Below are 57,671 nucleotides of genomic sequence, written 5' to 3'. Positions count from 1 at the left end.
CGCTCCCGCGTGGGAATGCATCCCGTGACGCTCTGCGTCACATCCACAAGCGGAACGCGGAGCGTCCCCGGCGACATTCCCACGCAGGAGCGTGGGAACGATCGATAACCTGTGGCGGGGGAGCTTGCTTCCGCTGGGCCGTGGTAGGAGCTGCCGAAGGCTGCGATCTTTTGATCTGGATCTTTCGCTTGATACTCAACTGGCTATGGAAAGATCGCAGCCTCGCTTCGCTCGGCAGCTCCTACGGCGTAGCCGAGCGGGGGCAAGCTCCCTCGCCACGATGATTCACACAGCCTTTAAGTCAACGGTCGCCTGTAGAGCAGGCGCTCACGCATTCTCGATGCCACCACAACTCCAGTGTGGGAGCGAGCTTGCTCGCGATAGCGGAGGGTCAGTCACCCTCAATGGCAGCTGACCCACCGCCATCGCGAGCAAGCTCGCTCCCACAGGTTTATCAGTGACTTGCAGGTCGCGACTTCGCCTCCAGCCATTAAAAAAACCACCCCTTTGGCACCGATAACATCGTTTCTCGGCCGCCCGGCTTTTCCCTATATTGGCCCTCAGATCCGGTGGATGGCTCAACGTCCACCCCCTCAGTGTGAGTAGCCTCAATGAACAATAAACCTGACAGCACAGGGCTTGATAACGCGGGAGCAGGGACCCGGGCGGTTTGGGGTGGGGAGCAAGTCAGGCACCCCTACAACGCCACGCAAACCCCTATCGTGGCCAGCGCCGCGTACGGTTATGACGACATCGACGTCTGGTACGACGTCGCCTTGGGCAAGGCCCCCGGCTTTATCTACAGCCGCATGAGCAACCCGACCGTCGAGACCCTCGAAGCCAAGATTCGCGAGCTGGAAATGGCCGAGTCTGCCGTGGCCTTCAGCAGCGGCATGGCGGCGATCAGCAGCGTGCTCTACACCTTCCTGGCCCATGGCGATCGGGTGGTGTCGACCAAGGACAGTTACGGCGGCACCAACAAGATTTTCGAAGAGTTCCTGCCGCGCACCGGCGTGGCGGTGACCTTGTGCGAGACCTTCGATCACGACGATCTGGAGCGTGAAATCGCCAAAGGTTGCCAGGTGCTCTACCTGGAAACCCCCACCAACCCGACCCTGAAAATCCTCGACATCCCGCGTCTGGTAGCAGCGGCCAAGCGTGTCGGCGCCCTGGTGGTGGCCGATAACACCTTCGCCACGCCGCTGAACCAGAGCCCGCTGGCCCTGGGAGTGGACGTGGTGATTCATAGCGCGACCAAGTTCCTCAGCGGCCATGGCGACGTGCTCGGTGGCCTGGTATGCGGCAGCGAAGCCTTGATGGCCCAAGTGCGGCATTACCGGGAAATCAATGGCGCGAGCCTCGACCCGTTCTCGGCGTACCTGATCATCCGCGGCATGAAGACCCTGGCGCTGCGCATGCGCCAGCAACAGCACAGCGCCCGGGCCCTGGCCGAATTCCTCTGCACCGAACCGCTGGTGGAGGCGGTCAATTACCCGGGCTTGCCGAGTCACCCGAACCACGCCGTGGCCTGCGCGCAGATGTCCGGCTTCGGCGCCATCGTCAGTTTTGTCCTGGTCGGCGGCATGGACACGGTCAAGCTGCTGCTGCCGCGCCTGCGCTTCGCCCATTGCGCCGGCAACCTGGGCGCGGTGGAAACCATCTATGGCCCGGCCCGCACCACCAGCCATGTCGAGAACACCTTGGAAGAACGCCTGGCCCTGGGCATCTCCGAAGGCCTGGTGCGGGTTTCGGTGGGCATCGAAGACACGGACGATCTATTGGACGATCTGAAACAGGCCTTCGCCTTCGTCAAAAAGACCCTCAATCCGCAGCTCAATGAAGTCCACATCGAGACCGCAAACTGAAGTTTGAAAGTTGGTACCCCATAACAAGGCTGTGAATGGGGCGTTCATGAATAGGAATAATAATAAAAGCTCAGTGGCGCTTGTCTTACTCGCGCAGACGTAGATGCGCGCCCTGACATTTCATGAGAACAACCATGTCCATAACAGAACAACAAACGAGTACGCGGGCCGGCTTCAAGCAGGAAATGCAGACGCGCCATATCGTCATGCTGGCCTTGGGCGGCGTGATCGGTACCGGCCTGTTCCTGACCTCCGGCTACACCGTCAACCAGGCCGGCCCCATGGGCGCGGTGATCGCCTACATCATTGGCGCGCTCATGGTCTACATGGTGATGATGTGCCTGGGGGAACTGGCGGTGCAGATGCCGGAAACCGGTTCGTTCAGCACCTACGCCACGCGCTTCCTCGGGCCGGGCACCGGTTACACCGTGGCCTGGCTGTATTGGCTGACGTGGACGGTGGCCATCGGTTCCGAATTCACCGCCGCCGGCATCCTCATGACCCGATGGTTTCCCGACACGCCGGTGTGGATCTGGAGCGCGCTGTTCGCCGGCGTGGTGTTCCTCACCAACGTGGTGTCGGTGCGTTTGTTCGCCGAGACCGAGTTCTGGCTGTCGTTGATCAAAGTACTGACCGTGGTGGTGTTCCTGCTGATCGGCGGTGGCGCGATTCTCGGCCTGCTGAACATTGATCAGGCCCACAGCATCGGCTTGAGCAACTTCACCCGCGAAGGACTTTTTCCTACCGGCTTCATGCCGATTGCGATGACGCTGCTGGCGGTCTCCTTCGCGTTCTCCGGCACTGAACTGATCGGCATCGCCGCCGGTGAAACCAAGGACCCGCAACGCAATGTGCCACGCGCCATCCGCACCACCGTGCTGCGCCTGGCGGTGTTCTTCGTCGGGACCATTTTTGTCCTCGCGACGCTGCTGCCCCGCGAGCAAGCCGGTCTGGTGGAGAGCCCATTCGTCACCGTGTTCACCTACATCGGCATTCCGTACTCCGCCGACATCATGAACTTCGTGATCATCAGCGCCCTGTTGTCGGCGGCCAACTCCGGGTTGTACGCCGCCTCGCGGATGCTCTGGACCCTCAGCGACCAAGGCCACCTGCCCAAGCAGTTCTCGGCCCTGACCCGCATGGGCACGCCGCTCAACGCGATCATCGTCAGCATGGCCGGCGGCGCGGCGTCGTTGCTCAGCAGCGTGTTTGCCGCCGACACCATCTACCTGGCGCTGGTGTCGATTTCCGGCCTGGCCGTGGTGGTGGTATGGATGAGCATCGCCGCGAGCCAGATCGCTTTCCGCCGCCACTATGTGGCCAACGGCGGCGACATTCGCCACCTCAAGTTCCGTGTTCGCGGTTATCCGTGGGTGCCGCTGGGGGCGCTGGTGTGCTGCAGCCTGGCGTGTATCGGGATCGCCTTCGACCCTGAACAGCGGGTGGCGCTGTACTTCGGCCTGCCGTTCATCGCCTGGTGTTACTTCGTGTATTACATTACCCGCAAAAGCCGCGAGCGACGCTTGTCGGTTGCCCTCGTGGCACAACCGTCCGACGCGTTCTAAGGCGCGTCGACGGGCGGGCAAACGTGCCCGGTGCGTGGGGGTCAACGAGGTACAGATCATGAAGCAAAAAACGTTGCCCCCGTTGAACTGGCTGCGGGCGTTTGAAGTGTCCGCCCGCTGCCTGAACTTCACCCATGCCGCCGACGAATTGTTTTTGACCCAGGGCGCGGTCAGCCAGCAGATCCGCCAATTGGAAAGCCATCTGGGGGTGGCGCTGTTCAAGCGCTTACCCCGTGGCCTGGGCCTGACCGAGGAAGGCCAGGCCTACCTGCCGGTGGTACAGGACGCGATCACGCGACTGGCGGTGGGCACCAACGAAATCTTTGGCCAGCACAAGCGCCGGCCAATCAAGGTGCGCGGCAGCCTGGCGTTTTTCGTGCACTGGCTGGCGCCGAAACTGGTGGATTTTCGCCAGGCCCATCCCCACGTCGACATTCGCTACATCAGCAACATCTGGGTCAAGGAACTCGATGGCGAAGACGACATGGAAATTCGCTGGGGCCACGGTCAATGGCCCGGCCTGGTGTCGCAACGCCTGACCTGGGACACCTTGTTCCCCGTGTGCTCGCCGGCCTTGATGGCGACGCTGAAAGTGCCGGCGGACGTGGCCAAGCATCCATTGCTGCATGTGCTGGGCTACGAAGAGGGCTGGGGTTACTGGCTGAAAATGGTCGGTGCCGACTCGGTGGATTCCTCGACCGGCATGCAATTCGACACGCTGGTCTGCACCTTGCGCATGGCTGAACTGGGGCAGGGCATCGCCCTGGCGCGCTCGTCGATGGTGAGTGACATGCTCGGCGACGGACGCCTGGTCGAGCCCTTCGCCCAGCGTATCGAAGCCAGCGAATCGTTCTACCTGGTGCGCAGTTCCGGGGCCGAGCAGCACCCGGACGCGGCGCGGTTTTCCACCTGGCTGGTGGAGCAGGCGCATCGCTTTAAATGAACTGTTTTACGGAGTTGACCATGCGCTATGTGAGTACCCGAAATTCAACCGTGCAGGTCGACTTCGAAAAAGTCGTGCTGTCGGCCATCGCCGAGGATGGCGGCCTGTTTGTCCCCGTCACATTGCCGCACTTCGAACCCCAGGACATCGCCAATTGGTCGACCTTGTCCTACGACGAACTGGCCTATCGAGTGATGCGTCCGTTCGTGGGCGAGGCGATCCCCGAGGCCGATTTCAAGCGGGTGCTCAAGGAGGCCGGCAGCCAGTTCAGTCATCGCTCCCTGGCGCCGTTGCATCAGGTGGATCGCAACGAATGGGTCTTGGAGTTGTTCCACGGGCCGACCCGTTCCTCGAAAGATTTTGCCGCGCAATTGCAGGCGCGGTTGGTGCAGTACTTCCTGCGTAAACGCGGGCGTCGCGCCGTGGTGATTGGCGTCACCAACGGCGACACCGGCCTGGCCGCCATCGAGGCTTTCAAACACTGCGACGAGACCGACGTGGTGGTGATTTATCCCGAGGCCGGCGTACCCCAAGACCAGCTTCAAGACCTGCAAGCGACGGCGCATCCGCGGGTTCATCAAGTGGCCGTCGATGGCAGTTTCGATGAATGCCAGACCTTGGTCACCCAACTGTTCCGCCAGCATGAGGCGATCAGTTTCAATTCCAGCAACTGGGTCAGCGTCATGGCGCAGTTGGTGTTTTATTTCCACGCCGTGCTGCAACTGGGCGGCGGTCAGCGGCCCATTGGTTTCAGCGTGCCGGCGGCGAGTTTTGCCGAAGTCTATGCCGGCTACATCGCGCAGAAGATGGGCTTGCCGATCACGCAGATGATCGTCGCCACCAACCAGAATGACGCGCTGCATCAGTTCTTTTTGAAGAACCACTACTCGCGATTGCGCGCCAGCAAGACCCTGTCGCCGGCCATGGATTTGTCGATTTTTTCCAACCTGGAACGGTTTCTCTGGGAGCTCTATGGGCACGACGACCAGGCCGTGAGCGCACTGATGCACACCTTCGAAACCCACGGCGAAATGACCATCGCCAACGAGTTCTGGTTGCAGGCGCGGATGATCATCGACTCGTACGCGGTCAGCGATGAGCAGACGCTGGAGGAGATCACTTCGCTGCATCGCGACACCGGCTACGTCATCGACCCACACACCGCCACCGGTGTGCTCGCGGCGCGCTTGTACCGGCGCAGCCTGGTGGCGCCGATGGTGACCTTGGGCGAGATATCGCCGGTCAAATCGGCGGTGTTGCTCGGCGAGTTGGGGATCCACATCGCGGCGCCACAACGCCCGGTTTCCGAGCATGGCCCGGCGCAGATTCATCGCATCCAGCCGGACGACCTCGGTGCCCTCCATCAACTGCTCGGCGCCCTATAACCGGAGGCCCCATGAAGCGAATGCTCGACCCCCTCGACGAACGCATCATCGCCGAACTGCGCCTCAACGCCCGCGCCGCCCACGCCGAACTGGCGGCCAAGGTCAACCTCTCGCGCAACGCCGTACGCCAACGCATCGAACGCCTCGAACGCGACGGCGCGATCCAGGGCTACACGGTGCGCACCGGCGAGGGCGCGCACGCGTCGTCGAACATCAACGCGGTGATCTTCGTCTACCGCTACGACCGCATGCGCGGCGCCGAGGTATTGCAGGCCCTGCAAGCCATGCCCGAAGTGCTGCAGTGCGATGTGATGAGCGGCGAGTTTGACTTGATGCTGCGGGTCGGCGCGGCGAACCCGGAGCGGGTGCACAAGGTGTGGAAAGAAATCTCGGCGTTGCCGGGGGTGGAGAACACCGTGACGTCGTTTGTGTTGTCGTCGGTGGTCTGAGCCCGGTAGTGCAGATCGTTCCCACGCTCCGCGTTCCGCTTCTGCGAGGTGACGCAGAGCGTCACAGGATGCATGCCCACGCAGAGCGTGGGAACGATCAGGTCGCAGGGGCTGGTATATCGATCGTTCCTCACGCTCCGCGTGGGAATGCCGCCAGGGACGCTCCGCGTTCCGCTTCTGGAAGGTGACGCAGAGCGTCACGGGATGCATGCCCACGCAGAGCGTGGGAACGATNCACGCTCCGCGTGGGAATGCCGCCAGGGACGCTCCGCGTTCCGCTTCTGGAAGGTGACGCAGAGCGTCACGGGATGCATGCCCACGCAGAGCGTGGGAACGATCAGGTCGCAGGGGCTGTGAACGATCATTCCTCACGCTCCGCGTGGGAATGCCGCCAGGGACGCTCCGCGTTCCGCTTCTGGAAGGTGAAGCAGAGCGTCACGGGATGCATGCCCACGCAGAGCGTGGGAACGATCATGTCGCGGGGGCTGTGAACGATCGTTCCTCACGCTCCGCGTGGGAATGCCGCCAGGGACGCTCCGCGTTCCGCTTCTGGGAGGGTGACGCAGAGCGTCACGGGATGCATTACCACGCAGAGCGTGGGAACGATCATGTCGCAGGGCTGTGAACGATCGTTCCTCACGCTCCGCGTGGGAATGCCGCCAGGGACGCTCCGCGTTCCGCTTCTCGAGGTGAAGCAGAGCGTCACGGGATGCATGCCCACGCAGAGCGTGGGAACGATTGAATCCACACCTACCGCTTTGCCCACCCCTTGGTCAAAACGCCCAAAAAATAGAGCAAATTGGCATATTTCACTGCCCACGCCACCTCCCTAACCTAGATCCCAACAACTCCAATCACCCGGATCAAGGACATAACAAAAATGACTGAATACAAACTGGCGCTGGTCGGCTTCGGCGGTGTGAACCGGGCATTGGCTCAACTGATTGCCGAGCGCAACCAACAGTGGAAAACCGAACTCGGCTTCACCCTGAAAATCGTCGGCGTGACCGACCTGTTCCTCGGTTCGGTGATGGACCGCCACGGCCTCGACGCCGCATTGCTGGCCAAACTGCCCACCACCAAAGGCGCCATGGCCCAACTGCCCGGCGGCACCGTCGATGCCCTCAACGAAGCCGTGATCAAAGACTGCGGCGCTGACATCATCGCCGAAGCCACCTTCACCAATCCGGTGGACGGCGAGCCCGCCACCTCGTTCTGCCGCTGGGCTCTGGAGCGCGGCAAACACGTGGTCACCACCAACAAAGGCCCCATCGCCCTGCACGGCGCCGAGCTCAAAGCCCTGGCCCAGCGCAACAACGTCGCATTCGAATACGAAGGTTCGGTGATGAGCGGCACCCCGGTCATTCGCCTCGCCAAACAGTCCCTGGCCGGCAGCTCGATCAGCGGTTTCGAAGGCATCCTCAACGGCACCTCCAACTTCGTCCTCACCTGCATGGAAGGCGGCCTCGGGTTCGCCGAAGCCGTCAGCCAGGCCCAAGCCCTGGGCTACGCCGAAGCCGATCCAACGGCAGACGTCGAAGGCCATGACGTGCGCCTGAAAGTGGTGATCCTCGCCAACGAACTGCTGGACGCCAAACTCACCGTCAACGACGTCACCTGCCGCGGCATCTCCGCCCTCAGCCTCGCCGACATCGAAAAAGCCCGCCACGACGGCGCACGCTGGAAACTCATCGGCGCCGCCACGCGCCAGGCCGACGGCTCCATCAGTGCCAGCGTTGAACCACGCCTGCTGAGCAACGACCACCCATTGGCAAGCATCAGCGGCGCCACCAACGCCGTGTCGTTCACCTCCGAACTGCTCGGCGCCGTCACCGTCTCCGGTCCGGGCGCCGGCCGCACCGAAACCGCCTTCGCACTGCTGTCGGACATCATCCACATCCACCAATCGGCAACCCGCAAACAGGAGCACAACCTGTGAACGTATCGCGCCTGGCCCTGGCGGTCGTCGAACCGCACATCGAAGTCCTCAACCCGTTTGACGGCAGCGTCGTCGGCACCGTCGCCGACGTGTGCGCCTCAGAAGTCCCACACCTGCTCGAGACCGGACGCAACGGCGCAAAAGCCTGCGCCGCCCTCCCACGTCATCGCCGCGCAAGCATCCTCGAACAAGCGGCACTGAACATCGAACGCGACGCCAAAGCCTTCGCCCGGCTGATCGTCGACGAAGCCGGCAAGACCCTCAAACAGGCGGAAAAAGAAGTCAAACGCTGCGTCAACACCCTCAAGCTCTCCGCCGAAGAAGCCAAGCGCAACGCCGGCGAAATCGTACCGTTCGACGCCTACGAAGGCGCCGAATCGCGCCAGGGCTGGTTCACCCGCGAACCCCTGGGCCTGATCGTCGCCATCACCCCCTACAACGACCCGCTGAACCTGGTCGCCCACAAACTCGGCCCGGCCATCGCCGGCGGCAACGCGGTGATCCTCAAACCGTCCGAGCTGGCACCGTTATCGGCGCTCAAACTGGTCTCGTACCTGGTCGCCGCCGGCCTGCCTGAAACCGTGGTCACCGTCGCCACTGGCGGCGCGGAACTGGGCAAAGCCCTGGTCGCCGCCCGCGACGTGCGGATGATCTCCTTCACCGGCGGCTTCGTCACCGGCGAACAAATCGCCCGCACCGCCGGCCTGAAAAAACTCGCCATGGACCTCGGCGGCAACGCCCCCGTCATCGTCATGGGCGACTGCAACCTCGACGCCGCCGTCGACAGCTGCGTCTCCGGCGCCTTCTGGGCCGCCGGGCAAAACTGCATCGGCACCCAACGCCTGCTCATCCACGCACCGATCTACGAAGCCTTCCGCGAACGCTTCGTCAACCAGGCCCAAGCCCTCGTCGTCGGCAACCCACTGCTCGCCAACACCGACATCGGCCCGATGATCACCCAACAAGCCGCGCAGAACGCCGAACAGGTGGTCAACGAAGCCCTGCAACAAGGCGCCACCTTGCTCTGCGGCCACCGCCGCCAAGGCACCTGCTACGCCGCCACCGTCCTGGAAAACGTCGATCATTCCAGCCGACTCTGGCGCAACGAAGCCTTCGCGCCGGTGGTGGTGTTGCAGCCGTTCGACACGTTCGATGAAGCCATCGCGTTGGCGAACGAACCTGAATACGCGCTTCACGCCGGGATCTTCACCAACGACCTCAGCACCGCGATGAGCGCTGCACGACGGATCGAGGCGGGGGGCGTGATGATCAATGACTCCTCGGATTTCCGGTTTGATGCGATGCCGTTTGGCGGTTCCAAGTACGGGAGTTTGGGCAGGGAAGGGGTGCGGTTTGCGTATGAGGAAATGACCCAGCCGAAGGTGGTTTGTTTGAATACGTTGGGTTGATGGGTCAGGTCGTTGGCGTCGGGCAGGTTGGTCACCTGCCCGTTTTTTTTGCGGCATCCAAAAAAGCCTCGATTCTTGCGTTTCACAAATATTTTTCAGGGGCTGCCGGCCAAATCGTCCTGGCTCATCTAAGCTGAATTTTCCTGGAATATGCGCCAAGTGCCTTCTCACACGAATGCGGCCAACCCGGCTTGCGGCACCGCTCAGCAGCCAGGCGGGAGGAAAGGATGCCGAACGTGCTGGTGGTGGTCTGGGACTTCGATACACGCAGATTAAGAGTCCCCGTCGAGAATAGTCTTCTCTGCATACAGCTTAGAATCGGGGCTTTGCTGTACATGGCGAGAACGGCCTTCGCCAAACATATCGATCGACATCAACTGGATTATTGTCTCGTCGTTGCCCCCGAGTATCTTTTCTCCAAGGAAATGCCTGTCTCGTTTATTTCGGAGGAAGAAAAAGAAATCATCCGGGCAACATTGATAGATATTTCAAAGATAAATCCATGGCTGATACTGGTCCCAGGCACGACGCTTTGGTTCAAGTCAATGTTGCGCCCAGATTCCAGGAAGCTGAGAAGGGGAACCCAGCAGTTGAAATCATGGGGGCAGACCAGAAATATCAACAAGGCAAAATATGGTGCGGAAATAGATACGGTTGTGAATGAAATCCCGGGGCGGGACCGCATGAACAAAGGGGTTTATGGCGATTATGCAAGGGCTACGAAGGAGCGGATCGCAACAATCGAAACAGAGGGTTCAGAAGCCGGCAACGGAATCGTTAGAAATACAGGCTTCATCATTTGGAATGGAAACGTTTTTTACCAGCATAAACGTTACCCCAACATAGGAAACGATGGGCTGGAAGAGCTGAATGACGCGCAGTTCTGGGAAGATAAGATATTCATGCCAGGCAGTTATCGGGAAACCCCAGCGGTCCATGGGCTGCAAATGGCTTTGGAAATATGCGCAGAGCATTTCATTGGCGCGACGGTTTTGCATAAGAACAACGTCCTGGATTTCCATATCCTGGTCTCGGCCAGTATTGTTCTCGATAAAGGTCGTGTAGGCGTAAAGCCTGGGGGGTATGTGGTTCATGCAGATTCAGAGGGCAGTGCAGTTTACCGGCGCGAAGCCATGAACCTGGTTCAACTCCAAGCCATTGATGAAACCGAAATAGGCTTGTTGGGTGTTGAAGCCGGCCGCGTCAGGAGTTTTGTTTGCGCGATTGCCTAGACCGAGCCTGACCTCGATGTGTGAAATCCAGAGCCGCGCTTACCCCGGGTATTGAGTGGCTGAGCATTCGTGACCCACCGCCATAACAGGCATTTCACACCCCCCACTGTGGGAGCGAGCCTGCTCGCGATAGCGCTTTACCAGTCAACATCAAAACCGCTGACTCACCACCTCGCAAGCAGCTCACCACGACCCGCTTCCCTTCATGCCGCCGACGGCGACAAATCTAAACCCCGTGTGGCTCCCCACCCTGCATTGACCTCTGCGCAAAACGCGCAGGCTCAGTTGCCCCATCCCCCTATGCACTGCCTCCACCCATTGCCCAGTTACGCGCGCTTTCCACCGAGTAGCGTTCAGAGCGCCGACCGTGCAGGCAACGTCGTCGATCTACCCAAGAACTAACTTCTGCAAACGTTCACGGCTGAAACGTATCAGCTGAAAGAAAAAACCAAATTATGCACAAATGCATTTTTATGCTTGACCCACATGCATAACCCCCTATAAGGTGGCTTCACTGTATGTACATACAGTATTTCTAAATCACTATTTATTTGAATCCATTCATGGACGAGGCAATAACTCATGAAAACCACCACTGAAAAATTCGGTGTAACCCCCCATCAACCCAGCCTCTGGACCCGCGCCGACGCGTTGAAAGTCCGGGCCGATGATCCCACCACCACTCAACCGCTGGTCAGCGCGGATTTCCCGGTACTGAACAACGACGTGTTCATCTGGGACACCATGCCCCTGCGCGACCTGGACGGTAACGTGACGTCCGTCGATGGCTGGTCGGTGATCTTCACCCTGACGGCTGATCGTCATCCAAACGACCCGCAATACCTCGACGAGGACGGTAACTACGACATCCTCCGCGATTGGAACGATCGTCACGGTCGGGCAAAGATGTACTACTGGTTCTCTCGTACCGGCAAGAACTGGGAATTCGGTGGCCGCGTGATGGCCGAAGGCGTTTCGCCGACCGCTCGCGAATGGGCCGGTACGCCGATTCTGTTGAACGACCGAGGTGAAGTGGACCTGTATTACACCGCCGTCACCCCAGGCGCGACCATCGTCAAGGTGCGTGGTCGGGTGGTGACCACTGAACACGGTGTCAGCATGGTCGGCTTCGAGAAGGTCAAGCCGCTGTTCGAGGCTGACGGCAACATGTATCAGACCGAAGCACAAAACGCCTTCTGGGGTTTCCGCGACCCATGGCCTTTCCGCGACCCGAAAGATGGCAAGCTGTACATGCTGTTCGAGGGCAACGTGGCCGGTGAGCGCGGCTCGCACAAAGTAGGAGAGGCAGAAATCGGCGACGTGCCGCCGGGTTATGAAGATGTCGGCAACTCGCGCTTCCAGACCGCCTGTGTCGGCATCGCCGTAGCCCGCGACGCAGACGGTGACGACTGGGAAATGTTGCCGCCACTGCTGACCGCCGTCGGGGTAAACGACCAGACCGAACGCCCGCACTTCGTGTTCCAGGATGGCAAGTACTACCTGTTCACGATTAGCCATACCTTCACCTACGCCGACGGTGTAACCGGGCCGGACGGCGTATACGGTTTCGTCGCGGACTCGCTGTTCGGCCCTTACGTGCCGCTGAACGGTTCCGGCCTGGTGCTGGGCAACCCGTCCTCGCAGCCATTCCAGACCTACTCGCACTATGTAATGCCAAACGGCCTGGTGACCTCCTTCATCGACAGCGTACCGACCGACGAAACCGGCACGCAGATTCGTGTCGGTGGCACCGAGGCACCCACGGTGGGCATGAAAATAAAAGGGCTGCAGACGTTCGTGGTGGCCGAGTACGACTACGGTTACATCCCGCCGATGCTCGACGTCACCCTCAAGTAACAGCAACGTAGGGGGTTCAGGTAGCGGGTTTGCGGTCGATGACAAAACCGTCGTGGATATGATCGAGATATCCCGCCTGATTCATTGCGACATTGCTCGCAAGCTCTATTGAAGAACGAGTCGTAACCCTCTTCGCGACTGGCTGCAAGGATGCAGCCGGTCGCGAATGCATTTCCGCACTGTGCACCTGGAGCGATGAGTTCTCTTAAGTAGTGCAGCAGCCCGTCGTACACTTCCCCAACCGCAGCGCCGCTCTTGGCTAAATGACGCTGACGCACGACATTCACGAGCAAATCCGCTCGGCCATCCCTATGTTTGAAATGCCTGACGCAAGCTCCTCTGTGGGAGCGAGCCTGCTCGCGATAGCGGTGTATAAACAATATTCCGGCCCGCTGTTTATCGTGTCTCCACGAGACCAGCCACGACCGACATCGCCTTGCGCCATTGCCTACAACTACGCCAGAATCCGCCGGCTTGTGCGTCTTGGAGGGCGTCGGTAGTTTGAATCCTGTCACTGAGCATCAGTGATCGGGTTTCGCAGCCCGGACTCTATAGGCGCACAACGTCACCTTCGAAAGCAGATCGCCCATGTCTGTGATTTCGTCAGAGGTGGCTGTGCGTGGGAGACCTTCGGGTCTGCCGGTCCCTAGAGTCCCGGTCTGCGAACCCGCGTACAGCTGCCACCCAATACTTCGTTTCGCAGCGAATGGTGGTAGCTCCAACAGACTCTAGGAGCTTTACCATGGCTAAAATTACACCGAATCCGCCAGCTACAGATGAGCATGTGTCTCGCGCTCAGTCTGCTCGTAACAAGAAGCTCGATGAAGCTGCTGAACGGGCTTTGGATTTTTATCTGAAGCCTACGCCGAAGAAAGAAACGTCCGACAATCCCAACAGCATCTTCCGCATCGCGCCTGATGTTGATTCGGAGTGTCTGCTCGCCAGTCTCAGTGAAAACCTGGCTGCGGCCAATGCCATGATCAATGATCTGGCGTTTGACCTTGAGGGATCGCGACGGCGCGTTGCGATGGGGATTTTGCAGGTGATTGAGGTGAGTGAACTGCTGGCGAATCGGGCTTTGGATATTGTTGAGGTGAGGTAGAAGGGCGAGTCATTCGCGCTTTGAGAGAAAAAAGGTCTTGCTCAGCAAGGCCTTTTTTCGTGAGAGCTCGCGGCAATGGGCGTCGGGTATGGGAGCGCCGAGGGTGCGCTGCTCAATTTCGGCTGTAAATTTCATTTAATCGCTGATGTCGATCTGATCACGGCAGCGCCCTAGGCCGGTAGCTATGCAGACTGGTTTATTAAATCGCTATTGTCGGTAGCGCTTGCCGCAGTGTGCTTTGCTTTCATTTTGAATCGCCAGCCCGTGTTATCTGAGCTGGGCATTTGCCCAGGAGTGTCTATGGCTAGCTTTCTGAGAGCTTTGATTCACACGGTGCTATCACCATTGGTACATTCACGTTCCCGATTCCCTGGAAAGGATGAGTACCAATATGCCAACAATGTGGATGGTTCGAGGTGATGGCGGTCGTCTCTATGACGACTTCAGGGATCGCAATCTGGCAGCCATCGGTTGGGCTCAGTTAGCACTTGCCGCAAAGCCTGGCGTTTCCCGGAAGGCCTTGATCCAAGCTTATAAGGAACTCCAACCTGGTATTAAGGACGCTAGCGCCGTATCGGGTGCTTCTCAGGTGTTCCGTTTCGTTAACGAAATCAAAGAAGGCGATACGGTCGTCACTTACTCGCCTGCGAACCGGACCTACTTGGTAGGTCGCTTCACTGGCGCATGCCAGCTTCGGCCCGATCTGGCAGACGATGGGATGTCGTTGACCAGGCCTGTTGAGTGGTATCCGCATGAGGTCGATCGCGACAAGCTAAACAGCGTCAGCAGAAATAGCTTGGGGTCCACGCTAACCATATTTAACGTCGCGGAGGTTGCTCAGAAGGAATTGCTTGCCCTTGCTACCGGTAAAGACGTATCGGCGCCGCCGAAGGACTTAATCGACGATCCCGAAGCTCTTGAAGATCCGCTGAAAGGTGTTCAGGAGATTGCTTTCGAGCGTATCAAGGACCAAATCAATAGCCTGGACTGGTCTGAAATGCAGGAGCTGGTCGCTGGCATCTTACGAGCGATGGGCTACAAAACGCTCGTCTCCCCAGCCGGTGCTGATCGTGGCAAAGATATCATCGCTTCGCCCGATGGCTTTGGATTTGAGCCGCCGCGCATTGTTGTCGAGGTTAAGCATCGAAATGTACGGATGGGGAGTAATGAGATCCGTAGCTTTCTTGGTGGGCGGCACAAGGAGGACCGAGGGCTGTATGTGAGCACTGGAGGGTTCACAAAGGAGGCGCTTTATGAGGGTGAGCGGGCTAACGTGCATCTGACAATGTGGACGCTGGATGAATTGGCTCGCACGTTGATGGCGCATTATCCAGCTACCGATCCAGAGACTAAGCGATTGGTGCCGTTGAGCTACTTTTACGTGCCTGCGTAGAGAGGTGTCGCTCGCCTTGTCGCTAAAGGCTATTTCGATAACACATTTCTTCCTTATGTCGTGTGCTGACGGTCGGTGCCAGTCTATTGAATGCAGTGGCGAAGCGCGTCGATGGCTTTGCATTTCTGGTCGGTTGGTTAAAAAAATTATTGTTTGAGCATAGTACTAAGCTTGGTCACGATTTTATAAACACACACACTTCGGTTTTTGTTGCCGCCTCAGGCGAAAGTGAAAGTGACTTAAATACGGAGAAAAATGATTGCAGGACGCAGATACGTTTCAAGGCATATCACACATGTATGGTATAAATTGCTATTAGACTTAAGTCTAAAGTGGGCGTTATTTAAAGTTAAAGCTAATGCTTATTGATTTCCTCCTTATGGACGAATTTTGCAGAAAGAGCGCTTGAAGTGGCAGTTTGATATCGTATATAAAGTGAGGTGAAGTTTAGGAGGCAGACAGGGAGGGTTGTAGATGGAGCTTGAAAGAATAGCACGTGCAGGTGGTGGCAATGATCTCTGGGGTTATGAGTGGGATCTGACTAAAAAGCCGCCGGCTAAATATAATCGTGTGTATCTTGGGGTTGAGCAGCCTCTGATGCTGATTTCAAATGCGTTTTATGCAAATGAGGCAGTATCATGGGCATTCGGGCGGACTCTAGGAAATATAGCAACCACAAATCCCAATGTTCTACTCAGATTTCCTGGGAGCAGTGGTGTAGATGAGATTCTTGAATGTGAAATAGTCGATGCTGGACTTTATCGGAACGGGAAAAGTCGTTTTTGGTGTCGTACTCACCAAAAACATTGGGGAACTTTAGCTGATATCGAGGATGCTGCTAGTTCGGGAGCTACTAGGTGTGCTCAATGGTCTCAGCCTATGTCTTATGTGGCTAATCCTTATGAGTTGCGACCTAGCAACCATGCCGAAGTTGGAATATGGTGTTCTCTTCCTCCTGCCTTGACAAACTACGGAACTCCGCCTCAACGACGTCCACGCATTCATGTGCATGTACGAGACTCCATTGAAGGTCGTAAAGTAATAGACCAAGATTTCGATGCGCTGGCGGTTGTAGTTGATCCGAAATTTCATCTATTTGCACCGTCGTCAATTAATAAAATTCATATTACTCCACCTGCTGTTAGTGATTTTATGCTGGCATTAGAGCATGGAATCCCTGTGACGTGCTTTAACTGCACTCACTGCGGCTCACCACATTTAGATTTGGGTGTGTTTAATCAAAAGCCACATAAAAAGCATCTCTGTGGTAACTGTGGGAGAGATAGTACATGGACGTATGTGCCTAGTACATCTACTCCATTGTATCCGCTACACCGTTGCTATAATAAAGGATATGGGTATATTGATTCCACCAAACATCTCAATATAGATGAGTTTGGAGGGTGTGAGTTCTCGCTCTGGGCGTCGACCCCAGCCATTATGTGGAGTGCCGCTAGACCACAAGAGCGGGGAATCCATGTTCACTTGAGCGTTGATGGTAGGCGCATTATAGATGATACATTTGGTAGTGTGGTCTATCGTGGAGCATATCTCTGTCGTGATGAGATGTTGGGAAGTATGATGAATAATACAGTGTGGTCTTAGAAGATTTGGATTGCTGGGCGCTCATAGAGTTGGCGCCCTGATATTTATGAGAGTTTTAATATACGGTATTTGATACCATGATGTCCCATAGTTCTTTTCGGTTCAGTGTTTTACCTTCAAATATAACCTCATTGTATGTGTCGTCGATTATGCGTCTTCTGCTGTCACCATCATATATGTGAACGTGAATTCCTCGCTCTTGAGGTCGATTAGCTGACCAGAGAATGGCAGGTGTAGAGGACCAGACGTCATAATGATGTCCTTTGTACTCATCTAGATTTAACTTTCGATCTGGGCTGCAATATTCGTTAGCGCGGTGGAACTGATCGTGCAGTGGTTTTAGGGGGGTTGAAATTATTTTTCCTGAGCTTATCACACTGTCATTACCACAATTTCCACAAAAGTGTTTGGAATGTGGGTGTCTTGCAAAGCTACCTAAGTCCAAGTGCGGGTAACCGCATTTTTTACATGATACGCACTCAGTTTCATATTCTTCCTCAATTGATCTTACAAATTCAAATGCTGCCGGAGGAGTTACTTGAATTTGTGTGATCTCTGTGCTGGAAAATAATCCGATGTCTTGGTTGTAAGAGCAGATGATCGCATCGTAGTCACGATCTATGTGTTTATTAGTGGCACCAGAAAATCGTTTGTGTAAATGAATTTTTGGAGGTCTTTTTTGAATGTCGCGGCTTGATAAGGCTGGTGGCAAAGAGCACCAGATCCCAATTTCTTCAAACTCATTGAAATCCACTATGGTTGGATCGACGACATAGCTCATGGGCATAGCATGATTGCTGCACTGCACTTCGCCAGACTCTGGAAGTGCTTCGATGTCGGCTAGAGTGCCCCAGTGCATTTGATGGGTTTTGCAATACCAGCGCTTGGCTCCATTTCTAAACTTTCCACATGGTATTATGTGGCAAGGTAAAACGGCATCGTTGCCTGATTTTCCTTCAAAGTGACCAAATACTTCTTCTGAGCTTACGGCTATGTTACCTATTGTACGCCCTGGTGCCCAGCAAACAGCGGATGCTGCAGAAAAACTTCGAATGCTTTCGTTAGAGTCTAGATCTTCTTCATTACCAATTTTTCTAATGTATTCTTTTTTTGCCATTCCGAGGCCAGGGTTCGACCATTCGCACTCCCAGACCTCGACTAGTCCGGTGTCTCGATTCAGTTTTCTAGAGTAGAACATACGAAGTCACTAGGTTAAGTTTAAGAAGTGTAGTTTCTGGTGATTTTTTCGAAAACGTTTGTTCACTATAGCTGCTGAAATTGAAGCTTGCAATATAGCAAGGCTTTTTGGGTATAAGTTTCGTGTTTGGGGCTCGACTAAAGTATGGTTAAGGATGGGTAGGGTTGGGGGGGGTGTTGCATGTGCATCGTCTGGCTTGGCTTGAAAGTCACGAGGCGTTTAAATGTTTGGTAGTCCAGTGCGATATCGAATCTGTAGAGAGGCTAATGGTGTCAGGGTGAAAAAATATAAAAGAGATGGTATGATGAACTTATATTAGTTGGGGTGTTGTGTCATGTTATTTGTAATATTGTTAGGTGGAAGGCATCCTAAAGCAAAGATTGAGGTGCATGACGTTGTCTTCGTTAACGCCCAAAACTTGGAGGGGACTTTTGATGACTTACGCCAAGAGTGGTTTGGGGATCAGAACGGCTTGCATATAGATTCTTGGATGCAGGTGGATGGGGTTGAGGGTTGGAGGGTCGAGTTTAGTGATTTAGCACCTGCGTCAGGGGGGCCTCATCTTTATTTTATAAATGTTGGTGGATATGACTCGAAGGCGTTTGGAGAAGCTCATGACTATATGTTATTGGTTGCAAATTCAAAGGCAGAGGCTCACGCCAAAAGTAAGCAGATGATGTCGGATAGATGGAGTGAACGTCACACTGATGCGATTTTTGATGTTGATGATTGCCTTCCGGTGTTCTCTGTGAGCGGGCGATATATTAATTTAGTAAAAGGTGATAGTCGTGGAGTGTTGAGGTTTAACAAGTATATAGTTATTCCTCGCTAACTGTCCTGTAGTAGCGCTAAGCTTTTCGTTTGTGCAGGTTAGAAGTTGGGAGGTAATGGGTGTGAGCTTTAAGCTTATGCTCATAAATAGGATACGCTCAGAGCTTCAATACCTTCGGAGTCCATATAGCGCCTCCATGATGGGTTGCGGCGATGGTCCGCTATGTTTTCTCAGTATTTGGCCCAGCAGGTTCTTGGTCTCATCTGTTCAGTCTGATTAAGGTAATTGTCGTGTCCGAAAATGTTTACCCACTACCTCCCTGGATACTGTCGTTATAGTGTCTGATAGATGCAGAGAATAAGAGAAGCTCTATAACTGCAATATTCAATCGGGCATCAAGCGAGCCAGTATTCGTGGGTAGGCATTAACCGATATCGGGAGCAGCCACCTCATTCGGCATTCAGAACCTACATAGGTGCCCGTCGTAGGTACATATTCTGGAAAGGTAGTCACGGCGTCATCAGGTTGCTCGCGCCGAATGTTCCAGAAAACGCAGATAAATCGATCTTTTTCAATACTATGAATAGGGATATCCCAGCTAGGTAGCAAAGCCTCCGCATGCTTCGGCTTCGTGGCGAAGGTGGGACAAGAAGTGGAATTATGATTATCGTTACTGCGATAACGATTGGATCTGCACCAATTTTATCTGCGACGTGCCGCTTATAGTTAAGCCCAGGCGTAAACAAGAGATGTATCTCGGCCTCCAGATCAGCTTCCTAGGGGCGGGGATGGACACTGGTGGTAACAGAGACCCGCTGGTACACGTTTTTTGCTAGCGAGCAGGGCCCGCTTCCATGAAGGACAGTCCAATGGCGTTCCCGCTTGAGCCCGACGAGTAGGTACTTGAGGATGAGTCACTGTTCGTGTTCGGGAACAAGATTAGGTCTCCTCGCTCTGGGCGTTTACGATTGCGCTGACTAATGTCTACACGATTGAGGACGTCAAAAAAAAGCTCGTCAAACCGATGTGACTGCTTCTGCTTGGGTCAAGGGCACGAAAGGCTCTACCAGGGGTTACGGATAAGCCTGGGTATTACTCCATTTTTGTTGTTGAGGCGTAAGCGATTGTGCATCCCATTTTTGCGTAACTAAGAGGGTCTCTAATGAGGAGGTGTCCGATTTAGTAAGACGCGGTGCCCAGCCGCTTACCTTTTTTATCTAAGTTCATCTTAGAACCTTGAATTGGACCTGGAGGACGTTCGTTTCCTAAGCTGGAATCAATAGCTCAGATTGAACTGTTGGTGATTGCAAAGAGCTGGTGGCGAGCTGTTCCCCATCAAGTACAGAAAGAATGCGTTGCGACAGCTTGCCTAAGGCATAGCCAAGCAACGGAGGCACGGCATTACCAATCTGTTTTAACTGTTGCCACTCACTGCCAACAAAAACGAAGCCATCATGAAATGACTGTAGGCGTGCAGCTTCTCGAACTGTAATCCACCTGTTCGCGTGTGGATGGATCCACTCACTCATGTCTCGGTGCATCTGAGCCAGAATGGTGTGCGACGGTTGGTTTGGATGCAGTCTCCTCCACTTTTCCGGTCGCTTACCGTCCCAAATTTCTTTGGGGAGGCTGTTCGCTTTCATTCCAGGCTTGAGCAAGGAAATAAGATTGGCTCTGCGAGCTTGAATTTCTTTGGTGTGGTGGTTATGCAGTGCAGCAGTTTTTTTACCTAATCCGCGTTTTTTCTTAAGCGCCTTGGAGTAGCGTGGGCCATCATAGTCCAGTCTCATGTCTTTCATGAACTGTGATGGTTTAGCTATTTTTGGATAGTCTAAGATTTCACCGCTATGAACGATTTCATCTGGCAAATCACCAATCGCTTCGCTAACGGTAACAACTTTATCAACGCGGTATCCGTCCAGCGTTGTCTCACAAAAAGAATAAAGATCAAAGGGGAATTTATCTTCGTCGCGAGTGCCAACAAATATCACCCGCTGCCTAGTTTGAGGTACACCAAAGTCGTCAGCTGAAAGCTGAAGCATCACTGAGTTGCTGTAACCAAGACTTGCGAACTCCTCCAATATTAACCGCTTGAAGTAGCCTTTATTCATGAGCGCAAGATTGGGAACGTTCTCCATAAAGAAGATTCGTGGACGTAAAGTGTCAACTATTCGTGTGTATTGTTTATAGAGCTCATTCCGCTCGTCGTCTAACTTTCTTTGGCCTATCTGGCTAAAGCCTTGGCAAGGAGGTCCGCCGAAAACGAGGTCAACTTGGCTCAGTCGGTAATCTTGAATGTGCGATGAGTCATCAGCTAAGAAGCCGTGAACATCACCTTCGAAAAGTGGCGTGCTTGGAAAATTGTGTCGATAGGTTTCGCAGGCAAATTTGTCGAGCTCTACTGCGACCTGAATTTTTGTGCCGGCGCTTTCTATCCCCTCGCAGAAGCCGCCGCATCCTGAGAACAAGGAAACCGCCGTGGGCGTTGGGTTGGGCGCTATCATTGTGGCTGGTGCCGGCGTAACGGGGTGACTTTTAGGCATCTTCTCTACCGCGTAAATCAATCAATAGCCCACAGTAGCTGGATCAAACCTATCTGTACACCCTATGTGACTCATAGTCCGTGGTCTCTTAGTCAACATAGCAGTAGCTTTCCGCCATGAATCTAGCGGACCACTTCGGTCTAGCCATTCGTCGGCATAGAGAGCTTTTGCGCCTCAGCCAGGAAGAGCTAGCCAACAGAGCAAATATTGATCGCACCTACGTCAGCGGCGTGGAGCGCGGTGCGCGCAATCCGAGCCTCCTCGTTATGCAAAAAATCGCGACGGCTCTTGGTAGTGATTTAGACGTGATTTTTGCTACTGCTCGCGAAATAGCGCGCGCCAAGGAAGATTGATGCCATATTCATTTGATCACGCTACGGTTTGCATAAACTGCCCTTTCGGAAAGTGTTTTGAAGATAGGCGCGTAAATACGGTTAGAGGGCGGGATACTAAGTTTCGGTTTCGTCAGATGGCCGCAATGAACTGTACTTTTACAGATTTTATGCCTGGCTGTGATAATGATCCTGAACCGACGCGTTCATTTGGTGAGTACCTCACACAGTTTACTAGGAATGCGACTCTAGCTGGTGAGGCACTATTTGGTAGTGACTTCGACGTTAAAACTTCAGCTATTGCAAAAGTTGAGGGGGATGTGTTTGAGCTCCTGGAGGCAGGTGCGTTTTGGAACGCAGCGGCGGCTTGGAATAATTTTATGGATTCAGGCGTTTGGGGGGCTACGAACTTCACCAAACCAATCCAGGCCGTTCCTACTCCTACTCGAAAAATAGCGGTTGTGAAACTCCCGAGAGGGTATGACGCAACTAGGCTATTTCGCCCCGAAATTCGCAGTAGTATCTTGGCTCATGAGGCGGCCCTGAGCGCCCGAGGTTTGGCGTTAGGATTGTCTAGCCCAGATATTGTAGGCGTTCGTCTTCCATTCCCACTTCCCCCAGAATTGTCATGTTTTACTGAGCCTGCCGAGAGCTTGAGTGTAGTCAATCTAGAAAAGCTAGAGAGTGCGCATAAGCACTTAGAGGGGAAGATTGAGTCGACAGGATTTTTGTTTGCGGTAGCTGTAAAAAGAACTACTAGAAGTGATCGGTTGTATCAGCCTCTCTTTGAGGCTAATGTTTTAAAGTACTTAATTGAGGTGGTGTTAAAAGGGGCGGCTTTTAGGTTTTATGCTCACCTGAACTCGTTTGAAGGCGCAGATGTGGTTCGGCATTATAAAGCTGCATCTTTGATTTCACTTGCAAGGGGAGGAACGCCTACTAAAGCGGTAGATGTACTTTACTTAGCTACATCCCCTCGTGATTCGGCACAATCAATTCTTAATGATTTTCCGCTTTTTCACCTTTAAATATTGCACAGATACGTGTCTGTGCTGGGGATACATGTGCTATATCGTAGTCATTCATAGCGATGATCCGATGGTGGTGCTCTCTATGTTTTGACGATGATGGTACGGCGAATGTCCGAATGCTTCCTCGGCAAGCGGAATTACGAAAGTTATCGGCATTTTCATTCGCTTATTTGGCAGCAACCAAGGGGCTGCTTCCAAATCAAGATCACCATGTAGACGAATAATTGTACAGCCCAAGATGCTTGTTGGGCTTCCCGTCGAGCGGGGCGCTCTATGCTGTCACTCAATTGGGTGCGTTGGTTTTCACCTGAGGGATGAGTCCAAGCCTATCTCCCTGCGTTACCCTGCCAGCTGAAAGTGACGTAGTCAGGATTTGCGTCCGGTAGGTTAACGACCAAGCGAAGCCCATAACCATTTTCATTGGTGCCAGGTTAGGTCAGGTTTTCGACTTGTTTCGGATCATCCATCCCCTGTCTTCCTTTGTTCCCCACTTCATCATCGGATGAGGCTAAATGGCGTTGAGCACCATCGGACAAGGGGAATGTCTGATCCCCCTCGGAATAGCTAAGCAATCAGGAGGGGTCTTTGGTGGGAAGGTCTATCTCGGACAATTAAAAAGCCGGCTTATGGCCGGCTTCTCGTTGACTGATTCAGCTCGTTTTTGACAAACCTTACCAGCCTTCAAAACGTACATCCGGCTCTTGCGGCCGGCTGTGGGACTTGGTCAGAAAGTGATCTGCCTTGTCGGTGCGAGGCGTGGGCTCGCAAATGTGGGGCGGAGGATACGCGGGTTTGGTTCGGAAGCCCAGTGGTAAGTGGTGTGGAATCATTGGGTTATCGGTGATTCGGGGGAAAAGCAGGGGGGCTGCTGCGCAGCCCAGCGGGAGCAAGCTCCCTCGCCACAAAAGCTCTCTGCCACAAAAGCTCCTGCCACAAGAACTCTCTGCAACAGAAGCTGCATGACACAAAAGCTCCTCAGCGCAAGGAGCTTTGCGTGTCTGCCCGTTCGGGTGGGTTAGTCGAATACGGGCGGTCGCTGTTTGTTGAGGGTTGACCACCAGAACACCCAGCCGATCACGTGGATGTGTTGTGCGTCGATCTGTTCTGCACTGAAGACTTCATCGGGATACGCAGCGCTGTTATGACTACGCAGGCGCAGTCGGTTGCCGGGGATTCTGTGCAGGTATTTGATGCGCAGCATCCCGTCATGCTCAAGCGCATAGATTTGGCCGTCGACGATTTGGGTCAGGCCGCGGTCGATGGCGAGGGTGGAGCCGTCGGCGATGCGTTCGGCCATGCTGTCGCCGACCATGGTGATGCAGATGGCGTCGCTGGGGTTTATTTCCAGGGATTCGAGGTGGCTGCGGGGCAGGCGGATGGATTGGTCGGGGATTTCGGTGATGTGGGTTTTGGTTTCGCCGGGGGCGATGGGGACTTCCTTGTAGAAGGGCAGTTCAATGTCCGCGGGTTCCACCACGCTGTAGACGCCATCGTTTTCGGCCGCCTCGTAGGTGGTGCCGGGGCCGAGGCCCAATGGAGTCTGCGGGCCTTCGCCGTGGGCGAGCCATTCCGGGCTGACGGTCAGCAGGCTGGCGATGCTGTGGATGCGCCCGGGCGGGATGCCACGGTTGAACCAGTTGTTCACGTGTTGGGATTTCACGCCGTATAACTTCGCGAAGTCGGCGGAACGGATGTTCGCTTCTCTTAGAAGGGCTCTGAAGCGGTCGCCACTGGAAAGTATTTTCATAAACGGAAAGTTTAGGGGCGACTGTGTTTTCGGCAATAAACAAGTCGTTCAAATATATAAGACGATCTTTCCGTTTGCAGGATCTGAAAGGCGCGGGCTAAACGTGGTTACACAGTGTTAATACAGTTTCGTATTGGGAACCATTAAGACATAAAAAAACCCCGGGGCAAACCGGGGTTCTTTATCAAGTTTGTTTCAGCCTTTGTAGGCGGCAACCGACTTGGTGATGGCTTCGCGGGCGGCGTCTGCACCGGCCCAGCCTTCGATCTTGACCCACTTGCCTTTTTCGAGGTCTTTGTAGTTCGCGAAGAAGTGCTCGATCTGCTGGATCAGCAGCGGTGGCAGGTCGGTGTATTCCTTCACGTCGACGTACAGTTGCGACAGTTTGTCGTGTGGCACTGCGATGACTTTGGCATCGCCGCCGCCGTCGTCGGTCATGTTCAGGATGCCAACTGGACGGGCGCGGATGACCGAGCCTGGGGCAACTGGGTAAGGGGTCACGACCAGCACGTCGAGGGGGTCGCCGTCGTCGGCCAGGGTGTTGGGGATGTAACCGTAGTTGGCCGGGTAGAACATGGGGGTGGCCATGAAACGGTCAACGAACAGGCAGTCGCTGTCTTTGTCGATTTCGTATTTGATCGGGGCGTGGTTGGCCGGGATTTCGATCGCGACGTAGATGTCGTTCGGCAGGTCTTTGCCAGCCGGAATCTTGCTGTAGCTCATTGGGCGGTGCCCCCGTTAGTTGACCAAATGACTGGTCGGATTGACCAAAAAGTGGCGGCGATTATAGGCATATTCAGCCGCTGTTGCCACGTTACCAGGGTCTTAGAGACCTTAGTATGACGCCTGATAGACCGGATCTTCGGCTTGAAGTTGCCTTAGCCGGGCCAATGGATCCTGGCGGTAGAACGCCTTGAGCTGTTCATAGACCCGTGGATAGGCCTGGTGCAGCAGGTCTGGGGCGCTGAAGAAGTATTCGCTGGTGACGGCAAAGAACTCCGCCGGGTTCTCGGCGGCGTAGGGGTCGATGACGGTTTCTGCGTCGGGGTTGTGGTCGAGTTGGCGGTCGAGGTCGTCGAAGGCTTGTTGCATGGCGTCGGCCCAGTCGCTGACGCGCATGTCGGCGTGCAGCGGTGGCAGGCCGTTGGCGTCGCCGTTGAGCATGTCGAGTTTGTGCGCCAGTTCGTGGATCACCAGGTTGTAGCCGTCCCAGCCGCCGCTGGCCATCACGCCGTCCCAGGCCAGGATGATCGGGCCTTGGGGCCAGGCTTCGCCGCTGTGTTCGCCGTCCCATTCGTGCTCGATGCCGCTGGCGTCGCGGTAGCGCTGGGGGCTGAGGAAGTCGTCGGGGTAGAGGACGATTTCGTGGAAGCCCTGGTACCAGTTCAGTTCGCCGAGGTGCATCAGCGGCAATTGCGCCTGGGCGGCGAGCAGCAGGCGTTGTTCCTGGTGCAGTTCGACGCCGGGCAGGGCGGTGAGGTGTTTGTCGTGCAGGAACAGCACGCAGGCTTCCCGCAGCCATTGGTCCTCGGCGGCGCTGATGCCGTCGAGGAAGCTCAATTGCTGGCGCACGCGCTGCCAGGTGTCCTCGGCCACGGGGTGTTTGGCGAGGGTGCGTCGGCGGCGCCAGTTGCTCAGGGACCACATGGGCGATCAGCGCGGGTGGGCTTTCGAGGCGCGCTGGCTCAGTTTGCTGCGCACCAGGCTGATGATCATCGGCAGCAGCGACAGCAGGATGATGCCGACGACCAGCAGCGACAGGTTCTGCTTGATGAACGGCACGTTGCCGAAGAAGTAGCCGAGGGTCACCAGGCCGCCGACCCAGAGGACGGTGCCGAGGACGCTGAAGCCGAAGAAGCGCAGGTAATTCATCTTGCCGACGCCGGCGACGAAGGGCGCGAAGGTGCGGATGATCGGCAGGAAGCGCGCCAGGGTCACGGTTTTGCCGCCGTGTTTGTCGTAGAAGTCGTGGGTTTGCTGCAGGTAGTCGCGGCGGAAGATTTTCGAGTTGGGGTTGCTGAACAGTTTTTCGCCGGCGGTGCGGCCGATGAGGTAGTTGGTGCTGTCGCCGAGGATGGCCGCGAGCATCAGCAGGCCGCCCAGCAGGACTGGGTCCATGGCGCCACCGGCGGCTACGGCGCCGGCGATGAACAGCAGGGAATCGCCCGGCAGGAAGGGTGTGACCACCAGGCCGGTTTCACAGAAGATCACCAGGAACAGGATGGCGTAGATCCAGGTCCCGTAGTTGGTCACCAGCATGTCGAGGTAGACGTCGAGATGCAGAATGAGGTCGAGGGGGTTGAAATCCATGCAAAACACCTGTGGTGGCGGCCCGACTCGGCAGGCGGGTGGGACTGGCTTTGAGTATGGCTACAGAGTGTGTAGCTTTTTCTTACAAGCCGGGAAGAGCGGCATTATACGGCGAGGATTGTGAAGCGCGTGTTGAGTTTGTAGCTGGGGATTTCGGTGGTTCTGTGGGCAGTGGAGAACCCTGTGGGGGCGGGCTTGCTTGCGATGGCGGTGGGGCAGTCAGTAGTGATGTTGCCTGACAGACCGCTATCGCGAGCAAGCTTTGCTCCCACAGGGGGGGGCTGCGGTGAACGTTGGTTTTTGTGCATGCCTCAAAAACAGTGTGGGAGCGGGCTTGCTCGCGATGGCGGTGGAACAGTCAGTATTGATGTTGCCTGACGGACCGCTATCGCGAGCAAGCTTTGCTCCCACAGGTCCTGCTCAAACAGATCTGATGGGTGTATGAGCGGGAGAGTCAGGTCGGCCGTTAGGCCGCCTCGCGGTGGATGTTGATCTCGGCGCCCCGTTAACCACGCTGGCCGAACGCAGGCATTGTGGAGTGGGCATCCCGGCATGGATGCCGGGATAGCCGCGCTGGGCCATGGATGGCCCTTCGCGGCGGGCCCACGGAGCAATGCCGGAGTGAGGGCATGCCGAGCCTAGGCGAGGCACCAAGTGGTGGGGCAGAAGCGCTTTGGTTACTTTCGCGCTTTTCGAAAGTGACCCGCCGTCAGGGCGGAACCCTAAGCCGCCGTTACCGCAGCAATGGATATGTCCCCGATCATTGCTCCGAACGGCTCAGATCCCCTCGCTGATCGGCAACACGTAGTTCTTGAACTCGGTGTCTTCCTTGAACCCAATCGACTCGTAGGTCTTCTGCGCCACTTCGTTGTTGCTGCTGGTGGAGACGCGCATGCGGACGGCGTTGGTTTCCTTGGCCATTTTTTTTGCGGTGCGGATCAGGTTGTCGGCCACCAGTTGGCGGCGGGCGTCTTCGGCGACGTAGATGTCGTTGAGGATCCACACGCGCTTGAGCGACAGCGACGAGAAGCTTGGGTAGAGCTGGCAGAAGCCCAGCAGCTTGTTGTCGTCATCATCCGGCAAGGCCAGGTAGATCACCGACTCCTTGCGGCGCAGGCGTTTTTCGAGGAAGGCTCGGGACGAATCCGGGTAGGGCAGGGAGCCGTAGAATTCCCGGTATTTGACGAACAATGGGGTCAGCAGGTCCAGGTGTTCCAGGGTCGCTTGGATAATCCGCATGGTAGGTCTCGTCTGCAAAGGTCGACAGATATTCAGACAACAATGTCGCGCTGCCGTGCTTTTGATGCTGCCTGAAAGCGGATCAAAAACGCAATCGGATAAACGGATCAGTTTCGGGGCGGCGCCAGTAGGAAATTACCTTTCATATCGGCAGCGTTTTCCGAATCCAGAGTGTGAACCTGGGCTTCGTCCTTCAGATTGACCCCCGAAAGCTGGCGGCGACAGGCCTCGCGCATCAGGTAGATCAGGCGATGGGCGGCCATGCCGTAGCTCAGGCCTTCGAGGCGGACATTGGAGATGCAGTTGCGATAGGCATCGGTCAGGCCGACCTTGGGGGCGTAGGTGAAATACAGCCCCAGGCTGTCGGGGGAACTGAGGCCGGGGCGTTCGCCGATCAGGATCACCGACATTTTCGCGCCGAGCCGCTGCGCCACTTCATCGGCCACGGCAACGCGGCCTTGCTCCACCAAAACTATTGGCGACACAGACCAACCGTCAGCAGCGATCTGCTCTTCCAGCCGCGCCAGGAACGGCAAGGTATGGCGATGCACCGCCAGCGCCGACAGGCCGTCAGCCACGACGATGGCCAGATCCACGCCGCCAGGGTGGGCCGCCGCGTAATCCTCCAGGACCTGCGCGGAGGCGTCGTCGAGCCGTCGGCCCAGGTCCGGGCGCTGTAGATAACTGTTGCGGTCGCTGGCCGCGCTGTGGAGCAACAGGCTTTCACGGCCGCGTTCGGTTAACTGCGCACGAATGCCCTGATGATCGAACGCCAGGTGCACCGCATCGCGGGCCTGGGCATGGGCGTATTGGAAATCCAGTTGCGCCGAGGTCGGCAGGCTGGTGCCAGTGCGCCCCAGGGCGATGCGCGCCGGGGTGAGGTTGCGCAGATTCAGCCAAGGGTTTTGTGGGTCGACAGGTTTTTTATCCATGGGCAGTTCTCTCATCCCCAATGCGGCTTATCCCAAATGAGCTAATGCGTGACGAAACGCCGGTGGCAGGTTGTCGCCGAACCGCACCCGGCCATCGGCCTGGGTGAAGATGCCCATGTTCGCCAGCCATGTTTCGAATTCCGGCGCCGGCTTGAGGCCCAGGGTCTGGCGGGCGTAGAGGGCGTCGTGGAACGAGGTGGTCTGGTAGTTGAGCATGATGTCGTCGGAGCCGGGGATGCCCATGATGAAGTTGATCCCGGCCACGCCCAGCAGGGTCAGCAGGGTGTCCATGTCGTCCTGGTCGGCTTCGGCGTGGTTGGTGTAGCAGATGTCGCAGCCCATCGGCACGCCCAGAAGCTTGCCGCAGAAGTGGTCTTCGAGGCCGGCGCGGATGATCTGTTTGCCGTTGTACAGGTACTCCGGGCCGATGAATCCTACAACCGTATTCACCAGGAACGGGTTGAAATGTCGCGCCACGGCGTAGGCCCGGGTCTCGCAGGTCTGTTGATCGACGCCGTGGTGGGCGTTGGCTGACAGCGCGCTGCCCTGGCCGGTTTCGAAATACATCAGGTTGTTGCCCAAGGTGCCGCGATTCAGGCTGAGCCCGGCGTCGTAGCCTTCTTTCAAGACGCTCAGGCTGATGCCGAAACTGGCGTTGGCAGCTTCGGTGCCGGCGATGGACTGGAACACCAGGTCCAGGGGCACGCCGCGGTTCGCCGCTTCGATGGAGGTGGTGACGTGGGTCAGCACGCAGCCTTGGGTGGGGATGTCGTAGCGCTGGATGATGGCGTCGAGCATTTCCAGCATGGCGCAGATCGAGGCGGTGCTGTCGGTGGCCGGGTTGATGCCGATCATGGCGTCGCCGTTGCCGTAGAGCAGGCCGTCGAGGATGCTCGCGGCGATGCCGGCGGGTTCGTCGGTGGGGTGGTTGGGTTGCAGGCGGGTGGACAGGCGCCCGCGCAGGCCGAGGGTGCCGCGGAACTTGGTCACCACGCGGATTTTCTGCGCCACGAGTACCAAATCCTGCACGCGCATGATCTTCGACACGGCGGCGACCATTTCCGGCGTCAGGCCCGGGGCCAGCGCCCGCAGGCTCTGTTCATCGGCGGCGTCGCTGAGCAGCCAGTCGCGAAAACCGCCGACGGTGAGATGGCTGACGGTGGCGAAGGCTTGTTTGTCGTGAGTGTCGACGATCAGCCGGGTGACTTCGTCGACCTCGTAAGGAATCAGCATTTCTTGCAGGAAATGGCTGAGGGGCAGCTCGGCCAGCGCCATTTGCGCGGCCACGCGCTCACCATCGTTGAGCGCCGCGACCTCGGCCAGAAAATCCCCGGAACGCGCCGGGCTGGCCTTGGCCATCAGGTCTTTGAGGCTGTCGAAGCGATAGGTCTGGGCGCCGACGGAATGGGCGAATGCGGCCATGGGGCGGTGTCCTCCTGAATCTCTAAATACTCAAATACACCGCAGATCCAACCCTGTGGAAGAACCCAGTGAGAGAGCCCAGTGGGAGAGCTCTGTGGGAGAACCTTGTGGGAGCAAGCTTTGCTCCCACAGAGTCCTTCCCACAGAGCCTTCCCAAGAGTTTTCCCACACAGGAAGGGAACTGTGTGCACTTTTAAATAGCAGGCACCAGGCCCTCGGCCCGGTGCCGGTGCAACTTCAGATACCTGTGAGCATAGCGTCCGCCGGTGCATTGGAGCGTTGCTTGGCGGTCAGTTGGAAATACAGGTAGCCGACCACCATGAACGCCAGGAACACCAGGCCGATCAGGGTGTTGAACCACGCCATCGCCACCAGGCACACCACCGCCAGGAACAGCGCAATGCCCGGCACGATCGGATAGCCCGGGGCGCGGAAGGTGCGTTCCAGGTTTGGTTCGGTCTTACGCAGCCTGAACAGGCTGAGCATGCTGATGATGTACATCACGATGGCGCCGAACACCGACATGGTGATCATCGCTGCCGTCAGGCTCATGCCCTGCAGGTTGACCAGGCCATCGCTGTAGATCGCCGCGATGCCGATGACGCCGCCGGCCAGGATCGCCCGGTGCGGGGTCTGGAAGCGCGACAGTTTCGCCAGGCCACGGGGCAGGTAGCCGGCCCGGGCCAGGGCGAAGAATTGCCGCGAGTAGCCGAGGATGATTCCGTGGAAACTCGCCACCAGGCCGAACAGGCCGATCCACACCAGCATGTGCATCCACGTTGAATCGTTGCCGACCACGGCCTTCATGGCCTGGGGCAGCGGGTCGTTGATGTTTGACAGTTGGCGCCAGTCACCCACGCCGCCGGCCATGATCATCACGCCGATGGCGAGGAACACCAGGGTCAGGATGCCGCTGACGTAAGCGCGGGGAATCGTGCGTTTCGGGTCCTTGGCTTCTTCGGCGGCCATGGCCGCGCCTTCGATGGCGAGGAAGAACCAGATCGCGAAGGGGATCGCCGCGAAAATGCCCGGGATCGAGGCGAGGCTGAACTCATTGGAGCCGGCCCAGCCATTGAGCACGAAGTTACTGAAGCTGAAGCCCGGCGCGACCACGCCCATGAACACCAGCAACTCGGCGACCGCCAGCACGGTGACCACCAGCTCGAACGCGGCGGCGATGCTGACGCCGAGGATGTTCAGGGTCATGAACACGATGTACGCGCCAACCGCCGCGAGCTTGGGGTCCAGCTCGGGAAATTGCACGTTGAGGTAGGCGCCAATCGCCATGGCGATGGCCGGGGGCGCAAAAACGAATTCGATCAGGGTAGCGATCCCTGCGATCAACCCGCCTTTCTCGCCGAAGGCTCGTCGGCTGTAGGCAAAAGGCCCGCCGGCGTGAGGAATCGCGGTAGTCAGTTCGGTGAAACTGAAGATGAAGCAGGTGTACATCAACGCCACCATGAGGGCGGTGACGAGAAACCCGAGGGTCCCTGCGGTGCCCCAGCCGTAGCTCCAGCCGAAGTATTCACCGGAAATCACCAGGCCGACGGCAATGCCCCATAAATGCAGGGTGCCGAGTGTGGGTTTGAGTTGAGTGGTAGAAGTCATAAGTCCTCTCTGTCTTTTTTATTGTTTGATCTGTTGGACTTTCGGGTTTGCTGTGGAGCGGGCACGCAAGGCTCATGCCAGAGCGGTGGGACGGCGTTGTTGTTTGATTTTGATTGTTCCCACGCTCTGCGTGGGAACACAGCCAGGGACGCTCCGCGTCCCAAAGAGCCGAACGCGGAGCGTCCGTAGAGGCATTCCCACGCAGAGCGTGGGAACGATCAGCCGGGCGCAATTTCCCGCAGGTTAGAAGAACCCCAACGGATTGATGTCGTAGCTCACCAGCAAATTCTTGGTCTGCTGATAGTGATCGAGCATCATCTTGTGCGTCTCACGACCCACGCCGGACTTCTTGTAGCCACCGAACGCGGCATGCGCCGGGTACAGGTGGTAGCAGTTGGTCCAGACGCGACCGGCCTTGATCGCCCGGCCCATGCGGTAGGCGCGGTTGATGTCGCGGGTCCAGAGGCCGGCACCGAGGCCGAACTCGGTGTCGTTGGCGATCGCCAGGGCTTCGGCTTCGTCCTTGAAGGTGGTGATGCTCACCACTGGGCCAAAGATTTCTTCCTGGAACACGCGCATCTTGTTGGTGCCCTTGAGCAGGGTCGGCTGGATGTAATACCCGGTCGCCAGGTTGCCCTCGAGTTTTTCCACTTTGCCACCGGTCAGCAGCTCGGCGCCTTCGCCCTTGGCGATTTCCAGATACGAAAGAATCTTGTCGAATTGCTGCTCGGACGCCTGGGCGCCGACCATGGTCTCGGTGTCCAGCGGGTCGCCGCGTTTGATCTGCAGGACTTTCTTCATCACCACTTGCATGAATTCGTCGTAGATCGACTCCTGCACCAGCGCGCGGGATGGGCAGGTGCAGACTTCGCCCTGGTTGAAGAACGCCAGCACCAGGCCTTCGGCGGCCTTTTCAATGAAGCTCGGCTCGGCTTGCATGATGTCTTCGAAGAAGATGTTCGGCGACTTGCCGCCCAGTTCCACGGTAGACGGGATGATGTTCTCGGCGGCGCATTTCATGATGTGCGAGCCGACTGGGGTGGAGCCGGTAAAGGCGATCTTGGCGATGCGCTTGCTGGTGGCGAGGGCTTCTCCGGCTTCTTTGCCGAAACCTTGCACCACGTTCAGCACGCCAGGTGGCAGCAGGTCGCCGATCAGCTCCATGAGCACGCAGATGCCCAGTGGGGTTTGCTCGGCCGGCTTGAGCACCACGCAGTTACCGGCGGCCAGGGCTGGGGCGAGTTTCCAGGCAGCCATCAGCAGCGGGAAGTTCCACGGGATGATCTGCCCGACCACGCCCAGCGGTTCATGGATGTGGTAGGCCACGGTGTTGCCGTCGATCTCGGCGGCGCTGCCTTCCTGGGCCCGCAGGCAACCGGCGAAGTAGCGGAAGTGGTCGGCGGCCAGGGGGATGTCGGCGTTGAGGGTTTCACGCACGGCCTTGCCGTTGTCCCAGGATTCGGTGATCGCCAGCACTTCGAGGTTGGCTTCGATGCGGTCGGCGATTTTCAGTAGGACCAGCGAGCGGGCTTGGGCCGAGGTGGCACCCCAGGCATCCGCGGCAGCGTGGGCGGCGTCCAGGGCTTTTTCGATGTCTTCGGCCGTGGAGCGCGGGAACTCGGCAATGGGCTGGCCATTGACCGGGGAAGTGTTGGTGAAGTACTGACCTTTGACAGGCGCGACGAACTCGCCGCCGATGTAGTTACCGTATTTGCTCTTGAACGAAACGATAGCGCCTTCAGTACCGGGGTGAGCGTAACGCATGATGAGTTCTCCTTGGCTTTTGTGCTTATACGGGAGGGCCGCGCAAAATTGAGCGCTGGTAATTAAGCCTAGAGCAAAGGTTGGGCCATTGCCTTGCGGGGCCCGTAAATCAAGACTTTAGGAGGAGTTGGTCGGACAAGCGGATGGGTTGTGTGACGCTTGCGATACAGCGGGTGTGACAGTTTGTGCCAGATACGAGACAGTCTGTGACTGACAGGTCGCGCCAGCATTGCAAAGGCGGTTGGGCTGGAGGATGCTGAACATTCAGCACAGCTCCTTCGGGAACAAAGGTCTGTGGGGGCAAGGTCTGTGGGAGCAAGGTTCGACAGTTACTCCAGCAGGCCGCAACCTTTGGGGAGAATAATAAGAAATGCACAGCAACCATTTGAGTCGCCATGCCCAGCAAGTCCTGACGGTCACCCAGGGCAAGGCCCATTTGCAGGGCCCTGGCAGCGATCCGTCGATTGCCCGTTCCTGGCTGCGCTGCCTCGAGGACTATCACCTCGACCCGGCCCAGAACCTGGCGCCGACGGTGCTCGAACATGGCCGGGTGCTGGAAAGCCGCGAGCGCTTGCAACAGGTGCTGCACATCGCCGGCAATGAAATGACCAGCCTGCACCAGCAACTCTCCGGCGCCGGCCACGCGGTGTTGCTGACCGACGCCCGAGGCGTGATCCTCAACTGCGTCACCGCCCCCAGCGAACGGAAGATTTTCGAACGGGCCGGCCTCTGGCTCGGCGCCGATTGGAGCGAAGCCTGCGAAGGCACCAACGGCATCGGCACCTGCCTGGTGGAGCGCCAGGCCCTGACCATCCACCAGGAAGAACATTTTCGTGGCCGCCACACCGGCCTGACCTGCTCGGCCAGCCCGGTCTTCGACCCCCAGGGCGAGCTGCTGGCGGTGCTCGACGTGTCTTCGGCCCGGCCGGACGTCTCGCGCCAGAGCCAGTTCCACACCATGGCCCTGGTCAATCTCTCGGCGAAGATGATCGAGAGCTGCTATTTCCTGCGTTGCTTCGACAATCAATGGTTGCTGCGCTTTCACTTGCAGGCCGAGTCCGTAGGGCTGTTCAGCGAAGGCTTGATGGCGTTCAACGGCGAAGGGCGGATCAGCGCCGTCAACCAGAGTGCGCTGAACCTCTTGGGGCACATTCGTGGCAGTTTGCTCGGTCAGCGGGTGGAGGACTTTTTCGACTGTTCGTTGGACGAATTGCTCGGCCGCGCGAGTGTAAATGCCAGTGCGAGCTGGCCGCTGCGCACCCGTGACGGTCGGCATTTGTTCGCCGTGTTGCGGGGGCAGCCGCGCAGCGTGCCGGTGCCGGTTGCTCCGCTGCTCAAGGCCATCGAGCCCGCGCGCCTGCCGGGCATCTGCCTGGGGGATGCGGCGTTGCAGGAACATTTTCGCAAGGCGCTGCGGGTGTTCGAGCGCGATGTGCCGCTGCTGATTCAGGGCGAAACCGGCTCCGGCAAGGAGGCGTTTGCCAAGGCCGTGCACCACGCCAGCCAGCGCGCCGGCAAGCATTTTGTCGCCCTCAACTGCGCGGCCATCCCGGAAAGCCTGATCGAGAGCGAGCTGTTCGGTTATCGCGGCGGCAGCTTCACCGGCGCGCGCAAGGAAGGCATGCGTGGCAAGCTGCAACAAGCTGACGGCGGCACATTGTTCCTCGATGAAATCGGCGACATGCCCCTGGCTTTGCAGACCCGCTTGCTGCGGGTGCTGGAGGATCGCCAAGTGGTGCCCATCGGCGGCGAGCCCGAGGCGGTGAACGTGCGCATCATCAGCGCCACTCACCGGCAGTTGCTGGATCGGGTGCAGGACGGCAGTTTTCGTGAGGACTTGTACTACCGCCTCAACGGCCTGGAAATCCCGCTGCCGGCGTTGCGCGAACGCAGCGATAAGTCGCAGTTGCTGGATTTTCTGCTGGCTGAAGAGAGCGGCGCCGAGACGGTATCCATCGACGAACCGGCGCGCCAGGCGTTGCTGGGGTTCGACTGGCCGGGCAACGTGCGGCAACTGCGCAACGTGCTGCGGACCCTTGCCGCGCTGTGCGATGGCGGGCGGATCGGGTTGGAGGACTTGCCGGCGATGATCCGTCAGCGTCCGTCGATTGCGCTGGTTGAAACGGTGGCGGAGCGGCCGCTGGCGGATGCCGAGCGCCTGGCGCTGCTCGATGCACTGGAGCGCCAGCGCTGGCACATGACCCACACGGCGGAACAACTGGGCATCAGCCGCAATACCCTCTACCGCAAGCTGCGCAAGCACGCGATTGCCCGATAACCGCGTGACGATCGTTCCCACGCTCCGCGTGGGAATGCCTCTGCGGACGCTCCGCGTTCGGCTTCCAGGGACGCAGAGCGTCCCGGGCTGCATTCCCACGCGGAGCGTGGGAACGATCAGATTCGAAACACAAGGTGCGATTTCCCCCTCCCTAGGCTAACCTGCGGCCATGTTTTACGAGGTCGACTATGCACATCCATATTCTCGGTATTTGCGGCACTTTCATGGGTTCGATGGCCGTCCTGGCCAAGGAGCTGGGCCATCACGTGACCGGTTCCGACGCCAACGTCTACCCACCGATGAGCACTCAGCTGGAAGCCCAGGGCATCGAACTGACCCAAGGCTATGACCCGGCGCAACTGGACCCGGCGCCGGACCTGGTGGTCATCGGCAACGCCATGTCCCGTGGCAACCCGGCGGTTGAGTACGTGCTCAACAAAGGCCTGCCGTACGTGTCCGGGCCGCAGTGGCTGGCCGATCACGTGTTGCAGGGCCGTTGGGTCCTGGCTGTGGCCGGCACCCACGGCAAGACCACCACCAGCAGCATGCTCGCCTGGGTGTTGGAGCACGCCGGCATGAGCCCGGGTTTCCTGATCGGTGGCGTGCCACAGAACTTCTCGGTGTCGGCGCGCCTGGGCGGCACGCCGTTCTTCGTGATCGAGGCCGACGAATACGACAGCGCGTTTTTCGACAAGCGCTCGAAATTCGTCCACTACCGTCCCCGCACCGCTATCCTCAATAACCTTGAGTTCGATCATGCGGACATCTTCCCCGATCTGCCGGCCATCGAGCGGCAGTTCCACCATTTGGTGCGCACCATCCCGAGTGAAGGCCTGGTGATTCATCCGACCACCGAGCCGGCCTTGCAGCGCGTGATCGAGATGGGTTGCTGGACCCCGGTGCAAACCACCGGCGCCGGTGGGCAGTGGCAGGTGAAGTTGCTCAAGGATGACGGTTCGCAGTTCGAAGTCATGTTCGAAGGCGTATCCCAAGGCGTGGTCGAGTGGGATATGACCGGCCAGCACAACGTCGCCAACGCCCTGGCGACCTTGGCGGCGGCCCGGCATGTCGGCGTGGTGCCGTCCATGGGCATTGCCGCGTTGAGCGCGTTCAAGAGCGTGAAGCGGCGGATGGAGAAGGTCGCCGAAGTGCGCGGCATCACTATCTATGACGACTTCGCCCACCATCCGACCGCCATCGCCACCACCCTCGACGGTTTGCGCAAGCGCATCGGTGATGCGCCGCTGATTGCGATCATCGAGCCGCGTTCCAACTCCATGAAGCTCGGCGCGCACCGCGACGGCCTGCCGGAAAGCGTGGTCGATGCCGACCAGGTGATCTGGTACGCACCGGCCAACCTGGGCTGGGATTTGGGCGCCACTGCGGCGCTGTGCACGGTGCCGTCGATTGTCAGTGATTCCCTGGAAGGCATCATCGAGCGCGTGAAGAGCCAGGCCCAGCCCGGCACTCATGTGGTGATCATGAGCAACGGCGGCTTCGGCGGCCTGCACGGCAAACTGGCCGAGGCGCTGAAATGAGCAATGGCCCCGAACGCATCACGCTGGCGATGACCGGTGCGTCCGGCGCCCAGTACGGCTTGCGCCTGCTTGATTGCCTGGTGCGCGAAGACCGCGAGGTGCATTTCCTCATCTCCAAGGCCGCGCAGCTGGTGATGGCCACCGAGACCGACGTGACCCTGCCGGCCAAGACCCAGATGATGCAAGCCTTCCTCACTGAATACACCGGTGCGGCGGCGGGGCAGATTCGTGTGTATGGCAAGGAAGACTGGATGTCGCCGGTGGCCTCGGGCTCCGGCGCGCCGGCCGCCATGGTGGTGGTGCCGTGTTCCACCGGGACGCTGTCGGCGATTGCCACCGGGGCCTGCAACAACCTGATCGAGCGGGCAGCGGACGTGACGCTCAAGGAACGCCGCCAGTTGATCCTGGTGCCGCGGGAAGCGCCGTATTCGAGCATTCACCTGGAGCACATGCTCAAGCTGTCGAACATGGGCGTGACCATCCTGCCGGCCTCGCCGGGTTTCTATCACCAGCCGCAGACCATTGATGACCTGATCGATTTCGTGGTTGCGCGGATCCTCAATCTGCTGAATATCCCCCAGGACATGTTGCCGCGCTGGGGCGAGCATCATTTGAGCAGTGATGAATAAGCTGCTGATCGTGCTGCTGACACTGCAGCTGACCGGCTGCGCCACCGCTCGCACCCTCGACGCCGCCAAGCCTGGTGCGCCGGTGGTGTACGCGGGCACGCGCCTGGATCTGTACGCCCTCAACGGTGGCTGCTGCGCCAAGGACCGCTTTGGCGCCGAGGCGCCGAGCTACCCGGGTCTCGATCTGCCGGGCAGTGCGCTGCTCGATACCTTGTTGTTGCCGTTGTCGTTGTTTACCGCGATGGGGGTGGGGTTTCAGGCTACGGGTGGGATGTAGCGAACACCATAGAACCTGTGGCGAGGGAGCTTGCTCCCGCTGGGCTGCGCATGGAAGCTGTGTAGACGCTGTGTAGGAGCTGTGTAGGAGCTGTGTAGGAGCTGTCGAGTGCAACGAGGCTGCGATCTTTCCCCAGCCACTTGAGTCACAAGCGAAAGATCGAAAGATCAAAAGATCGCAGCCTTCGGCAGCTCCTACAGGGCGCCCGCTCAGACGCCGCAATCATTTACCGAGCTTGCGCAACTCATCCGACTCCACCACCCGCACCCCATCCTGCTCTTCCAGCGCCAGACGCCACATGGCGCGGGCCAGTTGGCAGGCTTCGATGCCGTGGTACTTGCCTGGGATCAGCTTCGACAAGGGCCCGGCCAGTTGCTCGGCCAGGCGCGGCTCGACGCGGTCGCCCAGCAGCAGGGAAGGCCGGCAAATGGTCAGTTGCGGCCAGCCCTGGGCCTTGAGTGCCGCCTCCATTTCACCTTTGACCCGGTTGTAGAAGATCGATGACTTGGCGTCGGCCCCCAGTGCGCTGATCACCACCAGGTGTCGTGCGCCCAACTCCCGGGCGCGCTTGGCAAACGCCACGACCAGGTCCAGGTCAATCGCGCGGAAGGCTGCTTCAGAGCCGGCTTTCTTGATGGTTGTGCCGAGGCAGCAGAAGGCGATATCGACTTGTCCGCTGAGATTGGGCAATACCTGCGCCGGTTCCCCGACTGGATTTTCCAGGTGCGTGTGCTCGGCCAACGGCCGGCGCGTGGGGGCCAGGACCCGGGTGATGGTCGGCTCGTTGAGCAGCCGGTCCAACAGGTGTTCCCCGGTCAACCCGGTAGCACCGGCGAGCAAAACATGCTGAGGCGTCAAGTACATAGTGTTCCCCCCTTGATACGGTTCAGCTTAGTTGCTCTTTGTGGCCTCGTCGTTCAATGCAGCACTTTGCAATGCTTTACGTGCCTGCTGTTTGCGCAGCAGTTGCCAGTGGGAAAGGACCGTCCTCGGCGCCCACATCTGCGGTTCGGACGCTTCGAAGTTGTCGGCCTGTTCGCGTTCGGCAACGGTGGCCTTGGCCCGTTTGAAAGCCTGCTCCAGGTCGTCGGTCTGGTTCAACGCCTGGGCGAACAGCGCATCGCCGAAATAGGTGAAGTTGGCTTCCTCGGAGCAGCCGAAGGACACCCGGTCGCCCCGGGAGGCGGTCATGATCAGGGTACGTTCGTCCTTGAGCGCCGGGATGAAACCGCCGGAATAACAGGCCGAGATCACTACGATCTTGTCGCGGTTCTTCAGTGGCGCCAGGACCACGGCCAGTTCATCGGCGGGCAGGTCGGCCAGTTCCATGCGCGGCTGGTCGAGCACCAGCTCATGCTCGCTGGTGCCGTGGCTGGTCAGGTAGATGAAAATCAGGTCTTCCGGGCCACTGCGTTCGGCCAGGGTCGCGGCGGCGCGGCGCAGGCTTTCGCGGCTGGCCATGGGCCGGTCGCCGAGGTGATCGCGGTGGTTGACCAGGCGGATCTGCCCGAACGCGCCGAAACGGCTGGTGAGCATGTTGGCGACATAATCGGACTCGCGCAGGAACACGCTTTGCTTGCCATCGCCGCCCAGGGTCAGGCTGTACAGCTCCACCGCCGGGGTCGAGGCCGGGATGTTGGCCAGGGCATCGTCCAGTAGGCGACCCTGGGCCAGCAGGCCGAGTTCGAGTACATCCGGCAGCAGCCTGCCGTCCGCGTCGCGCACCCGTTGGCCGTTGTCCCAGGTGCCGCTTTGCACGGTGCCGTCGGTCAGCGCCAGGGTGCCGCGTCCGTGGTAACTGTCGCTTTCGAACTGGCCGACGTAAAAGCTGCCGTCGGGCAGGTTCAGGCGACCCTCGCCGGTAAAGCGCCAATCATTGAATTGACCGAGATAGTGGCTGCCGTCGGCGCCGATCAGTTCGCCCTTGCCGGTCAGCGCGCCATCCTTGAATTGGCCGATCCAGACATCGCCGTCGGCATTTTCGTAGCGACCGCGACCGTTGAGCTGGTTGTTCTTGAAGCCGCCGATGTAGACATCGCCATCGGCACTGTTGAAGGTGCCCTTGCCCTGCAGTTGTCCATCGACAAAATTGCCGGTGAACTGGTTGCCGCTGGCATCGAAGCGCTGGCCTTCACCGTTGGGCTTGCCGTTGGTGAAGGGGCCTTGGTACTGGCTGCCGTCGTCGAGTTCCAGGCGTCCGAGGCCGGAGTAGCGGTCGGCCTTGAACTCGCCCCGGTAGGTCATGCCGTTTTCCTTGAGCGTCCCTTCACCGTCGCGCCGCCCCAGCTTGAAGCCGCCGGTGTAGCTGCTGGTCGGTGTGGTCAGGCTGCCCTGGCCGTGGAACAGGCCCTGCTGGAACTGGCCGCGATAGACCTCGCCATTGCTGCCATGCCATTCCCCTTTGCCGTGCCACTGGCCTTTGTCGAACTGCCCGGCGTACCAGCTGCCATTGGGGTAATCGATGCGCCCCTGGCCTTGCAGCAGTCCGTCCACCAGGTCGCCGCGATAGCGACCGCCGTCGGGCAGGCGCGCGTCGGGAGGCAGCGGCGATTCGCCGTTGCCACAGGCGGTGAGCAGCAGGGTCAGGGTCAGTGGGACGAATAAGCGCATAACGGGATCCAGGTCATCAGGCCACGAGTATGCCGCAGCTATGCGCGTTGAACATAGGGAAGCGATGCGAAACTGCCTGAGCGGTTTCGCGACCGCGCAGGTTTACACGAAGCAGAGCGACAGCGGCTCGGCGATGTAGGCCGGTTTTTCCGAACCTTCGATCTCCAGCGTGGCGGTGGCCTTGAGCAGCCATTGGCCAGGTTTTTTCTCGGTGACTTCCACCAGGTCGACCTTGAGCCGGACCTTGGAATCGACCTTCACCGGTTGGATGAAGCGTACGCTGTCCAGCCCGTAGTTGACGACCATCTTCACACCCTCGGGCAGGATCAGGATGTCTTCCATCAGCTTGGGCATCAGCGACAGCGACAGGAAACCGTGGGCGATGGTGCTGCCAAACGGGGTCTGCGCGGCCTTGACCGGATCGACGTGGATGAACTGAAAGTCGCCAGTGGCTTCGGCGAACAGGTTGATGCGTTCCTGATCGATGGTGAGCCATTCGGAACGTCCGAGTTCCTTGCCGACATAATCTTTGAGCGCTGCAACGGGAACGTAGGGCATTGAGACTCTCCTTGGGTTCATCTGTTTTACTTTTTATGGAACGGGGATCGGCATCCCCGGAGAACCACTGTAGATCAACATGGCGCGCAAGTAAGGTCACCGAACATGCTTTTTACGAATGCCGACCCATAGCGCGGGCGTGTTTAAATGTGTCGTCTGGTTACTCCCTGTAGGAGCTGCCGAAGGCTGCGATCTTTTGATCTTGATCTTGATCTTTCGCTTGAGACTCAAGTGTCTGGGGAAAGATCGCAGCCTCGTTGCACTCGACAGCTCCTACAGGCAGTTTCTACGGGACGGGGTTCATGGGTGTTTGTGAGGGGAGAGAGCGGATGTTGCTACGGGGCCTGACCTGGCTGGTGCTGTTTCAATTGCTGGGCACTGCGATCAATCATTTGTTCTTGCCGGTGTTGCCGGGGCCGATCATTGGCCTGCTGTTGCTGCTGGGTTATCTGGTGGTGCGCGGCGAAGTCAGCGAGCCGTTGAACCTGGCGGCCGGCAGCCTGCTGCGTTACCTGCCGTTGCTGCTGGTGCCGCCCGCCGTGGGGGTGATGGTCTATGCCCGGGCGATTGCCGCCGATTTCTGGGCCATCGTCGGTGCGTTGACCTTGTCGCTGGTGCTGTCCGTGGCGTTGACAGGGGTGCTGATGCAGCGCCTGGCCCGGCGTCACATCGCCGCCCCGGAGGACAGCCAATGATGCTCGACTGGCAAGGGGCCTGGACCTCGGTGATCCACCATCCGCTGTTCGGCATCGGCATTACCTTGGGCGCCTATCAGCTGGTGCTGGCGGCGTTCGAAAAGACTCGCTGGGTGTTCCTGCAACCGGTGCTGATGTCGATGGTGCTGTTGATCGGCGTGCTGGTCGGTTGCGGCATCGACTATGCCGAATACCGCAAGAGCACCGAGATCCTCAGCATCCTGCTGGGCCCGGCCACGGTCGCCCTGGCGGTGCCGTTGTATTTGAACTTGCGACGGATCCGGCAGTTGTTCTGGCCGATTTTTACTACGCTGGTGATAGCCGGGGTGTTTGCCACGGGCTCTGCGGTGGTGTTGGGCTGGGCTTTCGGCGCCGAGCACATGATTCTGATGACCATGGCGCCCAAGTCCGTGACCTCGCCGATCGCCATGCTGGTGGCCGAGCAGATCGGCGGTGTGGCGGCGATGGCGGCGGTGTTCGTGTTGATCACCGGTGTGCTCGGGGCGATTCTCGGCCCGAGCATTTTGACCCGGTTGGGTGTCCATAGCCCTGAAGCCCGGGGCATGGCTCTGGGGCTGGCGGCCCATGCGGTGGGCACGTCGGTGGCGTTGCAGGAAAGCGAGGAGACCGGCGCCTTTGCGGCGCTGGCGATGAGTCTGATGGGCGTGGCCACGGCGGTGTTGCTGCCGTTGGTGGTGTCGATGACGGTTTAAGGAATTGGTTATGAGCTTGCCGCTTTTCCCGTTGAACACCGTGCTGTTCCCCGGTTGCATCCTCGACTTGCAGATATTCGAGGCGCGTTACCTCGACATGATCGGGCGCTGCATGAAAAAGGGCGAAGGCTTCGGCGTGGTGTGCATCCTCGATGGCGAGGAAGTCGGCATCGCGCCTGAGGGCTACGCGCGGGTCGGTTGCGAAGCGCGCATCACCGACTTTTCCCAGCAGGACAATGGTCTGCTGGGCATTCGCGTGCAGGGCGGGCGGCGCTTTATCGTCCATGGCAGCAGCGTCCAGGCGGATCAACTGACGGTCGCTGAAGTCGAGTGGCTGGAAGAGGAACCGGAGCAACCGCTGCAAGAGGAAGACGCCGATCTGGTGGCGCTGCTCAAGGCCCTGGCCGAGCACCCGATGGTCGAGGCGCTGAACATGGGCACCGAAGCGACGGGCCAGCAATCGCTGGCCAATCAACTGGCCTACCTGTTGCCGTTCAATGAGCTGGACAAGATCGACCTGCTGCAACTCGACGACCCGCAACAGCGCCTGGATGCGATCCAGGCGTTGCTCGATGAGTTGCAGGGCGAACTGTTCGCCTGACACGCTGATTTTGGTAGATCAATGCGGACCTCTGTGGGAGCGAGCCTGCTCGCGAAAGCGGTGGGTCAGCTTGCATCAATGTTGAGTGTGCCGCCGCCTTCGCGAGCAGGCTCGCTCCCACAGGTGGAGTGCAGCGTCTCTGACATCAGTAGGCATACCGCAACATCGCATGCGGCAAGTGCCGCAGCGCGAAGAAGCTGAACACCGCCACCAGCGCCGGCAGGACCAGCCACCAGACTTTCGGCGGCATGGCCGGTAGCGGGCTCTGGCGCTGGCTCAACCACAGGGCGGCCGCACAGATGCTGGCGGCGAGCATCGCCCCGGCGACGATGTCGCTCGGCCAGTGCGCCCCCAGGTAGACCCGCGACAGGGCGATGGCCAGCGCCGGCAGGCAGCCCAGCAACAGCCAGGTCAGGCGCAGGCGTGGCGGTTGGCCGCGACCGGCCAGGACGGCGAGGGTCAGGAACAGCGCGAAGGCCCCGGAGGAGTGGCCGCTGGGCATGCTGTAGCTGGTCAGCGGGTCGGTGAGGATTTCCGGGCGCACACGGGCAAAGAAGTGTTTGCTGCCGGTATTGGCCAGGGAGGTAAGCAGCATCGTGCCACCGGCAAAGATCGCCTGGCGCCATTGCCGTGCCAACAGCAATAACCCGGTCACCAGGCTGCAGACAATCAGCATGTAGCGGAATTCGCCGATCAGCGTGAAGGTCACGGCGATTTCATCCAGCGTCGGGCTGCGATGCTCCTGGACCAGGGCCATCAAGCCTTGGTCGAACGCCGTCAGGTAACGAAAGCCGATGAACAGGCCGATCAGGATCACCAGGCCCAGGCCTGCGATCAGTGCCGTGGCATGGCGATGGCGACGCATGCTGCTGTTGACGCTCAGCCCGATCATCACCGCGATGCTGCCGATGACCACGCCGGCCTGTGGCCAGAAACCTTCAGGCAGTGGCAGGCGAAACGCCGCCCCGGTGGCCCAGCCCGGCAGCAGGTACGCCACGGTCCAGCCCGCTGCAGCCAACACGCTGACGGCGGCGAAGCGTGGGAACGGCATGTCGCACATCCCGGCCACCATCGGCAACATGGGCCGTAGCGGGCCGATAAAACGACCCACCAGCAGGCTGGCGATGCCGTAGCGCTGGAAATAACTTTCCGCCGCGCTCATCCATTCCGGGTGATGCCGCAACCCCGGCAGGCGCCGGATGTTCTGGTGGAAATGCCGGCCGAGGAAGTACGACACCAGGTCCCCGAGCAGCCCGCCAAGCAGGCCCAGCAACAACGTCTCGCCCAAGGACAACGCGCCGCTGCCGGCCAGCACGGCAATCGCAAACAACAGCACCGTACCCGGCACGATCAGGCCGGCGATGGCCAGGCACTCCACGCAGGCGACGATGAACACCGCCACCGCCAGCCATTGCGGGTTGACGGTCAACCAGCTGGTGATGCTATCGAGCCATGGGCCCATAAATACAACTCCATTGAATAGTGATGGGCATGCAGTTTTTACTGTGGGGAGCGCTTGTGGGAGCAAAGCTTGCTCGCGACGAACGATGACGCGACCTTACTGTTGATCCGTGTCGCCTGCATCGCGGGCAAGCCTTGCTCCCACAAGCCGGCTCCCACAGGGGGATGCGGTATTTCATCAGGACAACAAAAAATAATCACGCCCTTCGACCTGTCCGCGCCGCAAAGGGTTGCGGGTGCACCACGGGGCATAGGCGGCATCGACGAAGCGGTAGGGCAGGTGCTCGTCCCGTCCCTGGGGAATGCCCAGGCGGGTGGTCTGGATCGCATTGACCGTCGGCACGCCGACATCTTCCACCAGCAAGCGCTCGGGGTCGAAGCGTTTGGCGTCCCAGTCCGGCACTTTCAGCCCCAGGGCTTTGCACAGCAGGGTCTGGCCGGCACAGAGTTTCTGCGGTGTGCGCGGTCGGCCTTGGGCGTCGGGGTTGTTGAGCAGCATCTGCGCCAGGCTCGCCGGCCCGGAAAGGGCGTCGACCCACGGGTACGCCGATTTGATCAGCACTGCATTGCCGGGGCCCTGGGCGCTGAAGTTCAACGAATCGCCGCCCCGGGCGTAGTACATATAGATGTGCCCGCCATCCAGAAACAAAGCCTTACGTTTTTCTGTGTAGCCCAGCGAGGCATGGCTGCCTTTTTCGGCGAAGTAATACGCCTCGGTCTCGATGATCCGCGCGCCGAGCCACAGCTCACCGACCTTGTGACGGATGACCTTGCCCAGCAGGTCCTTGGCAAGCACCTGGGCGTCGCGATCGAAAAAAGCGTGGGGCAGGGCGTTGGGCGATGGCAAATCGGTCATGGCGATAAACGAAGTGAGGCCAAAGGAAGCGCGATGATAGCAATGGAAAGCTTAATCACCGCTGAACAGTCGCTTCAACCGGCTGTTTACGGCTGTTTTGCTCCTCCGCCGGTCACCACTGTGAGTCCATGCTGTTAGTCGAGGGTTACGACAGCTATAATCTGCCGCTTTCCTCATCGCCAAGACCACACAGACCATGACTGAGTCCGTTCTTGACTACATGACCCGCCTGGGTCGCGCCGCTCGTGCAGCGTCGCGCATCATCGGCCGGGCCAGCACCGCGCAGAAAAACCGCGCCCTGCAGGCCGCCGCCAATGCGCTGGACGCCGCGCGTGCCGAGTTGTCCGCTGCCAACGAGCTGGACCTGGCCGCTGGCCGGGCCAATGGTCTGGAACCGGCCATGCTCGAGCGCCTGGCGCTGACCCCTGCACGCATCGACGGCATGATCGTCGGTCTGCGCCAGGTCGCGGCCCTGCCGGACCCGGTCGGGGCGATCCGCGACATGAGCTACCGGCCGTCGGGCATCCAGGTCGGCAAGATGCGCGTGCCCCTGGGCGTGGTCGGGATCATCTACGAGTCGCGGCCGAACGTGACCATCGACGCCGCCAGCCTGTGCCTGAAGTCGGGTAACGCGACCATCCTGCGTGGCGGCTCCGAGGCCATCCATTCCAACCGTGCCATTGCCGCCTGCATCCAGCGCGGCCTGGCCGAGGCCGATCTGCCGGCGGCCGTGGTGCAAGTGGTGGAAACCACTGACCGCGCCGCAGTCGGCGCATTGATCACCATGCCCGAGTTCGTCGATGTCATCGTGCCGCGTGGCGGCAAGGGCCTGATCGAACGGGTCAGCCGCGACGCCCGCGTGCCGGTGATCAAGCACCTGGACGGCATCTGCCACGTCTACGTCAGCGCCCACGCCGAACTGCCGAAGGCCCAGCGCATCGCCTTCAACGCCAAGACCTACCGCTACGGTATCTGCGGCGCGATGGAAACCTTGCTGGTGGACCAGGCCGTGGCCAAGGACTTCCTGCCGTCGATGGCTGCCCAGTTCCGCGAAAAAGGCGTCGAGCTGCGCGGTTGCGAGCGCACCCGGGCGATCATCGAGGCCGTTGCGGCCACGCAAGAAGACTGGGACACCGAATACCTGGCGCCGATCCTGTCGATCCGCGTGGTCGACGGGCTGGAGGAGGCCATCGAGCACATCAACCGCCATGGCTCCCACCACACCGACTCCATTGTCAGTGAAAACCTGGGGGAAACCCGGCGCTTCGTGGCCGAAGTGGATTCGGCGTCGGTGATGATCAACACCCCGACCTGCTTCGCCGATGGCTTTGAATACGGATTGGGTGCCGAGATCGGCATTTCTACTGATAAGCTGCACGCCCGTGGCCCGGTGGGCCTCGAAGGCCTGACCTGCGAGAAGTACATCGTGGTCGGTGACGGCCAGTTGCGCGGACAGGAGTCGGTCTGACTTGGGCGATCTCGACCCGCCAGCTGCTGTGACGACGACAACCCCGCCCCGGCGCATCGGTATCCTGGGCGGCACGTTCGACCCGGTGCACATCGGCCATTTGCGCGGTGCGCTGGAAGTCGCCGACGCCCTGGCCCTCGATGAGCTACGCCTGACGCCCAGCGCCCGGCCGCCTCACCGGGATACACCGCAGGTGCCGGCGCAGGACCGCCTGGCGATGGTCGAGTGCGCGGTGGCCGGTGTGGCACCGTTGGTGGTGGACGCCCGCGAATTGCAGCGGGACAAACCGTCCTACACCATTGATACCCTGGAGCTGATGCGCGCCGAACTGGCCGCTGATGCCCAGGTTTTTCTGCTTCTGGGCTGGGACGCATTTTGCGGCCTGCCCACTTGGCATCGCTGGGAAGAGTTGCTCCAGCATTGCCACATCCTGGTGCTGCAACGCCCGGATGCCGACAGCGAGCCGCCGGATGCCTTGCGCAACCTGCTGGCGGCCCGCTCGGTGAGCGACCCGCTGGCCCTGAAAGGGCCGAGCGGACAGATTGCATTCGTCTGGCAGACGCCGCTCGCGGTATCCGCCACCCAGATCCGTCAACTGCTGGCCAGCGGTAAGTCGGTACGTTTCCTGGTGCCCGACGCGGTCCTGGCCTACATCGATGCGCACGGGCTTTACCGTGCGTCGAACTGAAAAAGGTGTGCTTCAAGGCACGTGAATGCGTGTAGCGAAGCGCCCGAACATACGAGCAAAACGAGTTTTATATGACTGACAAAGACGTAAACAAAGTAAAGCGCAAAGGCACGTTCAAAAGCGCCCCGCTGCCAGTAGAGGCCCACACCGGCGTCGTACTGGCCGGTGAAGAACTGGTCAAGGTGGCCGTGGCGGCCCTGGAAGACGTCAAGGCCCAGGACATCCAGGTGATCGACGTTCGTGAAAAGCAGAGCATCACGGACTACATGATCATCGCCACCGGTACCTCCAACCGCCAGATCGGCGCGATGCTGGACAAGGTCCGCGAAGCGGTCAAGGCCCAGGGCGTCAAGCCGCTGGGTGAAGAAGGCAAGGGCGACAGCGACTGGGTACTGCTGGATATGGACGATGTCATCGTGCACATGATGACTGCCTCGGCGCGCCAGTTCTACGACCTGGAGCGCCTGTGGGCCGGTGCCGAGCAGAGCCGTTCGGCCAGCGCCGCGCACCACAGCCCGGAAAACCCCCATGAGCACTTCACCAAGCTCAACAAAGACCAGCAATAAGGGACCGCTGTGCGACTGCGCCTGATCGCCGTCGGTTCTCGCATGCCCAAGTGGGTGGAAGAAGGCTGGCATGAATATGCCAAGCGTCTTCCGTCCGAGCTGGCCCTGGAACTGGTGGAAATTCCGCTCAACACCCGTGGCAAGAACGCCGACGTGGCGCGCTTCATCCGCCAGGAAGGCGAAGCCATGCTGGCCAAGGTCGGGCCGAACGAGCGCATTGTCACCCTCGAAGTCCATGGCAAGCCCTGGAGCACCGAGCAACTGGCGGTGGAGCTCGATCGCTGGCGGCTGGATTCGCGCACGGTCAATTTCATGGTCGGTGGCCCGGAAGGGCTGGCGCCGGAAGTCTGTGCCCGGGCCGATCAGCGCTGGTCATTGTCGCCGTTGACGTTGCCACACCCGTTGGTGCGGATCCTGATCGGCGAACAGCTGTATCGTGCCTGGACAGTTCTGTCCGGGCACCCTTACCACAAGTAATCCTGCCCCATGCCCCAGCCGATCCGCATCAAGGACCACGAAAAAGACGCCCGCCTGGTGCGGGGTCGCGTCGTGTTCGGCGCTATTACGGTGGTGACGCTGATCTGCGTGCTGATTGCGCGCTTGTATTTCCTCCAGGTGATCCAGTACGAGTACCACTCGACCCTGTCGGAAAACAACCGGGTGCATGTGCAGCCGATTCCGCCGACCCGCGGGTTGATCTTCGACCGCAATGGCGTGGTGGTGGCGGATAACCGGCCCAGTTTCAGCCTGAGCATGACCCGCGAGCGCTCCGGCGACTGGCAGCAAGTGCTCGACGTGATCGTCGAAGTGCTGCAACTGACGCCCGAGGACCGGGCGATCTTCGAGAAGCGCATGCGCCAGGGTCGACGTCCGTTCGAGCCGGTGCCGATCCTGTTCGAGCTGACCGAAGAGCAGATCGCCTTGATCGCCGTGAACCAGTTCCGCCTGCCCGGCGTCGAGGTGGTGGCGCAGTTGGTGCGTCATTATCCCCAGGGGCCGCACTTTGCCCACTCGGTCGGCTACATGGGGCGGATCAACGAGAAAGAGCTCAAGACCCTCGATCCGGTCAATTACAGCGGCACCCACCATATCGGCAAGACCGGCATCGAGCGTTTCTACGAGCCCGAGCTGCATGGTCAGGTGGGTTACGAGGAAGTCGAAACCAATGCTCGCGGCCGCGTATTGCGAGTGCTCAAGCGCACCGACCCGATTCCCGGCAAGGACATCGTCCTGAGCCTGGACATCAAGCTGCAAGAGGCCGCCGAAGCGGCGCTGGGCGGACGGCGCGGCGCGGTGGTGGCGCTGGACCCGAACACCGGCGAGGTGCTGGCGATGGTCAGCCAGCCGAGTTTCGACCCGAACCTGTTCGTCACCGGCATCAGCTTCAAGGCCTACGCCGAGTTGCGCGATTCCATCGATCGGCCGCTGTTCAACCGTGTGCTGCGCGGCCTCTATCCACCGGGGTCGACCATCAAGCCGGCCGTGGCGATTGCCGGGCTGGACTCCGGCGTGGTGACCGCGTCGAGCCGGGTCTATGACCCCGGCTATTACATGTTGCCCAACTACGACCACAAGTACCGCAACTGGAACCGCACCGGCGACGGTTATGTGGACCTGGAAACGGCCATCATGCGTTCCAACGACACCTACTTCTATGATCTGGCCCACAAGCTGGGGATCGATCGGCTGTCGTCCTACATGAACAAGTTTGGTCTGGGTCAGAAAGTCTCCCTGGACATGTTCGAAGAATCGCCCGGCCTGATGCCGTCCCGGGAATGGAAGCGCGCGACCCGGCGCCAGGCGTGGTTCCCCGGCGAAACCCTGATCCTGGGGATCGGCCAGGGCTACATGCAGGCCACGCCCTTGCAACTGGCCCAGGCCACGGCGCTGGTGGCGAGCAAGGGCAAGTGGTATCGCCCGCACCTGGCCAAGACCATCGAAGGCCAGAAACCCGTGGACCCGGACCCGATGCCGGACATCATCCTGCGCAATCCGTCGGACTGGCAGAAGGTCAACAACGGCATGCAGCAGGTGATGCACGGCGCCCGGGGCACCGCCCGCAAGGCGGCCATCGGCGCGCAGTACCGGATTGCCGGCAAGAGTGGTACGGCCCAGGTCGTCGCCATCAAGCAGGGCGAGAAGTACGACCGCTCCAAGGTCCAGGAACGCCACCGCGACCACGCCTTGTTCGTCGGTTTTGCACCGGCCGACAACCCGAAGATCGTCGTAGCGGTGATGGTCGAGAACGGTGAGTCGGGTTCCGGCGTCGCCGCACCGGTGGTGCGCCAGATCATGGACGCCTGGCTGCTGGACGAACACGGCCAGCTCAAGCCTGAATACGCTAGCCCCACCACTGCGGAGGCTACGGCCCGTGAAGAATAATTTCGACCGTATCCTCTCCAGCGAAGATGTGATGCGCCGTCGTGCCACCTTGTTGCAGCGCATGCACATCGATGGTCCGTTGCTGATCCTGCTGCTGACCCTGGCCGCAGGCAGCCTGTTCGTGCTGTATTCGGCCAGTGGCAAGAACTGGGACCTGCTGGCCAAGCAGGCCACCTCGTTCGGCATCGGCCTGGTGTCGATGATCGTCATTGCCCAGCTCGAGCCGCGTTTCATGGCTCGTTGGGTGCCGCTGGCCTATGTGGTCGGCGTGGGCCTGTTGGTGGTGGTGGACGTGATGGGCCACAACGCCATGGGCGCCACCCGCTGGATCAACATTCCCGGGGTGGTCCGTTTCCAGCCTTCGGAATTCCTCAAGATCATCATGCCGGCGACCATCGCCTGGTACCTGTCCAAGCGCACCCTGCCGCCGCAGCTCAAGCATGTGTGCATCAGCCTGTTGTTGATCGGCATCCCGTTCATCCTGATCGTGCGCCAGCCGGACCTCGGCACTTCGCTGCTGATCCTGGCCGGCGGCGCCTTCGTGCTGTTCATGGGCGGGTTGCGCTGGCGCTGGATCCTCAGCGTCATCGCCATCGCAGTGCCGGTGTCGGTGGCCATGTGGTACTTCGTGATGCACGACTACCAGAAACAGCGAATCCTGACCTTCCTCGACCCGGAGAGCGATCCGCTGGGCACCGGCTGGAACATCATCCAGTCCAAGGCCGCCATCGGCTCCGGCGGGGTGTTCGGCAAGGGCTGGCTGATGGGCACCCAGTCGCACCTGGACTTTTTGCCGGAAAGCCACACCGACTTCATCATCGCCGTGATGGGCGAGGAATTCGGCCTGGTGGGCATCTGCGTGCTGCTGTTGATCTATTTGCTGCTGATCGGCCGGGGGCTGGTGATCACCGCCCAGGCCCAGACGTTGTTCGGCAAGTTGCTGGCAGGCAGCCTGACCATGACGTTTTTTGTTTATGTTTTCGTCAACATCGGTATGGTCAGTGGCCTGTTGCCGGTCGTGGGGGTGCCGTTGCCTTTCATTAGCTACGGAGGAACTTCGTTGGTGACACTACTGTCAGCGTTTGGGGTCTTGATGTCGATTCATACGCATCGCAAGTGGATCGCGCAGGTTTGAATAAGGTGAAGAGTTCAATGCAAGCAATGCGTGGCTGGTCGACGCGATATGCGCCGTGGATCGGCCTGGTCGGCTTCCTGGGCGGTGCGCCGCATGCCCAGGCCGGCGAATACGAAGGTTCGCCGCAGGTGGCCGAATTCGTCGGTGAGATGACCCGCGACTACGGTTTTGCCGGTGAGCAGCTGATGGGGGTGTTTCGCGAGGCCGAGCGCAAGCAGTCGATCCTTGACGCCATCTCCCGGCCCGCCGAGCGGGTCAAGCAGTGGAGCGAGTACCGGCCGATGTTCATCACCGAGGCGCGTATCGCCCGGGGCGTGGATTTCTGGCGCCAGCACGAGGCGGCCCTGGCCCGTGCCGAGCAGGAATACGGCGTACCGGCCCAGTTCATTGTGGCTATCATTGGCGTCGAGACCTTCTTTGGCCGCAACACCGGGAATTTTCGGGTGATCGACGCGCTGTCGACCCTGGGTTTCGACTACCCGCCGCGCGCCGAATTCTTCCGCAAGGAGTTGCGCGAGTTCCTGCTGCTGGCCCGCGAAGAGCAGGTCGACCCGCTGACCCTCAAGGGTTCCTATGCCGGGGCCATGGGCCTGCCGCAATTCATGCCCAGCAGTTTTCGCGCTTACGCGGTGGACTTCGACGACGACGGCCACATCAATATCTGGACCAACCCGACCGATGCCATCGGCAGTGTTGCCAGCTATTTCAAGCGCCACGGCTGGGAAGCCGGCCAGCCGGTGGTCAGCCGGGCCGAGGTGCGTGGCGAGCAGGTGGACGAGGGCCTGACCGAGGGCATCGAGCCGACGAAAACCGTCGGGGAGTTGCGGGCGTTGGGCTGGTCGAGTCATGATGCGCTGCGTGACGACATGCCAGTCACCGCGATACGCCTGGAAGGCGAACAAGGCCCCGAATACTGGATGGGCCTGAAGAATTTTTACGCGATTACGCGTTATAACCGCAGCGTGATGTACGCCATGGCCGTATATCAACTGTCTGAAGAGCTGGTCAAAGCACGGGGCGTCAAATAATGCGGGCATTGCCTACCTATCAACCCCTGAAAACCAAGCCCCTCAAGCTCGTGGCGTTGGCCGCGCTGTCGTTGTTGGTCGTCAGTTGTTCGACCAGCCGCGCGCCGACCCAGAAAAACTCCACCGCCGTGCGCGCGACGCCCGGCCTGGATATCAACCGGGCCCACAAGGACGGCGCACCGTGGTGGGACGTGGATGTCTCGCGCATTCCCGACGCCACCCCAACCCTGCACACCGGCCCCTACAAGGCCAACCCGTACACGGTGCTGGGCAAGACCTATTTCCCGATGGCCGAGTCCAAGCGCTACGTGGCCTCGGGCACGGCGTCCTGGTATGGCACCAAGTTCCACGGCCAGAACACCGCCAACGGCGAAGTGTATGACCTGTATGGCATGAGCGCGGCCCACAAGACCTTGCCGCTGCCCAGCTATGTGCGGGTGACCAACCTGGACAACAACAAGAGCGTGATCCTGCGGGTCAATGACCGTGGGCCGTTCTATTCCGACCGCATCATCGACTTGTCGTATGCGGCGGCGAAAAAACTTGGTTACGCTGAAATCGGCACCGCCCGGGTCAAGGTCGAAGGTATCGACCCGCAGGAATGGTGGGCCCAACGCGGCCGTCCGGCGCCTTTGATGCTCAACGAGCCGAAAGTGGCGCAAAATGCCGCGCCGACCGTGACGGCGTCCACCGGTACGGTCGAGCAGTGGACACCACCGCCGCAGCAGCACGCGGCGGCCGTAGTGCCCGTTCAGCTCGATGCAAAAAAAAACGCTTCTGCAACAGCGTCTGGCCAGTTTCTGCAAGTGGGCGCGTTCGCCAACCCGGACGCTGCCGAGCTGCTGAGGTCGAAGCTCAGCTCGATGGTGAGCGCCCCGGTGTTCATCAGCTCGATCGTGCGCAACCAGCAGACACTGCATCGGGTGCGCCTGGGGCCGATCGGTTCTCCGGGTGAAGTCCAGCAAGTGCAGAACAGTGTGCGCCTGGCCAATCTCGGTTCGCCGAGCCTGGTCACCGCCGAGTAATTGATTGAGGCCCGCTTGCGGTTGGAGCGGGTCAGGTTGTTGGCTCCATGCATAACAAAAGCCCGGCAAGGGTAGTGAGTGAGCAACTTAAATACGCGGTGGCCCGTTAAGAGGCTGCCTGTTTAGTTTTGCCTTCGGGCAGTTCCATTAGCGATTTCGAGAGACGGATGAACATCACCACCTTTGCCAAACGCCTTTGCCTGCTAGTCCCGCTGCTTCTCTCCCCAGCCGCGTTCGCGGTCGAGATGATGCCTGCGCCTCCTCAATTGGCCGCCAAATCCTTTGTGCTCATGGATGCCAGCAGCGGCGAGGTCCTGGTAGAGAACAACGGTGACCAGCGCCTGCCACCGGCCAGCCTGACCAAGCTGATGACCGCCTACATCGCCACCCTGGAAATCCGTCGCGGCCAGATCGGTGAAAACGATCCGGTGACCGTCAGCGAAAACGCCTGGCGGACCGGCGGTTCGCGGATGTTCATCAAGGTCGGTTCGCAAGTGACCGTCAGCGACCTGTTGCACGGCATCATCATCCAGTCCGGCAACGACGCCAGCGTCGCCCTGGCCGAGCACATCGCCGGCAGCGAAGATGCGTTCGCCGACATGATGAACAAAACCGTGGCCGACCTGGGCATGACCAACAGCCACTTCATGAACCCTACCGGCCTGCCGAACCCTGAGCACTATTCGTCGGCTCACGACATGGCGCTGTTGGCACGGGCGATCATTCACGAAGACCCGGCGCACTACGCCATCTACTCCCAGAAGGAATTCTTCTGGAACGGCATCAAGCAGCCTAACCGCAACCTGCTGCTGTGGCGCGACAAGACCGTCGATGGCCTGAAGACCGGCCACACCGACGAGGCTGGCTACTGCATGGTGTCCTCGGCTGTCCGTGATGGCATGCGCCTGATCGCCGTCGTCTTCGGCACCAACAGCGAAGTGGCCCGTGCCGCCGAGACCCAGAAACTGTTGACCTACGGTTTCCGCTTCTTCGAAACCCAGACCTTCTACCAGAAGGGCACCGAACTGGCCCAGGCCCAGGTCTGGAAAGGCACCACCAATCAGGTGAAGGCCGGCCTGGCCCAGGACCTGACCATGACCTTGCCTAAAGGCCAGCTCAAGAAGCTCGCTGCCAGCATGACCATGAACCCGCAACTGACCGCTCCCATCGCCAAGGGCGACGTGATCGGTAAAGTCGAAGTCAAACTGGACGACAAAGTGGTGCACAGCGCCGACCTGATCGCTCTGGACGCGGTCGAGGAAGGTGGTATCTTCCGCCGCATGTGGGATAGCATCCGTCTATTCTTCTACGGCTTGTTCAACTGATTGAAGTGTTGACCTGCATGGCCTCGTTCCCATCCGGAGCGGGGCCATGTGCGTTACCACGGCTTACGAGGCCGTTACCCCATGACAGACTCTGAAGTAAAAGCGCCAAAGATCGAATTCCCCTGCGAGGATTATCCGATCAAGGTCATCGGCGACACCGGCGTGGGTTTCAAGGACCGGATCATTGCGATCCTTGAAAAACATGCCACCGTTGACCACAAGACCCTGGCCGAGCGCCAGAGTACCAACGGCAAGTACACGACGATCCAGTTGCACATCATTGCCACCGGCCAGGAACAGCTCTACGACATCAACAGCGAGCTGCGTGCGACCGGTTTCGTGCACATGGTGTTGTGATGCCTGGCACGCTGGGCTTTCGCGAGCTGGGCACGATGGCTTACGAGCCGGTCTGGCATGCCATGCAACGCTTCACGAACGAACGCGGCACCACCGCCGACGATGAAGTCTGGCTGGTGGAACACCCACCGGTGTTCACCCAGGGCCAGGCCGGCAAGGCCGAGCACCTGTTGCTGCCGGGGGATATCCCGGTGGTGAAGGTCGACCGGGGCGGGCAGGTGACCTACCATGGCCCTGGCCAATTGGTCGCCTACCTGTTGCTGGATGTGCGCAAGCTGGGGTTTGGCGTGCGCGAGCTGGTCACCCGCATGGAGACATGCCTGATCGAGCTGCTGGCCAGCTACGGTGTGACGGCGGCGGCCAAGCCGGATGCGCCGGGTGTCTATGTCGACGGGGCGAAAATCGCCTCCTTGGGATTGCGAATCCGCCACGGCTGTTCGTTTCATGGCCTGGCGCTGAACGTGGACATGGACCTTGCGCCATTTCGACGGATTAATCCCTGTGGCTACGCGGGGCTGGCGATGACCCAGTTGAGCGAGCATGCAGGATCGATTGAATTTGCCGAGGTAAGTGCCCGGCTGCGCGCGCAGCTCGTCAAACACCTCGACTATGCTGAGCAGACGACCCTCACGGGCGGAATCGACTGATATGACTACTGATGCAGTGCAAACCATTATCCCGACGCAGGACGTCACCGAGCGTCCGGCCCCACGTGCCAAGGTAGAGGCCGGCGTCAAGCTGCGCGGCGCCGAGAAGGTTGCACGCATCCCGGTCAAGATCATCCCGACCACCGAATTGCCGAAGAAGCCTGACTGGATCCGCGTGCGCATCCCGGTGTCCCCGGAAGTCGACCGGATCAAGGCCCTGCTGCGCAAGCACAAGCTGCACAGCGTCTGCGAAGAGGCCTCCTGCCCGAACCTGGGCGAGTGCTTCTCCGGCGGCACCGCCACGTTCATGATCATGGGCGACATCTGCACCCGTCGCTGCCCATTCTGTGACGTCGGCCACGGCCGTCCGAAGCCATTGGACACCAACGAGCCGGAAAGCCTGGCCATCGCCATCGCCGACCTGAAGCTCAAGTACGTGGTCATCACCTCGGTGGACCGCGACGACCTGCGTGACGGCGGTGCCCAGCACTTTGCCGACTGCATCCGCGAGATCCGCAAGTTGTCGCCGAACGTCCAGCTGGAAACCCTGGTGCCCGATTACCGTGGCCGCATGGACATCGCCCTGGAAATCACCGCGGCCGAGCCGCCGGATGTGTTCAACCACAATCTGGAAACCGTGCCGCGCCTGTACAAGGCCGCGCGTCCGGGTTCGGACTACCAGTGGTCGTTGACCTTGCTGCAACGCTTCAAGCAGATGATGCCGCACATTCCGACCAAGTCTGGCTTGATGCTGGGCCTGGGTGAGACTGATGAGGAAGTTATCGAGGTCATGAAGCGCATGCGTGAGCATGACATCGATATGCTGACCTTGGGCCAGTACCTGCAGCCTTCGCGTAGTCACCTGCCGGTGCAGCGTTTTGTGCACCCGGATACCTTTGCCTGGTTTGCTGAGGAAGGGTACAAGATGGGCTTCAAGAACGTGGCTTCGGGGCCGTTGGTGCGGTCTTCGTATCATGCGGATGAGCAGGCTAAGTTGGTCAAGGCTGAGCTTCTCGGGTCCTGATTTTTTAGCGTTGGTTTTTGGGGTGGTGTGTATATCCGTTTTTGCGTAACGGCGGCTTATGGTTCCGCTCTTACAGCGGGTCACTTTTGGAAGAGCGCCAAAAGTAACCAAAAGCGCTTTGCCCCACCACTCGGTGCCTCGCCTAGGCTCGGCATGCCTGAACGAAGG

50 protein-coding genes are annotated in these 57,671 nt (G+C 59.4%); 34 read left to right on the top strand and 16 right to left on the bottom strand.

Features of this window, described 5'->3' with window-relative positions; all coding sequences use genetic code 11:
* Nucleotides 1–611: 611 nt before the first annotated feature.
* The 12 genes from ASC85_RS28405 to ASC85_RS32415 all read left to right on the top strand — a co-directional run bounded on the left by ASC85_RS28405 (nucleotide 612) and on the right by ASC85_RS32415 (nucleotide 16,744).
* Nucleotides 612–1,865 carry a cystathionine gamma-synthase family protein gene (locus tag ASC85_RS28405; protein WP_057452283.1) on the top strand — a complete coding sequence of 418 codons (1,254 nt, stop codon included), beginning with the start codon at nucleotides 612–614 and terminating at the stop codon, nucleotides 1,863–1,865.
* 134 nt (nucleotides 1,866–1,999) lie between these two features.
* On the top strand, nucleotides 2,000–3,430 hold the full coding sequence (locus ASC85_RS28400; RefSeq protein WP_057452282.1) for an amino acid permease: 1,431 nt from the start codon (nucleotides 2,000–2,002) through the stop codon (nucleotides 3,428–3,430).
* Nucleotides 3,431–3,488: 58 nt separating this feature from the next.
* Nucleotides 3,489–4,373, top strand: a complete 885-nt coding sequence (locus tag ASC85_RS28395; protein WP_003205954.1) for a LysR substrate-binding domain-containing protein — start codon at nucleotides 3,489–3,491, stop codon at nucleotides 4,371–4,373.
* Between the two features lie 20 nt (nucleotides 4,374–4,393).
* Nucleotides 4,394–5,758 (top strand): threonine synthase, encoded by a 1,365-nt coding sequence (gene thrC, locus ASC85_RS28390; RefSeq protein ID WP_057452281.1) that lies wholly within the window; start codon nucleotides 4,394–4,396, stop codon nucleotides 5,756–5,758.
* Between the two features lie 11 nt (nucleotides 5,759–5,769).
* Complete coding sequence (locus ASC85_RS28385; protein WP_057452280.1) at nucleotides 5,770–6,207, top strand: Lrp/AsnC family transcriptional regulator; 438 nt, start codon at nucleotides 5,770–5,772, stop codon at nucleotides 6,205–6,207.
* An 880-nt stretch (nucleotides 6,208–7,087) separates the two neighbouring features.
* Nucleotides 7,088–8,146: a homoserine dehydrogenase gene (locus tag ASC85_RS28375; RefSeq protein WP_057452278.1), complete on the top strand. Its 1,059-nt coding sequence runs from the start codon at nucleotides 7,088–7,090 to the stop codon at nucleotides 8,144–8,146.
* Nucleotides 8,143–9,555, top strand: a complete 1,413-nt coding sequence (locus ASC85_RS28370; protein ID WP_057452277.1) for an aldehyde dehydrogenase family protein — start codon at nucleotides 8,143–8,145, stop codon at nucleotides 9,553–9,555. Before ASC85_RS28375 ends, ASC85_RS28370 begins: the two co-directional genes overlap by 4 nt.
* A 227-nt stretch (nucleotides 9,556–9,782) precedes the next feature.
* Entirely contained in the window at nucleotides 9,783–10,787 is a 1,005-nt protein-coding gene (locus ASC85_RS28365) for a hypothetical protein (RefSeq protein ID WP_057452276.1), read from the top strand.
* Nucleotides 10,788–11,369: 582 nt separating this feature from the next.
* Nucleotides 11,370–12,644, top strand: a complete 1,275-nt coding sequence (locus tag ASC85_RS28360) for a glycoside hydrolase family 68 protein (RefSeq protein ID WP_028237608.1) — start codon at nucleotides 11,370–11,372, stop codon at nucleotides 12,642–12,644.
* Nucleotides 12,645–13,386: 742 nt separating this feature from the next.
* Nucleotides 13,387–13,746, top strand: a complete 360-nt coding sequence (locus tag ASC85_RS28355; protein WP_057452275.1) for a DUF6124 family protein — start codon at nucleotides 13,387–13,389, stop codon at nucleotides 13,744–13,746.
* A gap of 391 nt (nucleotides 13,747–14,137) precedes the next feature.
* Nucleotides 14,138–15,139 (top strand): restriction endonuclease, encoded by a 1,002-nt coding sequence (locus tag ASC85_RS28350; protein ID WP_057452274.1) that lies wholly within the window; start codon nucleotides 14,138–14,140, stop codon nucleotides 15,137–15,139.
* 474 nt (nucleotides 15,140–15,613) lie between these two features.
* Nucleotides 15,614–16,744 (top strand): hypothetical protein, encoded by a 1,131-nt coding sequence (locus ASC85_RS32415; RefSeq protein WP_156395725.1) that lies wholly within the window; start codon nucleotides 15,614–15,616, stop codon nucleotides 16,742–16,744.
* 55 nt (nucleotides 16,745–16,799) lie between these two features.
* Here ASC85_RS32415 and ASC85_RS31890 read toward each other — a convergent pair whose 3' ends face one another.
* Entirely contained in the window at nucleotides 16,800–17,861 is a 1,062-nt protein-coding gene (locus tag ASC85_RS31890; RefSeq protein ID WP_201785308.1) for a hypothetical protein, read from the bottom strand.
* A 415-nt stretch (nucleotides 17,862–18,276) separates the two neighbouring features.
* On the opposite strand from ASC85_RS31890, the gene ASC85_RS28345 reads away from it, so the two are divergent.
* Nucleotides 18,277–18,774, top strand: coding sequence for a DUF1543 domain-containing protein (locus tag ASC85_RS28345; RefSeq protein ID WP_057452273.1), 498 nt, complete (start codon nucleotides 18,277–18,279; stop codon nucleotides 18,772–18,774).
* A gap of 1,205 nt (nucleotides 18,775–19,979) precedes the next feature.
* Here the strand turns inward: ASC85_RS28345 and ASC85_RS28340 are convergent.
* Nucleotides 19,980–21,257 (bottom strand): DNA cytosine methyltransferase, encoded by a 1,278-nt coding sequence (locus tag ASC85_RS28340; RefSeq protein WP_057452272.1) that lies wholly within the window; start codon nucleotides 21,255–21,257, stop codon nucleotides 19,980–19,982.
* Nucleotides 21,258–21,373: 116 nt separating this feature from the next.
* On the opposite strand from ASC85_RS28340, the gene ASC85_RS28335 reads away from it, so the two are divergent.
* Nucleotides 21,374–21,610: a helix-turn-helix domain-containing protein gene (locus ASC85_RS28335; protein ID WP_057452271.1), complete on the top strand. Its 237-nt coding sequence runs from the start codon at nucleotides 21,374–21,376 to the stop codon at nucleotides 21,608–21,610.
* Nucleotides 21,611–21,726: 116 nt separating this feature from the next.
* On the top strand, nucleotides 21,727–22,617 hold the full coding sequence (locus ASC85_RS31885; protein ID WP_201785307.1) for a Cfr10I/Bse634I family restriction endonuclease: 891 nt from the start codon (nucleotides 21,727–21,729) through the stop codon (nucleotides 22,615–22,617).
* A 1,018-nt stretch (nucleotides 22,618–23,635) separates the two neighbouring features.
* Here ASC85_RS31885 and ASC85_RS28330 read toward each other — a convergent pair.
* The 9 genes from ASC85_RS28330 to exaC all read right to left on the bottom strand — a co-directional run bounded on the left by ASC85_RS28330 (nucleotide 23,636) and on the right by exaC (nucleotide 33,642).
* Nucleotides 23,636–24,367, bottom strand: a complete 732-nt coding sequence (locus tag ASC85_RS28330; RefSeq protein WP_057452270.1) for a LexA family transcriptional regulator — start codon at nucleotides 24,365–24,367, stop codon at nucleotides 23,636–23,638.
* Nucleotides 24,368–24,562: 195 nt separating this feature from the next.
* Entirely contained in the window at nucleotides 24,563–25,090 is a 528-nt protein-coding gene (gene ppa, locus ASC85_RS28325; protein WP_003205933.1) for an inorganic diphosphatase, read from the bottom strand.
* A gap of 111 nt (nucleotides 25,091–25,201) precedes the next feature.
* Entirely contained in the window at nucleotides 25,202–26,014 is an 813-nt protein-coding gene (locus tag ASC85_RS28320) for a zinc-dependent peptidase (protein WP_057452269.1), read from the bottom strand.
* A gap of 6 nt (nucleotides 26,015–26,020) precedes the next feature.
* Nucleotides 26,021–26,677, bottom strand: a complete 657-nt coding sequence (locus tag ASC85_RS28315) for a DedA family protein (RefSeq protein ID WP_057452268.1) — start codon at nucleotides 26,675–26,677, stop codon at nucleotides 26,021–26,023.
* Nucleotides 26,678–27,454: 777 nt separating this feature from the next.
* The gene (locus tag ASC85_RS28310; protein WP_025569618.1) at nucleotides 27,455–27,916 is read right to left on the bottom strand and encodes a GNAT family N-acetyltransferase; all 462 of its coding nucleotides are present in this window, start codon (nucleotides 27,914–27,916) and stop codon (nucleotides 27,455–27,457) included.
* Between the two features lie 107 nt (nucleotides 27,917–28,023).
* On the bottom strand, nucleotides 28,024–28,848 hold the full coding sequence (eutC, locus tag ASC85_RS28305; RefSeq protein ID WP_057452267.1) for an ethanolamine ammonia-lyase subunit EutC: 825 nt from the start codon (nucleotides 28,846–28,848) through the stop codon (nucleotides 28,024–28,026).
* A 27-nt stretch (nucleotides 28,849–28,875) separates the two neighbouring features.
* Nucleotides 28,876–30,270 carry an ethanolamine ammonia-lyase subunit EutB gene (locus ASC85_RS28300; RefSeq protein WP_057452266.1) on the bottom strand — a complete coding sequence of 465 codons (1,395 nt, stop codon included), beginning with the start codon at nucleotides 30,268–30,270 and terminating at the stop codon, nucleotides 28,876–28,878.
* Nucleotides 30,271–30,507: 237 nt separating this feature from the next.
* Nucleotides 30,508–31,878, bottom strand: coding sequence for an ethanolamine permease (gene eat / locus ASC85_RS28295; RefSeq protein WP_057452265.1), 1,371 nt, complete (start codon nucleotides 31,876–31,878; stop codon nucleotides 30,508–30,510).
* 243 nt (nucleotides 31,879–32,121) lie between these two features.
* On the bottom strand, nucleotides 32,122–33,642 hold the full coding sequence (gene exaC / locus ASC85_RS28290; RefSeq protein ID WP_014340393.1) for an acetaldehyde dehydrogenase ExaC: 1,521 nt from the start codon (nucleotides 33,640–33,642) through the stop codon (nucleotides 32,122–32,124).
* 370 nt (nucleotides 33,643–34,012) lie between these two features.
* On the opposite strand from exaC, the gene ASC85_RS28285 reads away from it, so the two are divergent.
* The 4 genes from ASC85_RS28285 (at nucleotide 34,013) to ASC85_RS28270 (ending at nucleotide 38,364) form a co-directional block, all read left to right on the top strand.
* A complete protein-coding gene (locus ASC85_RS28285; RefSeq protein WP_057452264.1) occupies nucleotides 34,013–35,920 on the top strand; it encodes a sigma-54-dependent Fis family transcriptional regulator in 1,908 nt (635 codons plus the stop codon).
* Nucleotides 35,921–36,108: 188 nt separating this feature from the next.
* On the top strand, nucleotides 36,109–37,458 hold the full coding sequence (gene mpl, locus ASC85_RS28280) for a UDP-N-acetylmuramate:L-alanyl-gamma-D-glutamyl-meso-diaminopimelate ligase (protein WP_003205915.1): 1,350 nt from the start codon (nucleotides 36,109–36,111) through the stop codon (nucleotides 37,456–37,458).
* Nucleotides 37,455–38,087 (top strand): flavin prenyltransferase UbiX, encoded by a 633-nt coding sequence (gene ubiX, locus ASC85_RS28275; protein WP_014340390.1) that lies wholly within the window; start codon nucleotides 37,455–37,457, stop codon nucleotides 38,085–38,087. The genes mpl and ubiX overlap by 4 nt, the downstream gene beginning before the upstream one ends.
* Nucleotides 38,080–38,364, top strand: coding sequence for a YceK/YidQ family lipoprotein (locus tag ASC85_RS28270; protein ID WP_057452263.1), 285 nt, complete (start codon nucleotides 38,080–38,082; stop codon nucleotides 38,362–38,364). Before ubiX ends, ASC85_RS28270 begins: the two co-directional genes overlap by 8 nt.
* Before the next feature lie 222 nt (nucleotides 38,365–38,586).
* On the opposite strand, the gene ASC85_RS28265 is transcribed toward ASC85_RS28270, so the two are convergent.
* The 3 genes from ASC85_RS28265 to ASC85_RS28255 all read right to left on the bottom strand — a co-directional run bounded on the left by ASC85_RS28265 (nucleotide 38,587) and on the right by ASC85_RS28255 (nucleotide 41,532).
* Complete coding sequence (locus tag ASC85_RS28265; RefSeq protein ID WP_057452262.1) at nucleotides 38,587–39,228, bottom strand: oxidoreductase; 642 nt, start codon at nucleotides 39,226–39,228, stop codon at nucleotides 38,587–38,589.
* 27 nt (nucleotides 39,229–39,255) lie between these two features.
* Nucleotides 39,256–40,974 carry a C13 family peptidase gene (locus tag ASC85_RS28260; protein WP_057452261.1) on the bottom strand — a complete coding sequence of 573 codons (1,719 nt, stop codon included), beginning with the start codon at nucleotides 40,972–40,974 and terminating at the stop codon, nucleotides 39,256–39,258.
* A gap of 102 nt (nucleotides 40,975–41,076) precedes the next feature.
* Nucleotides 41,077–41,532, bottom strand: coding sequence for a MaoC family dehydratase (locus ASC85_RS28255; protein WP_003205908.1), 456 nt, complete (start codon nucleotides 41,530–41,532; stop codon nucleotides 41,077–41,079).
* A gap of 329 nt (nucleotides 41,533–41,861) precedes the next feature.
* On the opposite strand from ASC85_RS28255, the gene ASC85_RS28250 reads away from it, so the two are divergent.
* From ASC85_RS28250 to ASC85_RS28240, 3 genes are read left to right on the top strand one after another with little or no spacing between them, the layout of a single operon-like run.
* Entirely contained in the window at nucleotides 41,862–42,227 is a 366-nt protein-coding gene (locus tag ASC85_RS28250; RefSeq protein WP_057452260.1) for a CidA/LrgA family protein, read from the top strand.
* Nucleotides 42,224–42,940, top strand: a complete 717-nt coding sequence (locus tag ASC85_RS28245; protein WP_057452259.1) for an LrgB family protein — start codon at nucleotides 42,224–42,226, stop codon at nucleotides 42,938–42,940. Before ASC85_RS28250 ends, ASC85_RS28245 begins: the two co-directional genes overlap by 4 nt.
* A 10-nt stretch (nucleotides 42,941–42,950) precedes the next feature.
* Nucleotides 42,951–43,541, top strand: a complete 591-nt coding sequence (locus ASC85_RS28240; RefSeq protein WP_014340384.1) for an LON peptidase substrate-binding domain-containing protein — start codon at nucleotides 42,951–42,953, stop codon at nucleotides 43,539–43,541.
* 145 nt (nucleotides 43,542–43,686) lie between these two features.
* Here the strand turns inward: ASC85_RS28240 and ASC85_RS28235 are convergent, their stop codons facing one another.
* Complete coding sequence (locus ASC85_RS28235) at nucleotides 43,687–45,003, bottom strand: bifunctional DedA family/phosphatase PAP2 family protein (protein ID WP_057452258.1); 1,317 nt, start codon at nucleotides 45,001–45,003, stop codon at nucleotides 43,687–43,689.
* 177 nt (nucleotides 45,004–45,180) lie between these two features.
* On the bottom strand, nucleotides 45,181–45,858 hold the full coding sequence (locus ASC85_RS28230; RefSeq protein ID WP_057452257.1) for a DNA-3-methyladenine glycosylase: 678 nt from the start codon (nucleotides 45,856–45,858) through the stop codon (nucleotides 45,181–45,183).
* A 196-nt stretch (nucleotides 45,859–46,054) separates the two neighbouring features.
* Between ASC85_RS28230 and ASC85_RS28225 the strand changes: the two genes are divergently transcribed.
* The 12 genes from ASC85_RS28225 (at nucleotide 46,055) to lipA (ending at nucleotide 57,503) form a co-directional block, all read left to right on the top strand.
* The gene (locus ASC85_RS28225; protein WP_053189916.1) at nucleotides 46,055–47,326 is read left to right on the top strand and encodes a glutamate-5-semialdehyde dehydrogenase; all 1,272 of its coding nucleotides are present in this window, start codon (nucleotides 46,055–46,057) and stop codon (nucleotides 47,324–47,326) included.
* 1 nt (nucleotide 47,327) lies between these two features.
* Nucleotides 47,328–48,014, top strand: a complete 687-nt coding sequence (nadD, locus tag ASC85_RS28220) for a nicotinate-nucleotide adenylyltransferase (RefSeq protein WP_057452256.1) — start codon at nucleotides 47,328–47,330, stop codon at nucleotides 48,012–48,014.
* 71 nt (nucleotides 48,015–48,085) lie between these two features.
* Complete coding sequence (rsfS, locus tag ASC85_RS28215) at nucleotides 48,086–48,580, top strand: ribosome silencing factor (protein WP_003205895.1); 495 nt, start codon at nucleotides 48,086–48,088, stop codon at nucleotides 48,578–48,580.
* 9 nt (nucleotides 48,581–48,589) lie between these two features.
* Nucleotides 48,590–49,057: a 23S rRNA (pseudouridine(1915)-N(3))-methyltransferase RlmH gene (gene rlmH / locus ASC85_RS28210; RefSeq protein WP_003185785.1), complete on the top strand. Its 468-nt coding sequence runs from the start codon at nucleotides 48,590–48,592 to the stop codon at nucleotides 49,055–49,057.
* A 9-nt stretch (nucleotides 49,058–49,066) separates the two neighbouring features.
* Nucleotides 49,067–50,962 carry a penicillin-binding protein 2 gene (gene mrdA, locus ASC85_RS28205; protein ID WP_057452255.1) on the top strand — a complete coding sequence of 632 codons (1,896 nt, stop codon included), beginning with the start codon at nucleotides 49,067–49,069 and terminating at the stop codon, nucleotides 50,960–50,962.
* Nucleotides 50,963–50,993: 31 nt separating this feature from the next.
* A complete protein-coding gene (gene rodA / locus ASC85_RS28200; protein ID WP_057452340.1) occupies nucleotides 50,994–52,097 on the top strand; it encodes a rod shape-determining protein RodA in 1,104 nt (367 codons plus the stop codon).
* Nucleotides 52,098–52,114: 17 nt separating this feature from the next.
* Nucleotides 52,115–53,125, top strand: coding sequence for a lytic murein transglycosylase B (gene mltB, locus ASC85_RS28195; protein WP_057452254.1), 1,011 nt, complete (start codon nucleotides 52,115–52,117; stop codon nucleotides 53,123–53,125).
* Nucleotides 53,125–54,150: a septal ring lytic transglycosylase RlpA family protein gene (locus tag ASC85_RS28190; protein ID WP_057452253.1), complete on the top strand. Its 1,026-nt coding sequence runs from the start codon at nucleotides 53,125–53,127 to the stop codon at nucleotides 54,148–54,150. Before mltB ends, ASC85_RS28190 begins: the two co-directional genes overlap by 1 nt.
* Nucleotides 54,151–54,317: 167 nt before the next feature.
* Nucleotides 54,318–55,475, top strand: a complete 1,158-nt coding sequence (locus ASC85_RS28185; protein ID WP_057452252.1) for a D-alanyl-D-alanine carboxypeptidase family protein — start codon at nucleotides 54,318–54,320, stop codon at nucleotides 55,473–55,475.
* A gap of 81 nt (nucleotides 55,476–55,556) precedes the next feature.
* A complete protein-coding gene (locus ASC85_RS28180) occupies nucleotides 55,557–55,832 on the top strand; it encodes a DUF493 domain-containing protein (protein ID WP_014340373.1) in 276 nt (91 codons plus the stop codon).
* Nucleotides 55,832–56,479: a lipoyl(octanoyl) transferase LipB gene (gene lipB / locus ASC85_RS28175; protein WP_003205887.1), complete on the top strand. Its 648-nt coding sequence runs from the start codon at nucleotides 55,832–55,834 to the stop codon at nucleotides 56,477–56,479. Before ASC85_RS28180 ends, lipB begins: the two co-directional genes overlap by 1 nt.
* A 1-nt stretch (nucleotide 56,480) precedes the next feature.
* The gene (gene lipA, locus ASC85_RS28170) at nucleotides 56,481–57,503 is read left to right on the top strand and encodes a lipoyl synthase (RefSeq protein ID WP_003205886.1); all 1,023 of its coding nucleotides are present in this window, start codon (nucleotides 56,481–56,483) and stop codon (nucleotides 57,501–57,503) included.
* Nucleotides 57,504–57,671: the final 168 nt, after the last annotated feature.

The sequence above is a fragment of the Pseudomonas sp. Root401 genome, assembly GCF_001425105.1.
In the GTDB taxonomy this organism is placed as follows: Bacteria; Pseudomonadota; Gammaproteobacteria; order Pseudomonadales; family Pseudomonadaceae; genus Aquipseudomonas; species Aquipseudomonas brassicacearum.
The sequence above is the reverse complement of the archived record's forward strand: the minus strand, read 5'-3'. Positions and strand labels throughout refer to the sequence as shown.

Coding starts and splice junctions, on each gene's coding strand:
- ASC85_RS28405 (WP_057452283.1), top strand. CDS start 612: ATGAACAATAAACCTGACAGCACAGGGCTTGATAACGCGGGAGCAGGG.
- ASC85_RS28400 (WP_057452282.1), top strand. CDS start 2,000: ATGTCCATAACAGAACAACAAACGAGTACGCGGGCCGGCTTCAAGCAG.
- ASC85_RS28395 (WP_003205954.1), top strand. CDS start 3,489: ATGAAGCAAAAAACGTTGCCCCCGTTGAACTGGCTGCGGGCGTTTGAA.
- thrC (WP_057452281.1), top strand. CDS start 4,394: ATGCGCTATGTGAGTACCCGAAATTCAACCGTGCAGGTCGACTTCGAA.
- ASC85_RS28385 (WP_057452280.1), top strand. CDS start 5,770: ATGAAGCGAATGCTCGACCCCCTCGACGAACGCATCATCGCCGAACTG.
- ASC85_RS28375 (WP_057452278.1), top strand. CDS start 7,088: ATGACTGAATACAAACTGGCGCTGGTCGGCTTCGGCGGTGTGAACCGG.
- ASC85_RS28365 (WP_057452276.1), top strand. CDS start 9,783: ATGCCGAACGTGCTGGTGGTGGTCTGGGACTTCGATACACGCAGATTA.
- ASC85_RS28360 (WP_028237608.1), top strand. CDS start 11,370: ATGAAAACCACCACTGAAAAATTCGGTGTAACCCCCCATCAACCCAGC.
- ASC85_RS28355 (WP_057452275.1), top strand. CDS start 13,387: ATGGCTAAAATTACACCGAATCCGCCAGCTACAGATGAGCATGTGTCT.
- ASC85_RS28350 (WP_057452274.1), top strand. CDS start 14,138: ATGCCAACAATGTGGATGGTTCGAGGTGATGGCGGTCGTCTCTATGAC.
- ASC85_RS32415 (WP_156395725.1), top strand. CDS start 15,614: ATGGAGCTTGAAAGAATAGCACGTGCAGGTGGTGGCAATGATCTCTGG.
- ASC85_RS31890 (WP_201785308.1), bottom strand. CDS start 17,861: ATGGCAAAAAAAGAATACATTAGAAAAATTGGTAATGAAGAAGATCTA.
- ASC85_RS28345 (WP_057452273.1), top strand. CDS start 18,277: ATGTTATTTGTAATATTGTTAGGTGGAAGGCATCCTAAAGCAAAGATT.
- ASC85_RS28340 (WP_057452272.1), bottom strand. CDS start 21,257: ATGCCTAAAAGTCACCCCGTTACGCCGGCACCAGCCACAATGATAGCG.
- ASC85_RS28335 (WP_057452271.1), top strand. CDS start 21,374: ATGAATCTAGCGGACCACTTCGGTCTAGCCATTCGTCGGCATAGAGAG.
- ASC85_RS31885 (WP_201785307.1), top strand. CDS start 21,727: ATGGCCGCAATGAACTGTACTTTTACAGATTTTATGCCTGGCTGTGAT.
- ASC85_RS28330 (WP_057452270.1), bottom strand. CDS start 24,367: ATGAAAATACTTTCCAGTGGCGACCGCTTCAGAGCCCTTCTAAGAGAA.
- ppa (WP_003205933.1), bottom strand. CDS start 25,090: ATGAGCTACAGCAAGATTCCGGCTGGCAAAGACCTGCCGAACGACATC.
- ASC85_RS28320 (WP_057452269.1), bottom strand. CDS start 26,014: ATGTGGTCCCTGAGCAACTGGCGCCGCCGACGCACCCTCGCCAAACAC.
- ASC85_RS28315 (WP_057452268.1), bottom strand. CDS start 26,677: ATGGATTTCAACCCCCTCGACCTCATTCTGCATCTCGACGTCTACCTC.
- ASC85_RS28310 (WP_025569618.1), bottom strand. CDS start 27,916: ATGCGGATTATCCAAGCGACCCTGGAACACCTGGACCTGCTGACCCCA.
- eutC (WP_057452267.1), bottom strand. CDS start 28,848: ATGGATAAAAAACCTGTCGACCCACAAAACCCTTGGCTGAATCTGCGC.
- ASC85_RS28300 (WP_057452266.1), bottom strand. CDS start 30,270: ATGGCCGCATTCGCCCATTCCGTCGGCGCCCAGACCTATCGCTTCGAC.
- eat (WP_057452265.1), bottom strand. CDS start 31,878: ATGACTTCTACCACTCAACTCAAACCCACACTCGGCACCCTGCATTTA.
- exaC (WP_014340393.1), bottom strand. CDS start 33,642: ATGCGTTACGCTCACCCCGGTACTGAAGGCGCTATCGTTTCGTTCAAG.
- ASC85_RS28285 (WP_057452264.1), top strand. CDS start 34,013: ATGCACAGCAACCATTTGAGTCGCCATGCCCAGCAAGTCCTGACGGTC.
- mpl (WP_003205915.1), top strand. CDS start 36,109: ATGCACATCCATATTCTCGGTATTTGCGGCACTTTCATGGGTTCGATG.
- ubiX (WP_014340390.1), top strand. CDS start 37,455: ATGAGCAATGGCCCCGAACGCATCACGCTGGCGATGACCGGTGCGTCC.
- ASC85_RS28270 (WP_057452263.1), top strand. CDS start 38,080: ATGAATAAGCTGCTGATCGTGCTGCTGACACTGCAGCTGACCGGCTGC.
- ASC85_RS28265 (WP_057452262.1), bottom strand. CDS start 39,228: ATGTACTTGACGCCTCAGCATGTTTTGCTCGCCGGTGCTACCGGGTTG.
- ASC85_RS28260 (WP_057452261.1), bottom strand. CDS start 40,974: ATGCGCTTATTCGTCCCACTGACCCTGACCCTGCTGCTCACCGCCTGT.
- ASC85_RS28255 (WP_003205908.1), bottom strand. CDS start 41,532: ATGCCCTACGTTCCCGTTGCAGCGCTCAAAGATTATGTCGGCAAGGAA.
- ASC85_RS28250 (WP_057452260.1), top strand. CDS start 41,862: ATGTTGCTACGGGGCCTGACCTGGCTGGTGCTGTTTCAATTGCTGGGC.
- ASC85_RS28245 (WP_057452259.1), top strand. CDS start 42,224: ATGATGCTCGACTGGCAAGGGGCCTGGACCTCGGTGATCCACCATCCG.
- ASC85_RS28240 (WP_014340384.1), top strand. CDS start 42,951: ATGAGCTTGCCGCTTTTCCCGTTGAACACCGTGCTGTTCCCCGGTTGC.
- ASC85_RS28235 (WP_057452258.1), bottom strand. CDS start 45,003: ATGGGCCCATGGCTCGATAGCATCACCAGCTGGTTGACCGTCAACCCG.
- ASC85_RS28230 (WP_057452257.1), bottom strand. CDS start 45,858: ATGACCGATTTGCCATCGCCCAACGCCCTGCCCCACGCTTTTTTCGAT.
- ASC85_RS28225 (WP_053189916.1), top strand. CDS start 46,055: ATGACTGAGTCCGTTCTTGACTACATGACCCGCCTGGGTCGCGCCGCT.
- rsfS (WP_003205895.1), top strand. CDS start 48,086: ATGACTGACAAAGACGTAAACAAAGTAAAGCGCAAAGGCACGTTCAAA.
- mrdA (WP_057452255.1), top strand. CDS start 49,067: ATGCCCCAGCCGATCCGCATCAAGGACCACGAAAAAGACGCCCGCCTG.
- rodA (WP_057452340.1), top strand. CDS start 50,994: ATGCGCCGTCGTGCCACCTTGTTGCAGCGCATGCACATCGATGGTCCG.
- mltB (WP_057452254.1), top strand. CDS start 52,115: ATGCAAGCAATGCGTGGCTGGTCGACGCGATATGCGCCGTGGATCGGC.
- ASC85_RS28190 (WP_057452253.1), top strand. CDS start 53,125: ATGCGGGCATTGCCTACCTATCAACCCCTGAAAACCAAGCCCCTCAAG.
- ASC85_RS28185 (WP_057452252.1), top strand. CDS start 54,318: ATGAACATCACCACCTTTGCCAAACGCCTTTGCCTGCTAGTCCCGCTG.
- ASC85_RS28180 (WP_014340373.1), top strand. CDS start 55,557: ATGACAGACTCTGAAGTAAAAGCGCCAAAGATCGAATTCCCCTGCGAG.
- lipB (WP_003205887.1), top strand. CDS start 55,832: ATGCCTGGCACGCTGGGCTTTCGCGAGCTGGGCACGATGGCTTACGAG.
- lipA (WP_003205886.1), top strand. CDS start 56,481: ATGACTACTGATGCAGTGCAAACCATTATCCCGACGCAGGACGTCACC.